This window comes from Oleispirillum naphthae (assembly GCA_027864655.1).
Classification (GTDB): Bacteria; Pseudomonadota; Alphaproteobacteria; order Rhodospirillales; family Rhodospirillaceae; genus Oleispirillum; species Oleispirillum naphthae.
The window spans coordinates 112044-167380 of sequence record JAQAZG010000008.1 but is presented as its reverse complement, the minus strand read 5'-3'; the positions used below and the strand labels follow the sequence as shown (position 1 = coordinate 167380).

Here is a 55337-nt window from a genome sequence, read left to right as displayed (position 1 = left end):
GCGCATCCGCAAGAAGTTCCGCGACGAGGACGACAGCTTCGCCAACATCGAGACCCTCTACGGCGTGGGCTACCGTTACCGCGAGAAGATCGAGTAGGCCGATGCGCCGGGAGCCCGCATCGTGGCGATGATGCCGCCCGGAGACGAAGCGCGCGCCGCCGAGGCGTCCGGGCGGACGCGCCGCCTCCGGCGCATCTCGCCGCTCACCCGCAAGATCCTGGCGGTCAACCTGCTGGCCCCGGTGCTGCTGGTGCTCGGCGCGCTCTACCTCGACACCTACGAGCAGGGGCTTCTGCGCTCCGAGCTCGAGTCGCTGCGCGAGCAGGGCGAGATGATCGCCTCCGCGGTGGCGGAAAGCTCGGTCTCCGGCGACCCGACGAGCGGCTCCTCCGCCGAAGACGGCGGATACGGCTACCGCCTGCTGCCGGAACAGGCGCGCCACATGGTGCGCCGCCTCTCCGCCCACAGCGGGCGGCGGGTGCGCCTGTTCGACGCCGCGGGCGCGCTTCTCGCCGACAGCCGCTATCTCTTCGTCTCCGGCGGCGTGGTCGAGGTCTCCGCGCTGCCGCCGCAATCGCCCTATCCCGCCGCCGACCGCGTGCTGCGCTGGTTCAACGACAAGGTGGTGAGCCTGCTCGGCCACCTCTCGTCCGAAGAAGGGCCGCCGGTCTACACCGCCGCCCCCGCCGACCCGGTGGCCACCTACGAGGAGCTCAACGCCGCGCTGCGTTACGGCGAAACCGCAGAGGCGCTGCGCCGCGGCCGCACCACCAAGGTGCTCTCCGTCGCGGTGCCGGTGCAGTACTACAAGCAGGTGGTGGGCGCGGTGCTGATCAGCGCCAGCACCCGCGCGGTGGATGCCGACGTGTTCCAGGTGCGCAAGGCGATCCTGCGGCTGTTCCTCATCACCCTCGGCGTCACCGTGCTGCTGTCGCTCTACCAGGCGGGCACCGTGGTGCACCCGCTGCGCCGTCTCTCCCGCGCCGCGGCCCAGGTTTCCAGCGGCGGGCGCGGCCGCATCCCCGACCTGTCGCGCCGCGACGACGAGATCGGCGACCTCTCCCTCGCGCTCGGCCAGATGACCGAGACGCTGTGGAACCGCATCGAATCCACCGAGCGCTTCGCCGCCGACATCGTCCACGAGGTGAAGAACCCGCTGTCCTCGATGCGCAGCGCGGTGGAAACCGCAAGCCGCATCGACGATCCCACGGCGCGGAAGCGCCTGCTCGCGATCATCGGCGAGGACGTGCAGCGCATCAACCGCCTGCTCAGCGACATCGCCGACCTCTCCCGCGTCGATGCGGAACTGATGAAGGCCCCCACCGAGCCGGTGGACATCTGCGCCATGCTCACCGCCATCGCCGAGGTGGAGAGCCTGCCCTCCGACGACGGCGCGCCCGCCATCGCGCTCGACCTGCCGCGCGGCGAGGATCTGTGGATTCCCGGCTCCGAGGGCCGCCTGGTGCAGGTGTTCCGCAACCTCATCCGCAACGCCGTGACCTTCAGCCCGCCGGGCGGGGTGATCACGCTGCGCGCCTATGCCGGGGCCGACGAGTTCGGCCCCACGGTATCGGTGGAGGTGGACGACGAGGGCCCCGGCATCCCCGACGGCAAGGAGGCGACGATCTTCGACCGCTTCTATTCCGAACGCCCGCCGGGGGAGAAGTTCGGCACCCATTCGGGCCTCGGGCTCGCCATCTCCAAACAGATCGTCGAGGCCCTGGGCGGCCGCATCTCCGCGGTCAACCGCCACGACGCCGAGGGGCCGCACGCCCCCGGGGCGCGCTTCACCCTGGTGTTCCCGCGGCTCGGCGCGGGTCACGGCCATTGACAGGCGGCGCGGGCCGCGCGACGGTGAGCGGATGAACGCAAGCGCCCCCGCCTCCACCGTCGTCCACGCCTCCACCGTCGCCATCGGCGGTCTCGCGGTGCTGATCTCCGGGCCGCCCGGCTGCGGCAAGTCGGACCTCGCCCTGCGCCTGATCGACCGCGGCGCACGGCTGGTCGCCGACGACCAGACCGAGGTGGACCTCTGCGCCGACGGCACCCTCGCCGCGCGGGCGCCCGCCACCATCGCCGGAAATATCGAGGTGCGCGGCCTCGGCCTGGTTTCGGTGCCGGGCGCGGCCGCGCCGGAGGAAACCTTCCCCGTCGCCCTGGCGGTCTCCGTGGAAACCTCGACCAGCGCCGTGGAGCGCCTGCCCGAACCCGAAACCGCCGAAATTCTCGGCGCCGCGGTGCCCGTGGTCGCGGTGTTCGGCTTCGCCGCCTCCGCCGCCGTGGTGGTGGAAACCGCACTCGCCGCGGTGCGGGGCGTTCGCACATGGGTGCACGGATGAGCACCGCCTCCGCCCCCGAAGTGGTGGTGGTCACCGGGCTTTCCGGCGCGGGCAAGTCCACCACGCTCAAGACCTTCGAGGACCTGGGCTACGAGGCGGTGGACAACGTGCCGCTGTTCCTGCTGCGCCGGATGATCGGCGGCGCCGCCGGCCCCGAGGGGGCACGGCGGCCGCTCGCCATCGGCGTGGACATCCGCACCCGCGACTTCGACGTCGCGGCGATCCGCCGCTTCGTCCGCGACGTGGAAAAGGCGGGCATGGCGCGGCCGCGCGTGGTCTTCCTCGACTGCGACGACGACGTGCTGCAACGCCGCTACACCGAGACGCGGCGCCGCCACCCGCTCGCCGCCGACCGCCCCCTCGCCGACGGCATCGCGCTCGAGCGCCAGTTGCTCGCGCCGCTCAAGGACGGCGCCGACGACGTCATCGACACCTCCGACCTGCCGCCCGGCGCGCTCAAGACGATGCTGCTCACCCGCTACGGCCTCGCCTCCACCGGGCTGCACGTGTTCGTCACCTCGTTCTCGTTCCGCCGCGGCCTGCCGCGCGAGGCCGACCTGGTGTTCGACGTGCGCTTCCTGCGCAATCCGCACTACGATACGGCGCTGCGCGACCTCACCGGACGCGACGCTGCGGTACAGGACTACGTGGCCGCCGACCCGGACTTTCCGGAGTTCCTCGGCCGCCTCACCGCCCTTCTGGACCCGCTGCTGCCGCGCTACGTGACCGAGGGCAAAAGCTATCTCACCATCGCGGTGGGCTGCACCGGCGGGCGGCACCGCTCGGTGTTCGTCGCCGAGCGCCTGGGCGCCTGGCTCGCCGAGGCGGGCTACGGCACCTCGGTGCGCCACCGCGAGTTGCAATCCCCGGGGTCCTGAGGCGTCTGCCCGAAAATCTTGAAAGCGGGCGCAAAAACCGGCTCAATAGGGACCCTTGCGGAGCGGAGAAGCGAAGGGCCGGATTCGGGAAGATCCGGACAGAGGGAAGGAACCAATCGCGCAATGATCGGCATGGTACTCGTCACCCACGGCCGTCTGGCCGAAGAATTGATCGCCGCCCTGGAACACGTGGTCGGCCGCCAGGAGCAGGTGAAGGCCGTGTGCATCGGACCCGACGACGACATGGAACGCCGCCGTCAGGACATCATGGACAGCGTCGCCGCGGTGGATAGCGGCGAAGGCGCGGTGGTGCTCACCGACATGTTCGGCGGCACGCCGTCGAACCTCGCCATCTCGATCATGGACAAGACCCGCATCGAGGTGATCGCCGGGGTCAACCTGCCGATGCTGATCAAGCTCGCATCGGTGCGCGACAGCGAGACCCTGAACGATGCGGTGATGAGCGCCCAGGAGGCCGGGCGCAAGTACATCAATGTCGCCTCCAAGCTGCTGGCGCAGCCCTGAGTCCCTATGGAGAGTACGCGTTGACGAAGACTGCCCTGACCGACCGCGAAGTGACGATCCGCAACATGCGCGGCCTGCACGCCCGCGCCGCCGCCAAGTTCGTGAAACTGGCGAGCGGCTTCGACGCGCGCGTCTCGGTGTCCAAGAACGGGCAGACCGTCTCGGGCGAATCGATCATGGGCCTGATGATGCTGGCGGCCGGTCTCGGCTGCGCCATCCGCCTCTCGGCGGAAGGCGCCGAGGCGGAGGCCGCGCTGAACGCTCTCTGCGACCTGGTGGAAGCCAAGTTCCATGAAGATTGACGATCAGCCGATTCCGGAATTGCCGACCCGGATAATGCACGGCCTGGGGGTCAGCCCCGGCATCGCGCTCGGCATCGCCTATGTGCACGAGACCGGCGGCCTCTCGGTGATCGAATACTGCATCCCCGAGGCCCGCATCGCGCAGGAGGTCGCGCGCTTCCGCGAGGCGGTGGCCCACGTCGCCGCGGACCTGCGCAAGATCCAGGAGGATGTCCGCCGCCTGCCCGGCCAGAGCGCCGAGGAAGTCGCGGTGATCCTCGAGGCGCACGTCCTGATGCTGAAGCGCTCGCGCCTGGTGCGCGGCGTCGAGACCCTGATCGCCGAGAAGAGCATCAACGCCGAAGCCGCGGTGAAGCACCAGATCGACGATCTGATGGAGACCTTCGCGGCGATGGAGGACGGCTACCTCGCCGGGCGCGCCGACGACGTGCGCGACCTCGGCCAGCGCCTGGTGCGCCGCCTCGGCCACGGCGAGGGCACGCCGTTCGCCGACCTGCCGCGCCAGTCCATCGTGCTCGCCGACGAGCTGACCCCGGCAGACACCGCGCAGATGGACCCGGCGCGCGTCGTCGCCTTCGCCACCGAACTCGGCGGCATCGCCAGCCACACCGCGATCATGGCGCGCTCGCTGGGCATTCCGGCGGTGGTCGGGGTTTCCGGGCTGACCCACAACCTCTGCGCCGGCTGCACGGTGATCGTCGATGGCACCGCCGGGCGGGTGATCCTCAATCCCACGTCGGAGCAGTTGGCCGACTACCGCAAGTGGCGCGCCGCGGCGCTGCGCCGCTTCCGCTCGCTCAACCGCCTGCGCGCACTCCCCGCGGTGACCAGGGACGGGCTGCGCGCCACCCTGCTCGCCAACATCGAACGGCCGGAGGAAACCAGCGCCGCGGTGCTCGCGGGGGCCGAGGGCATCGGCCTGTTCCGCTCCGAATTCCTCTACATGAACCGCGACGACGTGCCCACCGCCGACGAACAATACGGCATCCTGCGCAACGTCGTGGAGCGCATGGACGGCCTGCCGGTGACCTTCCGCACCCTCGACGTCGGCGGCGACAAGCTCTCCCGCCTGTTCGACCTCGCCGCCGGGCCGAACCCGGCGATGGGCCTGCGCGCGGTGCGCCTGTCGCTGGCGCGGCCGGAGTTGCTGCGCGCCCAGTTCGAGGCGGCGTTCCGCGCCGCCCGCCACGGGCCGGTGCGCGTGCTTCTGCCCATGGTCGCCTCGCCGGACGAACTGCGGCAGTGCCGCGTGCATTATGCCGAAACCTTCGCCGCGCTGAGCCGCGCCCGCGTGGCCCTGCCCGACGAACCGCCGCCCTTGGGCGTGATGATCGAGGTGCCGGGCGCGGCCCTGAACGCCGACGCCATCGCCAAGGAGGCGGATTTCCTCTCCATCGGCACCAACGACCTGACCCAGTATACGCTCGCCATCGACCGCTCCGACGAGCAGGTCTCCCACCTCTACGACAGCATGCACCCCGCGGTGCTGCGCCTCATCCACTTCACCACCGAGGCGGGCCGCCGCGCCCGCGTGCCGGTTTCGGTGTGCGGCGAGGTGGCGGGCGACCCGCACTACACCGGGCTTCTGCTCGGCATGGGCATCAAGGAGCTCTCCATGGCGCCGGGCAACCTCTTGTTCGTCAAGGCGCAGGTGCGCCAGATGGAGGCCGCAGCGGCGCACGCCCTGGTGCAGGCGGTGCTGCGCCAGTCCGAAGGCACGGAAATCCGCGCCCTGGTCGCCGCCTTCAACGGCGAAGACGCGTAAACGCCAAAACTTCGTGGGGGACCTTGGCCCCCCCACACCCCCCATAACTTTTGGTTTTTGCGCGCAGCGCCATAGGACCGTCACGCGGCTTGACGGTTGACAGCCGCTACACGGCGAAAAACTAAGGGGAGGTGCGGGGGGACCGCGTCCCCCTGCAACGTTTTGGTTTTACGGCCCCGGAGACGTCACGCCGCCGAAGGCGTAGAGGATGAGCGGCAGGGTGACGGCGGAGGTGAGCGTGGTGACGAACACCGTCACCGCGGCGCGGCGCACGTAGACGCCGTAGCGCTGCGCCAGGATGAAGGCGTTCTTCGGCGAGGGCAGCGCGGCGACGAACACCAGCGCGGCGAGCGACTCCCCGGAAAGCCCGAAGACGAAGCGCCCGAGAACGAAGGCGAGCAGCGGGATCAGCACCAGCTTGATGACGCTCGCCGCCGCGATTTCGCGCACGTCCACGCCGCCCGCGTCCACGTCCTTTTCCGCCAGGGTGAGGCCGAGGGCGAACACCGCCACCGGGATGGCGCCGCGGCCCAGCAGGTTGCAGGCACGCTCCACCCAGCCGGGCAGCACCAGCCCGGAGGCAACCGCCGCCACGCCGAGGAAGGTGGCCATCATCAGCGGGTTCTTCGCCACCACCAGGAACACCTGGCCGATCTTCGCGGCGCGCGAGGCCGCAGGCGCGCCCGCGGCGCGGGCGAGGTCGATCTCCGTCCAGGTGAGCAGCACCGGGTAGACGAAGATCATGTGGATCACCGTGGCGAGGATCGCGGGCAGCGGCGAGCCGAAGGCGTAGAGGCAGATCGGAATGCCGAGGTAGCCCGCGTTGCCGTTGACCACGGTGAAGATGCCGAGCGCGAGCTTCGCCCCGGTTTCGCGGAAGACGAAGCGCGCCAGAGCGAAGAACGCCACGCCGCCGATGACGATGGCGGCGAAATAGGCCGCGAGGTAGTCCCAGTGCGCCACCTCGGCGGGCTGGCGCTTCGCCAGGGTGATGAAGATCAGGGGCGGCATGGCGACGAAGAAGACGAAGCGCGACAGCACGGTGGGACCGGCGGGGCCGAGCAGGCGCAGCCGCCCGCAGCCGTAGCCGAGAAGCGCAATGACGAAAATCGGCGCGAAAACGCCAATGACCTGCCCCATGACCCGGTCCCTATTGTGTTGCGGAGCGCTTGGTATAGAGCAGATCGCGAGGCGATGGAACCCTGCTTGCCGCCGATTGTGCACAACCCTGCCCCTCGCAGCGCGCCGATGCCGGACCCATATCAACCGCTCGAGATTTGCGGTTGTGACCCGCGGCCCCCGCCGCTATCATCCCGCCGCCCCGGATGGGGACGAACCGGGTTTCAAGAACGAGGACAAGATGACGGAATTCACCGACTACAAGGTTGCCGATATCGGGCTGGCCGACTGGGGACGCAGGGAAATCGTCCTTGCCGAGGCGGAGATGCCCGGCCTCATGGCGATTCGCGCCGAATACGGGCCGAAGCAGCCCCTGAAGGGCGCGCGCGTCGCCGGCTGCCTGCACATGACCATCCAGACCGCCGTCCTCATCGAGACCCTGGTGGCGCTCGGCGCGACGGTGCGCTGGAGTTCGTGCAACATCTTCTCCACCCAGGACCACGCCGCGGCGGCGATCGCCAAGGCGGGCGTTCCGGTGTTCGCCTGGAAGGGCGAGACCGAGGAAGAGGCCTGGTGGTGCATCGAACAGACCATCTTCGGCCCCGACGGCTGGCGCCCCAACATGATCCTCGACGACGGCGGCGACCTCACCCTGGTGATGCACGAAAAGCATCCGGAGTTGATGGCCGCGGTGAAGGGCATCTCGGAAGAGACCACCACCGGCGTGCACCGCCTCTATGAGATGGCGAAGAAGGGCACCCTTCTCGCGCCCGCGATCAACGTCAACGACAGCGTCACCAAGTCGAAGTTCGACAACAAGTACGGCTGCCGCGAATCCCTGGTGGACGGCATCCGCCGCGGCACCGACGTGATGATGGCGGGCAAGGTCGGCGTGGTCGCGGGCTTCGGCGACGTCGGCAAGGGCTCGGCGGATTCCCTGCGCCGCGCCGGTTGCCGCGTGCTGGTCACCGAAGTGGACCCGATCTGCGCCCTGCAGGCGGCGATGGAGGGCTTCGAAGTCACCACCATGGAGGATGCGGCCACCCGCGGCGACATCTTCGTCACCGCCACCGGCAACATCGACGTCATCACCATCGACCACATGCGCAAGATGAAGGCCGGGGCCATCGTCTGCAACATCGGCCACTTCGACAGCGAGATCCAGATCGCCGCGCTGCGCAATCTCAAGTGGCACCCGGTGAAGCCGCAGGTGGACGAGGTGGAGTTCCCCGGCGGCAAGCGCATCATCGTTCTGGCGGAGGGCCGCCTGGTCAACCTCGGCTGCGCCACCGGCCACCCGAGCTTCGTGATGAGCGCCTCGTTCTCCAACCAGGTGCTGGCGCAGATCGAGCTGTGGAACAATGCCGCGGCCTACGAAAAGAAGGTCTACGTGCTGCCGAAGACCCTGGACGAGAAGGTCGCCGCCCTGCACCTCGCCAAGCTCGGGGTGAAGCTCGACCGGATGAGCGAAGAGCAGGCCGCCTATATCGGCGTGTCGGTTGACGGCCCCTTCAAGCCGGAGGAATATCGTTACTGACCGACCGGGCGGCTGAGCCGCCCGGCAAAAAGACACCGTGGGGGAGCGAAGGATGACGTTTCCGGCGTTGACCGAACGCCTTCCCGAACTCAGCGCGGCGGCGGCCGGTTTTCTGGCTGCCGCCGTTCTGTTTACCGCGGGCGGCATGCGCCGCGCCGCCGCCGTCCGCCGCCGCGCCAAGGCCCGCGCCGTGGAAGCGGCCCGCCTCTCCGGCATTCTGGCGCAGGCCAAGGACGGCGCACTGGTTCTGGTGCACGAGGCGGAGGTCGCCGACCCGGCGGAATGCACCGTGGCGTGCAGCCGCCGCCTCGCCGTGCTCTTGGCCCTGCCGCAGGGGGAACGCGCCGCCTTCTTCGACGTGATGTCCGCCCTCGCCCCGGCGGATGCCGAGGCGCTCGCCGCGCCGATCGCCGCGCTGTTGCAGACCGGCGACACCTTCGACCGCACCGTCGCCGCCCCCGGCAGCGGCCGCACGCTGCGCCTCACCGGCGTGCGCGCCGACGAAACCCCGGGCACGCGCATCACCTCGGTGATCTGGTTCTCCGACGTCACCCGCGAAACCGCGGCACAGGAGGAGGCGCAGCGCGACATCCACACCCTGCGCCGCGACCGCAGCCGCTACCGCGCCGCGCTGGACGCCCTGCCGCTGCCGATCTGGCTGCGCAACGAGGACCTCGACATCACCTTCTGCAACACCGCGTTCGCCCGCGCCGTCGGCGCGGCGGACCCGATCTCCGCCCGCCGCGAGGGCGCGGAACTGCTGCGCGGTGCGGCGGGGCGCGAGGGCCGCGACCTCGCCGCCCGCGCCCAGGCCGCGGGCGACAGCCGCCAGGAGCGCGAGGTGCTGGCCCTCGGCGGCACCCTGCGCCACCTCGACGTGCGCGAAACCCCCTTGATGCCCCACGGCGCAAGCGCCGTCACCGCGGCGGAGGCCAAGGTGCTGGGCGGCACCGTCGGCATCGCGCTCGATACCACCGAGCAGCAGGACAGCCGCGCCGAACTCGCCCGCCACGACGAGGCCCACGCCCTGGTGCTGGAGCGCCTGGGCACCGCCATCGCGGTGTTCGACGGCGGCCAGCGGCTGCGCTTCTACAACACCGCCTTCGTCCGCCTCTGGCAGCTCGACGACGCCTGGCTCGACAGCGAGCCGGACTACGGCACCGTGCTCGAAGTGCTGCGCGACCGCCGCCAGTTGCCCGAGGTCGCCGACTTCCCCGCCTACAAGGCCGCGGAGATCGCCGCCTTCACCGACCTGCTGGAGCCGGTGGAGGCGCTGATGCACCTGCCCGGCGGCACCACGCTGCGCCGCGTCGTCGCGCCGCACCCCCTCGGCGGCCTGCTGCTGACCTACGAGGACGTCACCGACACCCTGGCGCTGGAACGCTCCTACAACACCCTCATCGACGTGCAGGCGGAAACCTTGAACCACCTGCGCGAGGCGGTGGCGGTGTTCGACGCGGGCGGCACCCTGCGCCTCTCCAACGCCGCCTTCGCCGCGCTGTGGGAACTGCCGGAAATCCGCCCCCTGCCCGGCGGCGCGGAGGCATCCGACGCCGCGCTGCGCTTCACCGAGGTGGTGGACCTGCAGGCCCGCCTGATCGCCGAGGCCGCCGAACGCCGCGACTTCACCGCCCGCATGGCGCGCCTCTTCCACGACCGCGACGCCGCCGAGGGCGCGCTCTCCCACACCGGCCGCGGCGCCGTGCGCTGGCGCTCCGCGCCGCTCGCCGACGGCGGCGCGGTGCTCAGCTACGACGCCGCCGCCGATATCCCCGCCGACGGCTGCGGCAGCCTCGCCCCGGTGCTCGCGGGCGGCGTGCGCTCCATCGCCGGGTGGAGCGAGGTGCTCGCCTACGCCCATTACGGCGCGCTCAACCCGCGCCAGCAGGCCTACATCGATTCCATCCGCGACGCCGCGGCGGCGATGGAACGCCTCCTCGTCGCCACCGACGAACTCCGGGGCGGCGGCGACCCCGAACCGCCGGAAACCCTCGACGTCCACGCCGCGCTCTCGGATGTGCTCGCCGCCGCGCGCGAACGCGCGGGCCGCCGCGAGGTGGACCTCCACTTCGACTGCCAGCCCGCCATCGGCGCGGAACGCCTGTCGCTCGACGCCTTCGAACGCCTGCTCGGCATGGCGCTGGACATGGCGCTCACCGGATGCTCGCCGGGCGACGCCATCTCGCTCGCCGCACAGCGCGAACCCGGCGGCGGCCTCACCCTCACCATCGCCGATACCGGCACCGGATGGGACGTCTCCCCCGGCGGCGACCGCGCCGCCGAGGCCCGCTTCGCCGCCATCCGCAGCTACGCCGCGCTACAGGGCTGGCGCTTCTCCTTCGTCACCGTGCCGAACGAAGGCACCGCCGTGACCCTGCGCCGGGAGCGGGCGTAAAAACCAGGCCGGGCTGCAGTTCGGAAAATGCTTCAGGCATTTTCCTCATCCTCGGCTTCGCCTCGGACCGTTGCCTTCGGCAACGTCCCTACGAACGCCTTCGGCGTTCTCCGTGCCCGGACCCGCAAGGGGATCGTAGCCGTTCGCCGGAGGCGACAGAAACGCCCAGTGGGCGTTTCTGAGGCGGAGATGGTCCCTTGACCCCATAACCTAAGTTTTTTCGCCGCGGTGCGGCAGACACCCGTCACGTTGCGTGACGGTCTTATCGCGCTACGCGCAACAACAAAGAAATACCGATATTCGTTATCACTTCTCGACACATGATAACGAATATAGTAATATAGCCTCCTCATATCCAAGCGAGGAGGAAAATATGCATCTGTCCCGGCGGGTGGGCACCGATATCGCGGTTTCGGAGGCCGACACCACAGCCATCAAAACCGCGCTTCACCGCATGGGCCTCTACGAGGTGCCGCGCTACGGCATGACGCCGTATCCCGACGAGGCGATGTTCGACGGGGTGAAGAAACTCCAGAACAGCCTCGGGGTGGAGGCCTCCGGCAGCATCCGCCCCGGCGGAGCGGAGGAGCAGGCGCTCTCCGCCGCTCTCGACGGCACCGGCGGCGATACGGGAAACGGCGGCACGGTGCATGTGCGCGCCCACACCCGCGACGGAGACGTCCACGTCTCCGCCTACGACCGCTCCGCCCCCGGCGGCGGCGGACACAAGGCGCATGAGCCGGACCGGCCCAAAAGCCCGATTCCCAACCCGAAGTACCGGAATGACAAGAAAGGCAATCCTTTTTTTGGTGCCCATCGCAAGAATCCGGATGGCTCCATTCGCGAACACAAGGGCGTGGACATCGCGGCGGAGCCGGGCGCGCCGGTCACCAGTCCGAGCTGGGGAGATATCGAAGTCCGCCCTACCTACGGGCGGAACCATCCTCTGGCCGGGCAGTACACCAACATCTGGGTGCATGGCGACGATGGCCGCTCCTATGGCCTCTATTACGTCACGCCCAGGGATGCCGACGGCAATCCGCTGGTGGAGACCGGCGACCGGGTGGCGCCGGGAGATCCGATCGGCTCGGTGCAGGACCGCGCGACGAAAGACCCCGGCATGCAGAACCATATCCACTTCGAGATCGAGGAAAACGGCCGAAAGATCGACCCCAAGCCGACCATCGATGGATGGATGGGGCAGGACTGAAGTTAGTCGTCGAGCCCCCACATCGCCCAATCGACAATCCGCCATTCCCCGTTTACGGATCGGGCGATGTAATCGTATTTGCAACCATCCGGGCATGCATGCTGAGGGGGAGGAGGAAATTCGAGAAAGACCATTTCAGCGTCTCCCGGTTTCAGGAAAGGGCTGTCTCGGAAGTCCGGAGGAATATCTTCGGGCTTGAGGATGCGTACGGAGAGGATGCGATAGCGCAGATCGTAGGGAGGCAGTTGGAACTCGGTTCTCTCCACCCCGACACGTCGGCAGAGGCTTTTATCCTGGCGGGAGTCGCACGCGAGGAAGGTCTCCGCCGCGCAGAGCGGTGTCTTGGGGGCGCCGATGCAGGAGGAAGTGGCCCCGTCGGCGGTGATGGTGCGGATATCTGAGGGGAAAGTCTCCCCCGCCCGCGCGACGCTGCCGCACAGCGCGATCAGAACCGCCGCAACCGTTCCCCACATCCGCATCGCGTCTCTCCCTTCCTCCGGGCAGCATAGGCGATTCCACAAAAGGGAACAAGACGGGAACATATGGGGGATGGAAAAGACGCCCGGCGGGCGCCTTTTCGCCGCGCGGCTCAGTTCACGCGGAAGATGTCGTAGATGATCGCCTTGTCGTCGCCGAAGTCCGGATGGTCGGGAATGTAGGGTTGCGGCTTGGAGTGGTAGACCGCGCTCCACAGGCCGTCGTCGGCGATCGCCTTCAAGGCGTTTTCGAAGGCGTCGTCGTAGAGATCGACGCGATGGGTGAACGAGACCACCCCGCCGGGGCGCACCACGCGCTGGAATTCGCGCATCAGGCCGGGCACGTTCTTCACGTAGGTCAGGGTGCCGATGCACTGCGCCGCCGCGAAGTGGTCGTCGGGAAAGTCCAACCGCTCGTTCAGGTTCAGGCGCTTCAAGTCGCTGTAGCACCCTTTCTCCCGCGCCTTCTCCAGAGAGACCGTCGAATAATCGACGCCGGTCACCGTGGTGAAGCCGCGTTCCTTGAGGTGCAGGCCGGTCAGGCCGGTGCCGCAGCCCGCGTCGAGCACCGGCTGCGCGCCGTCGATTCCCAGCTTGTGCAGGGCCTCGGCCGCCAGTTGCGGCGCGTCGTAGCCCATGCCCAGAAGCTCTTCTTCGTAGGTTGCGGACCAACGGTCGTAATACGCCTCCAATTGATCCAGACTCGCATGCGTCATATCGCTAAGATCGGACGAGCCTGCCGGAGGGGACATACCTGTATTTCTGGCAGATTGAACGTCTGTCATGGTTGCCTCTCTAGGGTTGTCATCGAATTTTGCGCTCTCACGCGAAGCGATTATTAACACGTATTGACGATATATTCAAATCGACCCCCGGATTTCCCCGGAAATCTCGCGATTGTATTTACGAAAATTAAACGAAAACAGCCGCCTCTGCGGCAATCGTACGGCCTTCCCGGCGCGCCGCGCGGCCCGGCGGAAAAAAGAAAACCTTGCGGAGGGTCTTGGCCCCTCCGCGCCTCCCATAACTTCTTGTTTTTGCGCGCAGCGCCATAAGCCCGCAGGGGGTGATGGCCGCTTTGCGGCGAAAAGGCATGGGGGGCGCGGGGGGACCGAGTCCCCCCGCAAGGTTTTCGCCTTCCCGCCTCAGGCGATCGGCACGCCCTGGGTGGTGGAGTAGGCGAAGTGGACCACCTCGTCGGGGCGGATGACGGCGCGGGCGGAGTTGGCCGCGGCGGCGGCCTCGGCGAAGCCGATGAGGATGAGCTTGAGCTTGCCGGGGTAGGCGGCGATGTCGCCCGCGGCGAAGATGCCGGGCACCGAGGTGGCGGCGGTGGCGGGGTCGATGGCGATGGCCGCGCCGTCCATGTCCAGGCCCCATGCGGCGATCGGGCCGAGGTTGGCGGCGAGGCCGAAGAACGGCAGCAGCACGTCGGCGGCGATGTCGCGGGTGTTGCCCTCGAGGTCGGCGACGGTGACGGTTTCGAGCTGGCCGTCCGCGCCGCCGATGGATTTGAGCTGGTAGGGCACCACCAGGTCGATCACGCCGTCCTCGGCGAGGCGGGCGAGTTTCGCCTCGCTGTCCGGCGCGGCGCGGAACTTCGGGCGGCGGTGGATGACCGAGACCTTGGCCGCGATGTCGGCCAGCGACAGCGCCCAGTCCACCGCCGAATCGCCGCCGCCCGCGATCACCACGCGCTTGCCGCGCAGGTCCTCGCGGCGGCGCACCATGTAGAACACGCTGACCCCCTCGAACGCGGCGAGGCCCTTCAGAGGCGGGCGGTTGGGGCCGAAGGCCCCGGCTCCGGCGGCGACGATCACCGCGCCCGCGTCGATCTCCACCCCGGCGGAGGTGGTGACGCGCCAGCGCCCGGTGGCCGCGTCGCGGACCAGGCCCTCGACCTTCTGGTTGAGGTGGTAGGCGGGCTTGAACGGCGCGGCCTGCTGCGCCAGGCGGTCCACCAGTTCCTGCCCGCTGATCGCCGGGTGGGCCGGGATGTCGTAGATGGGTTTTTCCGGGTAGAGCGCGGCGCACTGGCCGCCGACGGCTTCCAGCGCATCGACGACGTGGCAGGCGAGTTTCGCCATGCCGCATTCGAACACGGCGAACAGGCCGACCGGCCCGGCGCCGATCACCACCACATCGGTGACATGCTGAGGCATCCGCTTCCTCCCAGATAGGTTCCGGCGCGCACTGTGCGACGAATGCGGCGCGTTGGCAACCCGTTCGGGCCGCGATTGCTCTCCTCGGTGCGGACGGGTAAAAAGGAGGGCATGACCACGGAACATGCCGCATCCCCGCCCTGCCCGCACGCCCCCGGCCCCGACGACCGGGAGTGGGGCCTCGCCGTATCCACGGCGGAGGAGACGGCATCGCTGGCCGCGCGCGTCGGCGCGGTTTCCGATGCGGGAGACGTGATCGCCCTGTGGGGCGACCTCGGCGCGGGCAAGACCACCTTCTGCCGCGCCCTGGTGCACGACCGGGCGGGAGACGGCGAGGAGGTTCCCAGCCCCACCTTCACCCTGGTGCAGATCTACGAACCGCCGGAGAGCGCGCCGGTGTGGCACTTCGACCTCTACCGCCTGAACGGGCCGGAGGACATCTGGGAGCTTGGGTTCGACGACGCGCTGGAGGATGCGGTCTCGCTGATCGAGTGGCCGGAGCGCCTGGGGCGGCAGTTGCCGCTCAGGCGTCTCGACGTGGAGCTCTGTTTCGCCCCCGACCTCGGGCCGACGGCGCGGCGGCTGCGGCTGATCGGCCGCGGGCCGGACTGGGCGCGCCGCGTCGATCGCCTGGAAACCGAGCACGGAGCCGCCGACGGTGACTGACGCGCGGGCGAGTGCACGGGCGGAATTTCTGGCGCGCTGCGGCTGGGGCGGCGCCGCGGTGGCGCCCTTGGCCGCCGACGCCTCGTTCCGCAGCTACCACCGGGTGCGGCATGAGAACCGCCGGTCGGTGCTGATGGACGCGCCGCCGCCGCTGGAGGACGTGCGCCCCTTCCGCGCCATCGACCGGCGGCTGATCGCGCTCGGCCTTTCCGCGCCCGCCATCCTCGCCGAGGACGCGGGGGAGGGTTTCCTGCTGCTCGAGGACTTCGGCGACGGCACCTTCACCCGCCTGCTGCGCGAGGGCGCGGACGAGACCGCGCTCTACGACCTCGCCGTGGACACGCTGATCGCGCTGCACCGCGCGCCGGGGGCGGCGGACGATCCGCCGGAGATGCCGCTGCCGGTCTACGACGCGACGCGCTATCTGGCGGAGGCGGCGCTGTTGCCCGAGTGGTTCCTCCCCGCCGCCGGGGTGGCGCTGCCCGCGGGCGGGCGCGCGGCCTGGGATGCGGCGTGGCGGGAGGCCCTGGCGGCATTGGAAGGCCAGCCGCAGACCCTGGTGCTGCGCGACTTCCACGTGGACAACCTGATGCGCCTGGCGGGGCGGCGGGGCGTCGCCGCGTGCGGCCTCCTGGACTTCCAGGATGCGGTGCGCGGCCCCGCGCTCTACGACCTGATGTCGCTGCTGGAAGACGCGCGGCGCGACATGCCGCCCGCCCTGGCGGCGCGCGGCAAGGTGCGCTACCGCGCCGCCTTTCCGCAGCTTGCGGGGTTCGACGCCGCCTGGGCGGTGCTCGCGGCGCAGCGCCACGCCAAGGTGATCGGCATCTTCGCGCGGCTGGCCGTGCGCGACGGCAAGCCGGGCTACCTGCCGCACATTCCGCGCGTCTGGCGCCTGTTCGAGGCGGCGCTGGCGCACCCCGCCCTCGCCGCGGTGGCGGCGTGGACCGCCGATTTCGTCCCCGAGGCTCCCCGCAGGAGGCCGCCGTGCCCAGCCCGAACTTGCGCCTGACCGACCCGCCGGAGACCGCCTGCCCGCGGCCGCGCTGCGCCATGGTGCTGACCGCCGGGCTCGGCACCCGCATGCGGCCGCTCACCCGCCACACGCCGAAGCCGCTGATCCCGGTGCTCGGGCTGCCGCTGCTCGACCGCCTGCTCGACCGCCTGGCCGAATGGGGCGTCGCCGAGGCGGTGCTCAACCTCCACCACCTCGCCCCGGTGCTGCGCGACCACGTACACGGCCGCACCCGGCCGCACATTGTGTTTTCCGACGAGAGCGACGCGCTGCTGGAGACCGGCGGCGGAGTGCGGCGCGCGCTGCCCTTCCTCGGCGGCGGCCCGTTCTTCGTGCTCAACGGCGACGTGCTGTGGGGCGACGGGCCGCAGTCCGCGCTCACCCGCCTGTGGGCGGCATTCGACCCGGCGAAGTTCGACTTCGTGCTGCTGCTGCAACCCTCGGCCAAGGCCACCGGCTACGAAGGGGCCGGGGACTTCTCGATCGATGCCGCCGGGCTGCCGGTGCGGCGCGACGCGGCGCACGTCGCGCCCTACGTCTACGCCGGGGTGCTGATCGCCCATCCCGCCGCCTTCGCCGGTTCGCCTGCCGGGCGGTTCTCCCTCAACCTGCTGTTCGACCGTGCGCTCGAACGCGGCCGCCTCGGCGCGGTGGTGCACGACGGTTCGTGGTATCATCTCGGCACGCCGCAGGCGGTGCTGGACACCGAGCGCCTGCTGACGCGGGGCAACGACTACATCTGAGGCTTCCCGCCATGCCCGGGGTCTACACCATTGCGCCGCAACAGCCCTTCGCCGAGGTTCTGGCGGCGGGAATCCTCGCGCGCCACGGCGGCAGCCCGCTGGAGCTCGCCCGCGTCACCGTGCTGCTGCCGACGCGGCGCGCCTGCCGCGCCCTGCGCGAGGCGTTCCTCCGCATCGGCGGCGGGCGGCCCACCCTGCTGCCCGCGATGCGCCCCCTCGGCGAGGTGGAGGAGGACGCGCTCGCCTTCGTCGAGGAGGACGCGGCGGCGCTCGGACTGCCGCCCGCGATCTCGCCCTTGGCGCGGCGCTGCATGCTGGCGCGCATCCTTTCCGCCGCGGCGGACCCGGCCACCGGCGAGCCGCCCGCCGCCGAGCAGGCGCTCGACCTCGCCGAGGCGCTGGCCGCGCTCCTCGACCAGGTGCAGGCGGAGGAGCTTTGCTTCGACCGGCTGGAACGGCTGGGGCTCGACCTGCCCGCCCACTGGCAACATGTCGCCGCGGTGCTGCGCACCGTCACCCATCTCTGGCCGCCGGTCCTCGCCGAAGCGGGGCGGCTCGACCCGATGGCGCGCCGCGTCGCCCTGATGCACCGCCAGGCGGAGGCATGGGCGGCGTGCCCGCCCGCCGACCCGGTGATCGCGGCGGGCTCCACCGGCAGCTTCCCCGCCACGGCGCGGCTGATGCGGGTGGTCGCCGCGCTGCCGCAGGGGGCGGTGGTGCTGCCCGGGCTGGACCGGGAGATGGACGAGACCTCGTGGAGGGCGATGGAAGAGTCCCACCCGCAGGCGGGACTGCGCCACCTGCTGACGGTGCTGGAAACGCCGCGCGATGCGGTGGCCGACTGGCGGCCCGCGCCGCCGGCCACGCCGCGCGCCGCGCTGATCCGCGAGATGTTCCGTCCCGCCGCCACCGCCGAGGCGTGGACCGCGCTTTCCCTGCCGCCCGAGGCCACGGCGGGCATCCACCGCATCGACGCGGCGGGCCCGCGCGAGGAGGCCGCGGCGATCGCGCTGATCCTGCGCGAGGCGCTGGAAACCCCGGCCCGCACCGCCGCCCTGGTGACGCCGGACCGCGCGCTCGCCCAGCGGGTCGCGGCGCAGATGCGGCGCTGGGGGGTGGAGATCGACGATTCCGCGGGCGTGCCGCTGGGGCAGAGCCGCGCCGGGCGCTTCCTCCGCCTCGTCGCGCGGGCGGCGCGGGAGGGGTTCTCGCCGATCGCGCTGCTGGCGCTGCTGCGCCACCCGCTGTGCGCGCTCGCCCGCGGCGTCAACGCGGGGGCGGTGGCGGATTTCGACCGCTTCCTCGCGCGCGGGGCGAGGCCCGCCCCCGGCTGGGCCGACTACCGCCGCCGCATCGACGCGCTGGAAACCGACCCTCACCTTTCCGGCCCGCGCCTCCTCGGCCTCAACTGGCTGGTCGAGACCCTGGCCGCGGCGACGCGGGACTTCGCCGCCGCGCTGGCGGCGGAGACGGCGGACCTGCCCGCCCTGCTGCGCGCCCACGTGGCCTGCGCCGAGGCGCTGGCCGGAGACGTGGAGACCGAGGGTTGGGAGGCTCTGTGGCGCGGCGACGACGGCGAGGCGGCGCAGGCGGCGCTGGCCGAGGCGATCGCCGAGACCGGCAGCCTCGGGCCGGTGGACCCGGCGGACTACGCCGTGCTGTTCGACGCGCTGATCGCGGCCATCGCGGTGCGGCCGCGCCATGGCGAGGCGCGGCGGGTCGCCATTCTCGGCCCGATGGAAGCGCGCATGCAGCCCGCCGACGTGATGGTCCTCGGCGGCATGAACGAGGGCGCCTGGCCGCGCGGCCCCGCCCCCGACCCGTGGATGAGCCGGGGGATGCGCGCCGCCTTCGGCCTGCCGCCGCCGGAGCGGCGCATCGGGCTTTCCGCCCACGACGTGATGATGGCCGCGGGCGCGCCCACCATCGTCTTCACCCGCGCCGCGAAGCAGGACGGCGCGCCCGCCGAACCCTCGCGCTGGCTGCGCCGCCTCGATGCGGTGCTCGCCGCCGCCGGGACGGCGCTGCCGCAGGGGCCGTGGCTCGCCTGGGCGCGCGCGCTGGAGGCCGCGCCCGCGGTGGTGCAGCCGCCCGCGCCGCCCGCGCCGAAGCCGCCGGTGGAAGCGCGTCCGCGCAGGCTCTCCGCCACCAACGTGGAAATGCTGATGCGCGACGCCTACGGCGTCTACGCGAAATACGTGCTCGGCCTGCGGGCGCTGGACGACCGCGAGCAGGAGGTCTCCCCCGCCGACCTCGGCAACCTGATGCACGGCATCCTGGAAAACTTCACCGCCGCGGGCGGCGACACCACGCAGCCGGACGCCAGGGCGCAGTTGCAGGCGCTGGCCGATGCCGCGCTCGCCATGCGCGACGTCCCGGCGGAGCTTGCGCCGTTCTGGCGGGCGCGCATCGGCCGGGCGCTCGACTGGTTCGTTTCCACCGATGCGGCGCGGCGGCCCGGCCTCGACGTCACCCTGGCGGAGCGCTGGGGGGAGTGGACCTTCCCTGCCAAGTCCGGCCTGCCGTTCACCCTGTTCGCCAAGGCCGACCGGCTGGACGTGGGGCGCGACGGCGGCGTCACGGTGATCGACTACAAGACCGGCACGCCGCCCACCGCCCGCGCGGTGGCCGCGGGCTATGCGCCGCAGCTGCCGCTGGAGGGCGCGATCGTGCGCCACCGGGGGGTCGGGGGGCTTTCCGCCGACCGCGTATCCGGGCTCGAATACTGGCGGGTCAACGGCGCGGGCGCGGGCGGCACCCTCACCCCGCTCAAGGACGCGGACAGTCTGATCGACGCGGCGGAGGAAGGCCTGCGCGCCCTGATCGACCGCTACGACCGCCCGGAGACCCCCTACGTGCCGCGCGCGGCGGAGGGTTTCGCCCCCGGCTATTCCGACTATCTGGTGCTGGAGCGCCTGGCCGAGTGGGCCGCCTCCGGCAGCGACGGGGGGGATGCGCCATGACCGTAACCTCCGCCCTCGCCCAGGCCGCGGAACGCACCCAGCGCCGCGCCGCCGACCCCGCCGCCTCGGTCTGGGTGGGGGCGAGCGCGGGCACCGGCAAGACCAAGGTGCTCACCGACCGGGTGCTGCGCCTGCTGCTCTCCGGCACGCCGCCGGGGCGCATTCTCTGCCTCACCTTCACCAAGGCGGCGGCGGCGGAAATGGCCGACCGCCTGGCCGCCAACCTGGCCGCCTGGGCGGCGATGCCGGAAGAACGGCTCGCCGGGAAGCTTTCCGCCCTGCTCGGCCGCGCGCCGGAGGCGGCGGAACGCACCGCGGCGCGGCGGCTGTTCGCCGCGGTTCTGGACGCGCCCGAGGCGCTGCGCATCGAAACCCTGCACGGCTTCGCCCAGGGGCTGTTGCGCCGCTTCCCGGTGGAGGCCGGGGTCTCCCCCACCTTCGAGGTGATGGACGAGCGCACCTCGCTGGAAATGCTGCGGCGCGCCCGCGAACGGGTGTTCCGCGAGGCCGCGCCGGGCACCCCCCTCGCCGAAGCCGTGGCCGCGATCACCTCCACGGTGTCCGATTCCGAGTTCCCCAAGCTGATCGCCGCGATCACCGGCGCGCGGGTGCGCATCGGCCGCGCGCTCGCCGCCTGGGGCGGCGCGGCGGCGATGGCCGCGGGACTGATGCGGCACTACGGCCTCGCCCCCGGCGACACTGCGGAAAGCCTGCGCGCCGCCGCCTGCCGCGACGCGGCCTGCGACCTCGCCGGGCTGCGCCGCCTTTGCGCCGCGCTGGAAACCCGGGGCACCGCCACCGACAAGAGGCAGGCGGCGAAAATGGCCCCCTGGCTCGCCGCGGGCGCGGCGGAGCGCCCGGCGCTGTGGACGGACTATGTGGAGGCCTTCCTCACCCAGGCGGGCGAACCGCGCAGCACCAAAACCTTTCCCGGCAAGGCGGTGCGGGAGTCCGACCCCGCCCTGGCGGAGGTCGTGGCGGCGGAGCAGGACCGCCTGCTCGCGGCGGAGGATTCCCTCCGCGCCGCGCACGCCGCGGCGATGACCGCGCACCTCGTCGCCCTCGCCGATGCCGCGTTTTCCGCCTATGCGCGGGAGAAGCGCCGCGGCGGCATGCTCGACTACGACGACCTGATCGAGAAGGCGCGCGCCCTCCTCGCCTCGGAAGAGGCGCGGCCCTGGGTGCTCTACAAGCTCGACGGCGGCCTCGACCACGTGCTGGTGGACGAGGCGCAGGACACCTCGCCCGACCAGTGGGCGGTGGTCGGCGCGCTCACCGCCGAGTTCTTCGCGGGGGAAGGCGCGCGCTTTGATACCCGGCGCACCCTCTTCGCCGTCGGCGACATCAAGCAGTCGATCTACCGCTTCCAGGGGGCGGAGCCGCGGATGTTCGCCGCGGAGCGCGCCCGCGTTTCCGCCGCGGCGGCGGAGGCGGGGCTGCGCTTCGACGCGGTGCCGCTCGACATCTCCTTCCGCTCCGTGCCCGCGGTGCTGGATGCGGTGGACGCCGTCTTCGCCACGCCCGAGGCGGCGGCGGGGGTGCTGGACCCCGACCGCGCCATCGCCGAACAGCGCCACGTCGCGGCGCGCGAGGCCGAACCCGGCCTGGTGGAACTGTGGCCGCGCCTGCCGGTTCCCGAAACGCCGCAGGAGACGCCGTGGAGCCCGCCGGTGGAACGCCTCTCCGTGCCCTCGGCGGCGGCGCGCTGCGCCGCCCTGGTGGCGCAGCGCATCGCCCGCATGGTCGGCGCGGACGGCGCGGAGCCGGAGGTTCTGGCGGCGAAGGGCCGCGCCATCCGCCCCGGCGACATCATGGTGCTGGTGCGCAAGCGCGACGCCTTCCAGACCGACCTCATCCGTGCCTTGAAACAGCGGGGCGTGGCGGTGGCGGGCGCCGACCGCCTCGACCTCGCCGACCACATGGCGGTGCAGGACTGCCTGGCGCTCGCCGAGGCGGCGCTCTTCCCCGGCGACGACCTCACCCTGGCCTGCGCGCTCAAGGGGCCGTTCCTCGGCTGGAGCGAGGAGGACCTGTTCGCCGCCGCGCACGGGCGGCCGCCGGGGCTCGCCCTGTGGACGGCGCTGCGCGCCCTGCCGCAGGCGCGGCAGGCGGTGGAAAAGATCGAAGCCTGGGGCGCGGCGGCGCGGTCGCTCCGCCCGTTCGCCTTCTTCGCCCGCCTGCTGGAGGCCGAGGGCGGGCGCGCCGCGCTGCGCCGCCGCCTGGGGGCGGAGGTGGACGACCCGCTGGACGAGATTCTCGACCTCGCCCAGGGTTACGAACGCGGCCATGCGGGCACGGTGCAGGGCTTCCTCGCCTGGTTCGCCGCGGGCTCGGTGGAAATCAAGCGCGACATGGACCAGGGCGGCGGCGGCGCGGTGCGCATCCTCACCGTGCATGGGGCCAAGGGCCTGCAGGCTCCCGTGGTCTTCCTGCCGCAGACCGGCGGCGGCAGGCCCACTGCGCCCGCCTTCGAATGGGCGAAGAACCAGGCCGGGCGGCCCCTGCTGCTGTGGAAGCCGCCCTACGCCAAGGCCCCGGAGGCGCTGGCCGACGCGCGCGCGGCGCGCGAGGCGGAGGACGAACGCGAGTCCCGCCGCCTGCTCTACGTGGCGATGACCCGCGCCGAGGACCGGCTCTATGTGTGCGGCTGGGAGATGCGCTCCGCCCCCGCCGCGCCCTCCTGGCACGACCTGGCGCGCGCCGGGATGCAGCGCCTCGGCGCGGCGGAGGAGGAAGACCCCGCGCTTGCCGCCGCCTTCGGCGGCCCCGCCGCGGTGCTGCGCTGGCGCGGCCTCGCCCCCGCCGCCGCCCTGCCCCGCGCCGCGGAGACCGCCGCCCCCGCCGCCGCCGCCGCGCTGCCCGCGTGGATCGACGCCGCGCCGCCGCCGGAACCGCACCCCGGCCGGCCGCTGATGCCGTCGCGCCCCGATGCGGAGGATCCGCCCGCCGCCTCGCCGCTCGCCGCAGCGGAGGGCGGCCGCTTCCGCCGCGGCACCCTGATGCACCGGCTGCTGCAATGCCTGCCCGACCTGCCGGGGACGGAGCGCGCGGAAGCGGCGCGGCGCTTCCTCGCCGCCGCCGCCGCCGGCTGGCCGGAAGAGGCACGCGAGACCTGCGCCGCCGAGGTGCTGGCGGTGCTCGCCCTGCCGCAGGCGCAGGCGCTGTTCGGACCGGACTCGCGCGCCGAAGCGCCGGTCTGCGGACGCATCGAAACCCCCGCAGGACCGCGCCTGATCTCCGGCCAGATCGACCGCCTGGCGGTCACCGCGACCGAGGTGCTGATCGCCGACTACAAGACCAACCGCAACCCGCCCGCAACCCCGGAAGACGTGCCGGAAGCCTACCGCCGCCAACTCGCCGCCTATGCCGCGGCGCTCGCCGCGATGTTCCCCACGCACCGGGTGCGCACCTTCCTGCTGTGGACCGACGGCCCGGCGCTGATGGAAGTGCCGGTCGATGGCGGCGCGTAAAACCAAACCGTTGCGAGGGGACTCGGTCCCCTCGCGCACCCCCTGACTTTTTTCGCCGCGTAGCGGCAGGCGACACCTCCCATTGCCGCCGCACGGTCTTATGGCGTTACGCGCAAAAACCAAAAGTTATGGGAGGCGCGGAGGGTCTGGACCCTCCGCAAAGTTTTTGTTTTCCGATCCTCACGATCCGGCGTTTCCAGGCAGGGGGTGGTAATCACCGGCGGGAACCCCTATAGATTAATCGAGGCGGTCCGGTGGGTCCGCCGTCCCCGCAAGCCGGGTTTGCCCGGCGCATGAAAGAGGTTTTTTAGATGCGGCAAGTCACGGACGCGACTTTCGAGACCGATGTGGAGAAGGGCTCGGGCTTCATTCTGGTGGATTTCTGGGCGGAGTGGTGCGGCCCCTGCCGCCAGATCGGCCCGGTTCTGGAAGAGCTGGACGCCGAGCTCGGCGACAAGATCACCATCACCAAGATCAACATCGACGAGAACCCCACCACCCCGACCCGCCTGGGGGTGCGCGGCATTCCCACCCTGATGCTGTTCAAGGACGGCCAGGTGGTCTCCACCAAGATCGGCGCGCTGCCGAAGTCCCAGCTCCAGAAATGGCTGGAATCCAACATCTGATTGCCTGATTGCGCGCGCGCCTCCGGCACTGCCGGGCGCGCCGCGCCCGGCGGGGGCCGGACGATGGGGAACATGCCGCCGATGCGGGAACCGGACAGCGACGACTTTCCACCCGCGGGGGCCTGCGCCGCGCACGCGCCGGTGCGCCTCAACGCGGTGGCGGTGACCAACGGCTTCCTGCCGCGCCCGCTGGGCGCCGATTTCGCCTGGGCGGATTTCTCCTGCGGCAACGGCGAGAATGCGGCGGTGATCGCCGCGGCCTATCCGCAGGCACGCTGCTTCGCCGCGGGCGGCCCCGGCAGCCGCGGCAGGGCGCTCGCCGAGGCGGCGGGGCTCGCCAACCTCGAATGGCTGTCCGGCGCGGTGGCGGAGATCGCCGAGGCGGCGCTGCTTCCCCTCGATTTCGCGGTGTTCGACGGCGGCCTCGCCGGGCTCGCCACGGCGGAGCGGGAGAGCACGCTCGCCCGCATCGCCCGCGCGGTCAAGCCGGGCGGCATTCTGCTGCTCGGCTATCACGCGCTGCCCGGCTTCGCCGCGATGATGCCGTTGCGCGACGTGCTCAACTCCGTCACCGCGCGGCGCAGCGGGTCGCCCACGGCACGCCTGCGCGCCGCGCTCGACTGGCTGGCGCAGGCGGACCGCGCGGAGGAGGGTTTCTTCGCCGACCACGCGGCGCTGCGGCGGCGCGTCCGCGCCTATGCGGAGATCGCCGAGGAGACTGCCGCGGCGGAACTCTTCTCCCCCACCCTCACCCCCTTTCACTTCGCCCAGGTCAACGCCTCGATGGCGGCGGAGGGCTTCACCTTCGCGGGCAACGCGGCGATGCGCCTCAACATGCTCGACCTCGCGCTGCCTGCCGCGGTGCGCCCTCTGGTGAAGCGCGCGCGCTCGCGCATCGAGTTCGAAACCCTGCGCGATGCGCTTTCCGGCCCCGCCTACCGCCGCGACGTTTATGTGCGCGGCGCGCCGGTGGACGGCGAGGCGGCCTTCTGGGCGCAGCACGACGCCCTTCTCGTCGGACTTGCCGTCGGCGACGGTGACGGCGGCGACGGGTGCGGCGTCGATGCCGAAGCCTTCCCCTTCCCGCTGTTGCGCGAGGCTCTGGCCGCCGGGCCGTGCCGGGTGGGCGGCATTCCCGGCCTCATCCCCGAGATCGCGCGCGACGCCGTGCGCGTCGGCCTGGCCGCCGGGATGCTCATCCCCTTCGCCCGCGCCGAGGCGGAACCCGCCGCGCCGCAGGGCGACGCGTTGCGCGTGCCGCTTGCGCTCAACCGCGCGTTGCTCTCCGATGCGTTCGCCCATCCCGCCCCGACGCCCCTGGTTTCGCCGGTGGCCGGGTGCGCGCTGCCGGTGACGGCGGAGACCGCGCTGGCGCTCGCCGCCATCGCCGAAACCGGCTGCGGCTTCGCCGAAGCCGAGGCGGCGGTCATCGCCCGCCTGCTCGCCGCCGCCAACGGCCGCGGCGGCAGCGCCGCGGGGCGCGCCGCCATCGCCGCCCTGGCGCGGAAGGGGCTTTCCGGACTCACGCCGCAGCGCCTCGCCGCGTGGGCGCGGCTCGGCATCGTTTCCGGCTGAGAAAACCGCGGGTTATTCGCGCTCGGGCGCAATGGTGGAGATCGGCACCCCCGGCTCCTGCTTCGCCGAGCGGATGGCGAGCGCCGTGGTGACGTGCCCGACGTTGGGCGCGGCGGTGAGCCGGGTGGTGAGGAACTTCTGGTAGTCCTCCCAGTCGCGGGCGACCACCTTCAGCAGAAAGTCGGTCTCGCCCGCCAGCATGTAGCACTCCCGCACCTCCGGCCAGGCCGCGGCGCGGTCCTCGAAGGCCTTGAGGTCGCCCTCCGCATGGGAGTTGAGCGCCACCTGCGCGAACACCGTGACGTTGTAGCCGAGAGCCCCCGGGTCGATCGCCGCATGGTAGCCGCGGATGATGCCCGCGTCTTCCAATGCGCGCACCCGGCGCAGGCACGGCGGCGCAGAAATCCCGGCGCGGCGCGCCAGATCGACGTTGGTGATGCGGCCGTCGGCCTGCAAATCCGCCAGAATCTGGCGATCCACCCGATCGAGTTTGACCCGTTGCATGGACGATGCATCCCCCTCGTGCGCCCGGACCGGCGGCCGGGCTGGAATTTGAAATTTTATTACTCTCAATCTGTATCCGGCACAACGGAAATGCAATGCCGGGCCTGAACCGCCCCGATCTATCCGGTTTTTTTCCATCGGACAATCGGCCATCCTGGGCCTTTCCGCGGCGGTGCGGCGCGGCGGTTCGCGTTGCGCCAACCTTGAATGTTTCCTATTTTCTATAGCGAATCCTCATAGACCCGAAACGCCCCCTCCCACCCCTGAGAGACATCATGACCACGTATTCCACCAAGGTTCTGATCATCGGCTCCGGCGCCGCCGGGCTGACTGCGGCGATCTACGCCGCGCGCGCCAACCTGAAGCCCCTTCTGGTCGCCGGGTTGCAGCCGGGCGGGCAGCTCACCCTGACCACCGACGTCGATAACTTCCCCGGCTTCCCCGAAGGCGTGCAGGGGCCGGAGCTGATGGAGCAGATGCAGGCGCAGGCCGAGCGCGTCGGCGCCGAGGTGATCTACGACATCATCACCGAGGCCGACCTCGGCAAGCGGCCGTTCCGCTGCGTCGGGGACTCGGGCGACGTCTACGAAGGCGAAACCCTGATCGTCGCCACCGGCGCCACGGCGCGCTGGCTCGGCATTCCGAGCGAGACCGAATACCGCGGTTTCGGCGTGTCCGCCTGCGCCACCTGCGACGCCTTCTTCTTCCGCGGCAAGGACGTGGCGATCATCGGCGGCGGCAACACCGCGGTGGAGGAGGCGATCTTCCTCACCAACCACGCCAAGTCGGTGACCCTGGTGCACCGCCGCGACGCCCTGCGCGCCGAGCGGGTGATGCAGGAGCACCTGTTCGCCAACCCGAAGATCAAAGTGGTGTGGGATTCGGTGCCGGAGGAGATTCTCGGCGACGGCGAGCCCAAGGCGGTGAACGGCCTGCGCGTCAAGAACGTCAAGACCGGCGCGCTCACCGACATTCCGGCCGAAGGCGTGTTCGTCGCCATCGGCCACACCCCGAACACCCAGCTGTTCAAGGGCGTGCTCGACACCGACGCGGAGGGCTATCTGGTCACCAAGCCGGACTCCACGGCGACCAACGTGCCCGGCGTCTTCGCCGCGGGCGACGTGCAGGACCGCATCTTCCGCCAGGCGGTCACCGCCGCGGGCACCGGCTGCATGGCGGCGATCGAGGCCGACCACTTCCTGGTCGCGCACGGCGCCGAAATCTGAGCGGAAAAATCATCCACAAGCCCGCCACGGCAGGGGGAAACCCTTGCCGTGGCTTGGTTTTTCGGCTTAAGGTTGGCTCGGGGACGGATCTCTTCGCTCAGCGACGGGGGATTGCATGATTTCGCGCCAGGGCACCACCATGGACTGGGACAAGCTGCGCATCTTCCATGCGGTGGCGGAGGCCGGCAGCTTCACCCGCGCCGGGGAGATCCTCAACCTCAGCCAGTCGGCGGTGAGCCGCCAGGTCGGCGCGCTGGAAGAAAGCCTGCGCATTCCGCTGTTCCACCGCCATGCCCGCGGCCTCCTGCTCACCGAGCAGGGCGAGGACCTCTACCGCACCGTCCACGACGTGTTCGCCAAGCTCGCCATGGCCGAGGCCCGCCTCACCGAAAGCAAGCTGCGCCCCGAGGGCCCCTTCAAGATCACCACCACGGTCGCCTTCGGCGCGATGTGGCTGGCCCCGCGCATCGGCGAGTTCATCGAAACCTATCCGGAAATCCAGGTCTCGCTGGTCCTCGACGACGCGGAGCTCGACCTTGCGATGCGCGCCGCCGATGTCGGCATCCGCTTCAAGGCGCCGCACCAGCCGGACCTCATCCAGCGCAACCTCTTCACCATGCACTACCACCTCTACGCCGCGCCCGCCTACCTCGAGGCGCACGGCACGCCCAAGGCGGCGAGCAGCCTCGACGAGCACCGCGTCATCGTCTACGGCGAGGACACCCGCCCGCCGGTGGACAACATGAACTGGCTGCTCACCTACCAGACCGGGCGCAGCGGCGGCCGCCGCCCCGTCCTCAAGGTCAACAACGTCCACGGCATCCTCCAGGCGGTGCGCAGCGGCCTGGGCATCGGCGCGCTGCCGGACTACCTCTCCCCCGAGCTTGCGGGCCTGGTGCGGGTGCTGCCGGAGATGGACGGCCCGTCCTTCGACGCCTGGTTCGTCTATCCGCAGGAGATGCGCCACTCCAAGCGCGTCGCGGTGTTCCGCGACTTCCTGCTGAAGAAGATCGCCACGGACTATGCCCCGCCTGTCACAAAGCCATAACCTGAGCGGGTGACAGCCGTCACACCCATGCGATCGGCGCATACCTCGATTTCGAAAATCAAGATGGTTAGGGCAGTGGCTTTGACCTAAAACATGCCCCGCAAGGCCGGGACCCCCTCGGCCTTCCGCGTTCGGGTCCGGCGGCAACCCGATACCCCAATGCCGCCCGGGCCGTTTTTTGACGGTCCGACGTCTCCTTGACGTGAAGCCTCCCTGTTCAAACTTTTGCCCCCTGGCTCGCCAGGGGGCTTTTTCTTTCTTTGGCCGCTCAGCGCCCGGTGAACGCGGGCTTGCGCTTCGCCGCGAAGGCGGCCACGCCCTCCAACCCGTCGGCGGCGCGCGAAAGCTCGGCGATCTGCCGCGCCTCCGCTCCACACCCTCGGCAAGGCCGGAGCATGACGGCGATGGCGGGGCATCATTCCTCGTTATGCAGCAGCAGGGCCGTGCCGAGGGCGGCGAAGATCGCCGGAGCGGCCCACACCGCGATGATCGCCGGCAGCGCACCGGTCTCGCTCATCGAAAGCAGGACACCGTTGAGGACCAGGAACAGAAGTCCCATCGTCAGCCCGACGGTCATGCCGCGCGCCATGCCCCCGGTGCGCCGCCCGCCCGTCGCCGCGGGCATCGCCAGCAGCAGCATCAGGAGCGGCAGGACGGGCGAGCACAGGCTTTTCTGCACCAGGGTCCGGTAATGGGCGCTCCCGGCGACGCCTGCCCACTCGCCGGCCAGCACCTCGCGGCTCCTGCCGCTCGTCAGGCGCTCGGTGGGCAGGGCGATCTCCCGGAAGTTGCGGGTCGGCGGAGCGCCCTCCCAGGGCATCGCATCGCGGCGTTCACCGGCCGCGCCGTCGGCGGTGACGTGCAGAATCCCGACGTCGCGCAAATGCCAGGACACGCCGTCGAACTCGGCCTCCCCGGCCCGGATTCGCAGGGTCAACAGGCCGTCGGCGTCGCGCCGGTAACGGGTGACGTCCACGAGCCGCCGTCCTTCGTCCTCGACCGCGGCGATGGAAACGATCTCCCGTCCCGCGCGCAGCCACAGCAGCCGAGGGGCCGACTCGTCGGCATCCTCGGAATCCGGGGAAACCGTACTCCACCACTCCGCGAAGGCACGCTCCGCCGCCGGAGCGACGCGATCGACGATGAGGAAATACGACACCGCGAGTCCTCCCGCCAGCGGCAGCAGGCACGCCAATAGACGGTACGGCGACACCCCGGCGGCGCGCAGCATGTCGATCTCGTTGTTCTGCACCAGGGAACGAAAGGCCAGAACCGCGCCGATCAGAACGGCAAGCAGGAACAACTGCTCCATGGCGAGCGGCAGCCGCAACAGGCTGAAGGTCACCACGTTCGACGGGTCGGAACGGGGGCCGAGCAGGCGGCGGATCGCGTCCAGCAGGTCCAGCAGTTCGACCAGTGCGCTCAGCGCCAGAAGAACCGCCAGAAACCGCGTCAGGAACAGCCGCGACAGATAGCGCACCAGGGTCATCGCCACCCCCGCCGCAAATGCCGGAACAGCGGGCCGACCCGGCCCAGGGCATCGTCCAGGACGGCAAGCGGCACGTCCAGGGGGTTCTGCCCCGGATTGCTCTGAACGCGCCGGAACAACAGGGCCGAAAGACCGGCGAACACCGCCAGACTCAGCCACATCCACCCCACCGGCAGGCGTCCGGAGGCGGCAAGCCCCTGCAGGGTCTGCAACACGTAATGGTACAGCACCAGCAGGACCGCGCCGACGGCGATGCCGACGCTCTTGCGGCTGCGCTTCGCCGTCAGGGCCAGGGGAATCGCCAGAAACGGCAAAAACGGCAGGGCCAGCGCGCGGATCAGGCGGGCATGCAGTTCGGCCCGCACCCCGGCCTTCGTCCACGCGCCGCGCACCGCGCCGCCCCCGCGCGCCAGTTCGCCAAGGCTGAGTTCGCGCACGTCGTTGCCGCGCGCGCGAAACGGCGCCACCGTGGTGGCGAAGTCCCTCTGTAGCGTCACCTCGTCGAAGCGGGTGACGGTAGGGCTCCCCGCCTCCCGCATCTCCAGCCGCACGCCGTCGAACAGCCGCAACCGGTAATAGGCGTTGCCCGGCCCGAACAGCAGTTTCCCCGTCCGCGCGGTGACGGTAACGTCCCGGCCGTCCTGCGCCATGTGGATGAACACGCCGGACAGCTCGCGGCCCGTCTCGTCCACGCGGTCGGCGGACACCGTGGCGTCCTTATCGACGCGGGAGAAGGAAAGCTCCGGAATGCGCGCAACCCAGGGGATATTCATCACCAGATAATGAATCGCCCGGTAGTCGTAGCGGGTGTAGGGCTGGACATAGCCGTAGATTCCGATGCTCATCCCCGTCAGGACCAGGGCGGCGCCGAAGAAGGGCGCAGAAAAGCGGCCGGGAGAAACGCCGCCGGCCAGCAGCGCGTCGAATTCGCTGTCCCGGCTGAACCGCGCCACCACCAGAAAGATGCTGACGAAGAAGCCCGCAGGCAGGGCCAAGCCCAGGTAGTGCGGCACCAGCATCAGCACCATGCGCCAGACCAGATCGAGGGGACCGCCCTTCATGCTGACCAGATCGAACAGGCGCAGCAACCGCTCGATCACCAGGGAGATCAGGACCACCGCCAGGGCGACCGCCAGCCTCTTCGACAGTTCCGTCAGCAGATAGCGGTCGATCCGCTTCATGGCGGCGCCCGCCCCAGAATCTCCTCGGCCAGGCGCAGGTCGGCGGGGCGATCGACGTCGATCGCCGCTTCGGCGAACGGCATATCGACGGCGATCACCCGCGCCCCGACCTTGTCCTCCAGGAGGCGCAACGCCTGCGCCAGGGACAGGCGGCCGCAGCCGAATCGCAGCAGCGGCCCCAGGCCGAGGCGGCGGACCACCGCCCAGGGGCGCTTGCGGTCGCGCTCCAGCCGCCGCCAGAACGCGACGACATGCGCGCCGCCGCCCGGCCCCAGATAGAACAGGTTGCAGCCGCTGAACTGCCTGTCCCCAAATCGCCAATAGGTCCGCCGCGCCGCGGGATAGCGGGCGGTGATCGTCTCGCGGGCGGCGACGCCCGCCGCGGCGCCGGCTCCCGCCGGCAGATGGTCGAGGAAGTGGCGCACCATGGCCGGGGTGAGCAGCGGATGATCGGCGGTGGTGACGAGAAGCGGCGGCGCCGTACCCGCCCGATCCAGTGCGGCGGCAACGGTGGCGCACGGCGACGCACCGGCCGGGACCACCTCGATACGGACCTTGTCCGCCAGCGCGTCGAGAACCGAAGCCACCTCCGGCGTGGCGTCGATGGCAATGTGGGGAATGCAGAACGGCAAGGCCTCGCGCAGGGTCATCACCACCCGTTCGATCATCGGCACGCCGCCGACCGCCGCCAGGGCCTTGTGGGAGACCCCGGCGGCGCGTGCGACCGGATCGTCGCCGCCACGCCGCCCCGCCAGAATCAGCACGTGCAAGGGCTGTTCGATCATCGCAACGCCCTCTCGTAGAGGCGACAGGTCTTATAGGCCGGGCCGCACAGGGCCTCCGCGACGGCGCGCATCGGGCGATTGTCCTCCAGCACCCAGGAGATTTCCACGGCCCGTACCCGCCGTTTCAGGACCTCGCGCCGCAGCGCCCCGATCAACAGGAACGGCAACGCGCTGCCGAGCAGGGTCTGCGACATCCGCTTGCGCACCCCCATCAGCGGCACCCGCGCGGTCGTCAGCCGGCGCATCCGGATGCGCCAGAGGAGCCGCGCCCACCCCAGCGGCCACAGACGCCCGTTCAGGTCGGCGATCGCCTCGTTGAGGTTGGGCAGGCAGACGATGAAGGCCACCGCCTCTCCATCGGCCTCGGCGAACCAGACCAGGCGTTCGTCGATCAGCGGCCGCAATTCGCGCGCCATCACTTCGATCTCCTCGCCGGTGATCGGCACGAACCCCCAGTTGCCGCACCAGGCGTCGTTGAAAATCTCCACCAGGCGGCGCACCTCCTCCCGGTAGTCGGCCCAGCGCAGCGGCCGGATCGCGACGCCGGACGGCGGCTGCCTGTCGAGCACCGCGAGCAGCGCCTCCGGCACGTCGTGCGGGTCCAGGCGGTAGGCGAGGATGTCCTTGACCGGGTCGTACCCGGCTGCCGCGAGGCGCCCCCCGAGATAGGGCGGATCGTGCGGCATCATCAGCATCGGCGGCGTCGAAAAGCCGTCCACCAGGACCCCGCTCTCCTCGTTGATCGACAGGTTGAACGGGCCGCGCACGCGCTCCATGCCCCGCGCCCGCAACCACTCCTCGGCCGCGCCCAGCAAGGCGGCGAAAACCTCGGGGTCGTCCTCGGCGGCGATCAGGCCGAAGTGCCCGGTGCCCGGATCGCGCTCCAGCGCGAGCGGATCGATCTGGGCGCTGATCCGCCCGACCGCACGGCCGCCGCGCCGGGCGATCCACAGGGCGACGTCGGCGCGCCGCAGATATGGCGTGCCTCCCGGGGCAAGCGCCCGGCGCCGTTCCAGCAGCAGCGGCGGCACCCAGTTGGGATCGTCGCGGTACAGCCCGAACGGCACCCGGATGAAGGCGTCGAGGCCGCTCCCTCCATCCACGCGTTCGATGCGGAGGGGAGCGCTCATCGGATGATCCCCCGCCGGAGCAGATCGGCGATCACCCCCGGCGCCGCCAGCAGCGGATGGCGGCGCTGCCAGGGCGTCAGCGCGATGCGCCGTCCGGAATGACGTTCGAGCTTGTCCACGATGTAGCCGATGCCTCCCCCGAAGGTGAACAGCGCCTTCGCCAGCCGCGCCAGGTTGAGCGCCTTGCCCAGGCCCCGCCTGCGCCGCCACGCCGCGCGCGCCGCAGCGACGGCGGGAGCGGGCAGGACACGCCGGAATGTGCCGTCGGCGCTACGGACCAACTCGTCTCCGGTCAGGACAGCAGGCAGCAGGGCGTCGTAGCGGGCGGCGGCGGCGGCGTACAGGGCGTCGGCGCGGGCCGCATCTTCGACGCGCAGTTCGGCGCCGTAGGTCCGCCGGAACAGGGTGCGCCACAGTTCCTCGGCGGTGGTGGTCTCCGGGCAGAGGCGCGCCGCCCAGTGGACCGCCGCGGCCGCCGCCGCGGCCAGGGCATCGACGACCTGGCGGCGGGCCTCGGCATCGCGGCAATAGGCGAGAGCGGCGGGCTGGCAGAACCGCGCCCACAGGGTGGTGTCGATGGCGTCGGGCCGCATCCGGCGGCGAAACTGCCGCAGCGAGATCACCGCCGCCTTGAACCCGGCGCCGCCGTCCGCGGCAGGCAGAAACCGCACCGTCGGCGGCAACACCCGGTTGGCCAGCGCCGCCGCGCGTCCGCCGTGGAAGGCGCGGTAGCCGTCAACCAGGACGTAGAGGTCGGCCATCGCCGCGGTCTCGGGGGCACGCAGACGCGAGCCGTAGAACAGCACGGCGGCCACGCCGCCGCCGTGGCGGCGGGCGATCGTTGCGGCCATGGCGCGGACGTCGTCCGGAACCGGACGCGCCAGTTCCTCCCACAGGAGAGAACGAAGATGCGCGCGATCGGGCATGCCTCCCCCTCCGGCCTAGCCGTGGACGAACCGCACGACGGGACCGGCACGCAGGAGAACGCCGTGTTCTCCCGGTGTGAAGATCTCACCATCGACGACGAAACGGTCATTCAGGCGCAGGCTCAAGCCTCGGCAACGCCCGCCCTCGCGGCCTCGTCCGGAATCGGCCCCCAGGCGGCCGCGCCGGGCCGCCCACAGGGCACCGAGCAGCCGGCGCGGCGGCGCCCGGAGCGCGAGCCAATGCAGGGGGCCCTCGCCCTCCGGCGGGAACGGCCAGAACCCCAACATCAGCCGCTCCAGGGTCGTCGCCAGAAACAGGAAACAGGGCTGCGCCGCGGCCTCGTCGGACAGGCTCAGCGCGACTGCGGCATGGTGTCTCCCCCAAAGGCTCTGCCAGAGGACCCGCGCCATGCCCAGGGCGACCGCCCGGCCCTGCTTGATGCCGCGGGAACGCGCCCAGGCCCCGGCGGTGCGCGTCGCGCCGACGAAGACCCCCGCCCCCAGGAAGAACCCCCGCACGATCCGGTGCGGATCGTCGCGCCAGACGACCTCCAGACTGGAGCGCCGCGTCCACCGGAGTTCGTCCGGATCGCCGCGCAGGCGCTCGAGCAGACGGCGCAACCCCGCCACGCCGCCACCGCACGACCCGACGTCGCGGGCGACCAGATTGGTCTTGCCCGACGGCAGCAGGGCGATGGCGGGCCATGTCCCGCCGGGCGGCAGTGCCGAAAGCACCTCGCGCAGGGTGCCGTCGCCGCCGTCCACCGCGAGCAGGGCGACGCCACGGCGGGAAAATTCCGCCAGCACCCCGGGCAGATCCGCGATGCCCCCGGGCGCGGCGAAGGCCACGTCGGGCTGCGCCGCGGCGAACCCGGCCAGCGCCGAGGTTCCGGCGTTGCCGTCGCTGTAACGGTTGCTGATGACGCCGAGGCGGATCATTCGGCCATCCACGAGACGATCGGCCGCACCCGCCGCGCGATCAGGGCCTGGGACATCTGGGTCGCGTGCACGGCCACCGAGATCACGGTCCAGGCCGCCGTCGCCGCCATCCCCCAGCCGGGCGCGCCGAGGATCGCCGAGACGCTGAGGATGAGAAGGATCGGATTGCGCCGCGCCACCACCAGGCGGAACAGACTGTCGAAACGGCGCCAGACGTGGATATGCATGCCGAAGAGACGCTTGAACGCCCCCTCCTGCAGCCGCAGAACCACATAGCCGCCGACCACCGCCGCGAGCGCGGCCTCGGGCAGCGGATAGGCGATGCCCGCGGCACGGCAGCCGACATGCCACGCCCACCACCAGAAAGGCGGCGAGATCAGGTCGATGGCATGGTCGAAAACGTTCCCGAACGGCGTGTAGGTGAGGGTGCAGCGGGCGAGTTTGCCATCCACGGTATCCAGAAAAGTCATCAGCCAGGCCGCGGCCAGCCCGGCCGCGAACCAGCCGTGCGCGAACAGGAACGGCACGCATACGGTCAACAGCAGACCGGCCAGCGTCACCGCATTGGGCGTGATCCCCCGTTCCGCGCACCAGCGCGTCGCCTGCCGCGCCGGCCACGGCCAGAGATACTTCGTCACGATGTCGGTGACGCCCTTGTAGGCCCCGCCGAAAGTCACCTTTTCGGCGGCGCTGACGGTCTCGGCGGTCAACGGCATCACCACCGGAACCAGACGCTTGCGCAACGCAGGCAGATAGATCGGCGCGGCGGCGGCGCAGGTGATCGCCCGTACGCCGGGCGGCAGCGTGGAAACATCCGCACACACCGCCGCCGCGTCGGCGGCGGAGAGATGGGCGGCGAGCACGGTTTCGCACCCGTCCGCACGGCGCACCGTCAGCGCGACGCCCGGCGGCTCCGCCCGCAGCAGGCCGAGCAGTGCGGGATCGACCACCCAGTCGGCACGCAGCAGCAGGCAGGGCGCATCGCCACGGACCGCGTCGGCCACTTCGGAAACCCCGGTTTTCAGCAGGATGCGGCGGGCCCGCTCCGTGCCGCTCATGCCCCACAGGCGAACCGGGCATGCGCCCATGACGATGCCGAGCGGGGCGGCCGGGGACGATGCGTGCAGGTTCATCCGTCGATACTCCTGCGTTCGCCGATCGCCCCCAGATGGCTGCCGACGGCGACGGCGGTCTCCACCGCATAGTCGATCTGAGCCGTCGTGTGGGCGGCGGTGACGCTGCACCGCAGCAACGGTTCCAGTGTCGGCGTGGCCGGCGGCAGGGCGAGATTGACGTAGACTCCGGCCTCCAGCAGCGCCGCCCAGAAGCGGGCGGCGGTCGGCGTATCGGACAAACGGATCGACACGATCGGACCGGCCTCGCCGCCGAGCGCGAACCCGGCGGCGGCAAGGCCGTCGTAAAAGCGCCGGGCGTTGGCGTGCAGGGTTCGGCGCAGGGAGGGCGTCCGCTCGATCCGCTCCAGCGCCGCGAGTGCGGCGGCGGCGACCGACGGCGGCAGGGAGGCGGTGAACATGTAGGGGCGGCAGGCCAGCCGCAGTACGTCGAACCCCGGCAGGTCCGAAAGAGCGAACCCGCCGATGCCGCCGAGACTCTTCGAAAAAGTGCCGACGATCACGTCCACGTCCGCTTCGACGCAGGCCTCCTCCGCCGCGCCGCGCCCGTTTTCCCCCAGAACGCCGAAGGCGTGCGCCTCGTCAACGAGCAGACAGGCCCCGGCGGCGCGCTTGATCTCGACGATCTCGGCGAGGCGGGCGCGGTCGCCCAGCATGCTGTAGATTCCTTCGACGACGATCAGCCGGTCGCCCGCTTCACCCTCCAGGCGGCGCAGACGGCGGGCGAGATCGGTGGGATCGTTATGGCGGAAACGGATCACCTCCGCGGCGCCGAGGCGGCAACCGTCGTAGATGCTGGCGTGGCTGTCGGCATCGACCAGCAGATGATCGCCGCGCCCGGCCAGGGTAGACATCATCGCCAGGTTGGCCTGATAGCCGGTGGTGAACACCATCGCGTTGCGGCGCCCGAAGAAGGCGGCCAGGCGCGTTTCCAGCGTCCGGTGGCCCAGATAGGTGCCGTTGGCGATGCGCGAGCCGGTGGTGCCGCTGCCGAAGGCGCGCAGAGCCGAAACACCGCGCGCAACCACCTCGGGGTCGCAGGTCAGTCCGAGATAGTTGTTGCTGCCGAAGATCAGGACCGGACGGCCGGCGACCGTCCCCTCCGTCGCCGAGGCGACGGAATCGAAGCACACCGCGAAGGGATCGGCCCCCAGCTCCTGCAACGCCTCATGGGCGTGCCGAAGCGCCTCGAACTTGTCGAGAATGCTCATGACGCCTCTTTCGCTCCCAGGGACTGCAGCGCGCGGGCCAGGTCGGCGACGGTTTCCATCTCGACGATGCGGTCCATCGGCAGGGAGACGTCGAAGACGTCCTCCAGCCACATCACGAAGTTCATCACGGTCAGGGAATCCAGGCCCAGATCGCCCATGATCGAGGTCTGCGGGCCGATCTCGACGCCGGGCGGCACGAGGGCCCGCAGCCGGATGACGATGGTCTCGGTGATTTCCGCTTCAGTCGGCATATCGTGCATCCTTTGTCTCGGCAGGTGCCGCCGCGTTCAGCCAACGCAGGGTCTGCCGCAATCCGTCCCGCAGATCGACCCGCGGGCTCCATATCTCGGGCGGCGGCTGGCGGTCGCGGGCACTCGACCAGTCGGGGTGGAACAGCTCGCGGACCTTGCCCGGCGCCAGCATCACGGCCCGTCCGGTGGCATGCCCCGCCGCCGCGTTGAGACCGGCGACGGCCCGGAAGACCGCCCGCGGCACCTCCACGATGCGGGCCCGGCCGCCGGAAGCGGCGAGGATTTCCTCCGCCAGTTCGCGCCAGCCGTAGCCGTCGATGCGGCGATCGGAGATCTCGAACACCCCGCCCGGCATGCCGGGGGGGGCGAGCGCGGCGACCGCCGCCGCCGCGTCGGCGGCGTGGATCAGCGCGACGCGTCCGCCGGGCACCCGGGGAACCGGCAGCACGGGGCCATCGGCGGCGCGGAGAAACACGGCGGTCTCCCGGTCGCCGGGTCCGTAGACCGCGGCGGAGCGGACCACCGCAAGGTCCGCGATGCCCGCCTCCCGCAAGGCCTCCTCCCCGGCGCGCTTGCTCTCCGCATAGGCGGAAAGCCGGGGTTCGCGCGCCGCGAGGGAGGATACCGCGACGACCCGCGGCGGACGGGGCTGCCGCATCACCGCCGCCGCCAGACGATGGCTGCCGTCCCGGTTCACGCGGAGGAACTCGGCCCGCGACACCGCCTTGATCCGGCCCGCCGCATGCACCACCGCATCGGCCCCCTGCAGCAGGCGGTCCAGGGCCGCGTCGTCGAACAGGGAGCCGGGCACGATGTCGCTTCCGGCCGCCGCCGGGCGCCGACGCACCAGCAGGCGGACGCTCCAGCCCGCGGCGCGCAGGGCGTCCGCGATGTGCGGACCGAGAAAGCCGGTCCCGCCGGTCACGGCGACGAGGCGTCCCCGTTTGTCCGTCATCGCGGCGCCTCCGGCGTGAATTCCCCGGCCAGAAAGGCCTTGCGCGCATTGCTGCGCCGCAGCTTGCCCGACGTGGTCATCGGCAGGGCGTTGTTGGGAACCGGAACCACCAGCGCGCCGATGCCGTGGGTCTTGCCGAGGGCGGCGGCCACCGCCTGCGCCAGATCCTGCCGCACCGACGGATCGGAAGCGCGGCACTGCACCAGGACGACGACCTGTTCCTCGTGGGTTTCCCGGTTTTCGATGCTGAAGGCGGCGATATCGCCGGGACGCAGGCCATCGACCTGTTCGGCCGTGTATTCCAGATCCTGCGGCCACAGATTGCGGCCGTTGATGATGATCAGCTCCTTGGCGCGGCCGGTGATCACCAGTTCGTCCCCGATCATGTACCCGAGGTCGCCGGTATCGAGCCAGCCCTCGGCGTCGAGACTCGCCGCGGTCTCCTCGGGGCGGCGATCGTAGCCGGACATCAGGCTCGGCCCGCGCACGAAGACCCGTCCGACCCGGCGCTCCTCCAGGAGGGCGCCGGTCTCGCCGCGCACCTCCACCGCATGGCCGGGGAGGACGCGGCCGCACACCACGAATTCGCGGACCCGCACCCCGCCGTTGACGGCGGGCACGGCGCACTGCCGAAACTCCAGTTGCATGGAGTCGACGCGATCGACGCGGGTTCCCCCCTGCGGCATGCCGAAACTGACCGCCAGGGTGGATTCGGCAAGGCCGTAGCTCGGCACGAACGCGGAGGCCGAAAAACCCAGGGGTGCGAACGCGTGGTGGAACTGTTCCAGGACATGCGGCCGGATCATGTCGCCGCCGATCCCCGCCACCCGCCAGGAATGCAGATCCGCCTGCAGCAGGCGCCCCCCCGCCACCCGCTTGGCGCAGAGGTCGTAACCGAAGCTCGGGCTGTAACTGATGGTCCCGTGGTTGCGGTCGATCAGCCGCAGCCAATTCAGCGGCCGACGGGCGAAGTCCCGCGTCGCCATGTAGTCAACGGAAATCTGCGCGATGATCGGCGTCAGCAGGAAGCCGACCAGCCCCATGTCATGATAGAACGGCAGCCAGGAAACGCAGCGGTCCCCGGGCCGCAGCGCGAGGCCGTGTTCGATGATGGCGCGGGCATTGCTCATCAGCGCCCGGTGGGCGATCGCAATCCCGGCGGGCGTCCGAGTGCTGCCGGAGGAAAACTGCAGGTAACTGAGATCTCCGGGTTCGGCGACGGGCAGCGGCCCCGGCGCCTCCGCCTCTTCCGAAAGCCCGCCGACGGTGCCGTGGAACGCAAGGTCGAGTCCGGCCATCGCCTCTTCCGACCAGGGAGCCACCCACTCCGGCGCGATCATCGCCGAAATCCCGGCGCCCTCCGCCATCTGGCGGATCTGCGCGATGTAGCCGTCGCGCCCGCCGAACGCCAACGGCAGCGGCAGGGGAACCGCGATCAGGCCGCCGTACTGGCAGGCGGCGAAAGCGGTGACGAAATCGGACGAAGTATCGGCGACCAGGGCGACGCGGTCGCCCCGGTGCAGGCCGCGGGTCCGCAGCTTCCGCGCCAGGGAAATCGCCGCACGCCGCAGGTCGCGGTAGGGCAGGGTTTCCACCAGGTCCAGATGGCCGGAATAGAAATTCAGGCCGGTGCACCCGGTCGCCGCATAGTCGAGGGCCTCGGGCAAGGACCGGAACACGGTCTCGCGTGGGAGTCCCGGCAGGGTCGGCGTCCCCATCGGGAAGGTCGGCATCTCTTCGGCGAGATCCGCCTCGGTGCATTTGCTAACCAACGTCACGTCTCTACTCCCTGTCCGTAATTCTCCGCCGCGATCCGTGACCGGACCCGCCGGGAAACCGCCAGATGTTGCAACACCGCCACGACCAGGGACGCCAGGACGGCGGCTCCTCCCGCCCCTTCGATCCCGAAGACGCGCACGGAAACGATCAGAAGAGGGACATAGACCGCCGCCGCCACTCCCTGAACGCCCAGCGCCAGGGCCGGATGGCCGAGAGAGATCAGGGTGGGTTCGAGGACGAAAACGGCGATCCGGATCAGTGCGGCGGCACTCAGCAGCAGCATCGCGGTATAGGCGACGGCGGTCTCGCCCCCCCCCACCACGCCGAGCAGTCCGCGCCCGGCGACGGCCAGCAGCAGAAAGCTCGCCCCCGCTCCGATGCAGGATACCTGCAACGTCCGGCGGTTGAGCGCCTGCAGCGCGCCGAAACGGCGGTCCGCGACGAAGCGCGCCAGTTCGGGATAGACGACCGGCGTCAGCAGCTTGACCGGTTTCGCCAGGGCCTCGGCGATCTGTCTGGCGACGCGGAACAATCCGGCTTCGGCGGTGCCCAGCAGGGCTCCGACGATCAGGGTGGCGAAGTGGCCTCTCAACAGCTTCAGCGAGGAGTTGATGTTGGTGGACCAGACGAAACCCCACATGCCCGGAAAGCCCATGGTGAGAGACGAGGCCTTGAGATCCGCCGCCGGAACCCGGGCGACGCGGCGGCGCAGCTCCCGCCACGCGAGGGCGGCGCACACCGTGCCGCTGCCGACCACCGACAACGCCCAAACCGCCAGAAACCCCGTCAGGCCGCCGCCGATCAGGAAAAGCAGCAGACTTCCGGCCAGACGGATCACCGCCTCGACGTTGTCTTCCACCAGCAGCAGGTCGAAGCGGTCGAACAGGCGCAGCAGGCCGTTGGGGGTCGCCGTGACCATGAACAGCAGGGACGCTCCGAAGGCGCTGGCCTGCGGCAGAATCGCCTCCGGCAGGCCGATTCGGGGACCGACCAGCCAGATGCCGCCCACCGCCAGGGCGGCGCCGGCCACGGAACTCGCCACGTCCAGCCCCACCGTGAAGCGCACCAGGCGATGGAAGTCCGCCACCCGCCCTTCCTGCAAAGCGGGAGTGCCGTAATGCAGGATCGGCTGCCAGGTCTGGAACTTGACGACCGTCGAGACGGTCAGCGCGAAGGCATAGATCAGGGCGAGCTGTCCGTAGGCCTCGACGCCCAGGGCCCGCACCGCCAGTGTCAGGTAGACCAGCCCGAGAACGCCGCTGACCGATTTGCCCCCCACGAGGAAGGCAAGATTCCGCATCGTCCGCCGAAAAACGCCGCCGGGACGGTCTGGGCTGTCCGCCGATTTCTCCCCCGCCACCACCGCGATACCCACACTCACATCGCCCTGCCGGTCTGCTCCAAAGGAATCGCCCCATCTTGCCGGGGCGTCCGTTCGTGCCAAAGCCGTGCGGTCAGGGCGCCCGCCGCGGCCAGATCCTTGGGGTAATCCACCTCGCACCACTCCAGTCCCCGGATCGAGGCGATGCGCACCTCGTGCTCTCTCGCGAGGCGGTCGATGACGCTGAGATACCAGAGCTTCAGTCCTTCGGGGTCGTGCAGGGCCGCCTCGACGGCCGCCGCGAACATCGCGCCCCCTTCGGCGGAAAAGAACGTCATGCCGATCGATTCGCCGTTGGTGGCGGTCTCGGACAGATGCTTGCCGACGGCGCGCAGGCGACCGCCGTCGCACTGCACCTTCATATCGTCGTCGTCATAGCGGTCCTTGCGATCGACGGTGAGGGTGATCGGGCCTCGCGCCTGCGCCCGCGCGCGGGCGAACACCTGCGGATGGAACAAGGTGTCGCCGTTCAGCAGCACGAACCCACCCGACCGCATCATCTCCCGGGCGATGAAACAGCTGCCCAGATTGTCCGCGACCTGGAAGAACGGGTTGAACAGCGTATCGACCCGCACGCCGTCAACGGTCCGCGCATGAAGCATGGCGTCGATGGCTTCCGCACGAAAACCGGTCACCACCGTGATCTCGCGGATGCCCTGCTCAGCCAGGCACGCGATCTGCCATTCGAGAAGCGTGCGCCCGTTGAACGCCAACAAACACTTCGCCTTGCGTTCTGTCAGAGGAAGCAGCCGTTTTCCTTGCCCGGCACTGAGAATCAACGCTTTTTCGATCACGGTGAACCCATTCCAATGTAACAGCCAACAGGTTGCCCGGTATGGGCGCCCCCCAAGCATTTGTGAAGATATAGTGCATACATCCTCGTATGTATATTATTATCGGCCGTTGTGGAAGACCCGCAATCGCGCTGGAAAGAGCATCATGGACCGCATCGATCCCCGGCTCCGGCAGGCCGAGCGGCAGCCTCCCGCCCCGGGAGTCGCCGTATTCGATTTCGACAGGACTCTGATCCGGCAGGGCAGCCTCGGAATGCTGCTCCGTGCCCTGTTGGGGACGCGGCGGTACGTCTCCGCCTGCGGCGCGGCGGCGGCGGCGGCGCTTTTCGCTCCAGCCCGGCAGCGGCGCGAGATCTACCGGAACACCCTCCTGCGCCGGACGCTTTCCGGCAGGAGGATCGCCGAGGTCCATGCGGCGGCGGCGCGCATCTTCCCCCGCCTCGAATGGAGGCCCGACTCCATGGACGCATATGCCCGGCATCGCGCCGCCGGACGGCGCATCCTCGTCGCCTCGGGGGGGCTCTCCTGCTATATGCCGATCCTGTTGCGGCTGAAGGGCCTCCGGATAGACGGCCTCCTCGCGACCGAAATGGTCGTGGAAGACGGGGTATTGACCGGCGAACTGGCGGCTCCGGCATGCACCGGGGAGGAAAAGGCCCGACGCGTCGAACAATGGCTCGCCGGAACCGCAGGGGAAATCTGGTGCTACGGCAACTGGCCTCATGACGCGGAAATGCTCGCCTTGAGCCACCACCCCACCGTCATCCCGGCCCGGCGTCATCAACCTTGAAGCCGCACCGGACACGAGAGGAAAAGCGATGAGTCACCATTCGACTGCTCGCGAACGATTTTCCCGGATCGCTTGGTGCATGGCGGTCGCCCTCATCGTTTCGGTCCCCTCCGGCCGTAGCGCCGGAGCCGCAGAAACGGCATCGCCGGAGGGCGATTGCCTCGCTGGAGGAGAACACCCCCATCTCCAGGTGACGGTCGAGGACATCCGCTCGACGAAAGGGAACGTGAAGATCTCGGTCTACGGCGGCCGGCCCGAGGACTTCCTCGCCAAGGGGCGCAAGGTGGCGAAGCTCCGCATTCCGGCACGGCCGGGAACCGTCAAGGGCTGCATAGACCTCCCCGGGCCGGGGGTGTATGCGCTGGCCGCCTATCATGACGAAGACGGTGACCGCCACCTGACGCGGGGGCTGTTCGGATTGCCGAGCGAGGGCTACGCCTTTTCCAACGACCCGCCCGTCCTCTTGGGAGTCCCCTCCTTCGATGCCGTCGCCTTCCGGGCATCCCAGACGGTCACCCCGGTATTCCTGCGGATGCATTACCCTTGAAGTCCAGCCTTTTATCCGGACGACGGGAAGGGTAAAAAAGATACATGCGGAGTCGTGGGGATATCCGCATAAGTACATCTTCGTACTCGACAGAGGGGAACCATGGCCCGCAAGACGAAAACGGATGCGGAATCCACCAGGCAAAACCTGCTTGATGCGGCGGAAATCCTGTTTTTCGAAAAAGGCGTCTCCGGAACGACTCTTGAGGAAATCGCAACGGCCGCCGGCGTCACGCGCGGCGCCCTCTATTGGCATTTCGCCAACAAGGGGGACTTGTTCGTCGCCATGCACGCCAGGGTGGCCCTTCCGCTCGACGAAATGGCCGACGCCATCCTGGAGCAGGACAACCCGCTGATCGCATTACGGGATTACTGGGCGCGCGCGATAGAGTACCTCTGCGAATGCGAGCATACGCGCCGCGTGGTCGATATCCTGCTCCGCAAATGCGAGTACATCCAGGAGATCGACCAAATCGCCACCTGCACCAATGCGTGGGTCACCCAGTCCGTGGCATTGATGGAACAGGCGTTCGACAAGGCCAAACGGCAGGGCCTGATCCCGGAGGAGGTCGATCCGCATTGCGCGGCCCTGAGCCTGTGCAGCATGGTCACCGGACTGACGTATCTTTGGCTGAGTATGCCGACGTTCATCGACATGAAAAAGCAGTCGCCGCAGATGCTGAACCAGTTTTTCGGCGCACTGTGCCTGCGGCAGGACACGGCCGCCTGAGACGCCGGAAATCCCCGGCTCGCCGTTTCCTGGCCGTTCAAACGGTCGCCCCCCAGGGGGGGTCAGCGCCCGGTGAACGCGGGCTTGCGCTTCGCCGCGAAGGCGGCCACGCCCTCCAACCCGTCGGCGGTGCGCGAAAGCTCGGCGATCTGCCGCGCCTCGCGCGCCATCTGGCTCTCCAGGGTGTCGTTGGTCGCCATCGCCAGCAGCCGCTTCACCCCGCCGTGGGCTTTGGTCGGCCCGGAGGCCAGCCGCGCCGCCAAAAGCCCCGCCTCCGAGACCAGATCCTCGGCGGGCACCACGCGGTTGACGATGCCCCAGGCCAGCGCCTGCGAGGCGGAGAGCACCGGGTTCTCCAGGTACAGCTCCATCGCCCGGCGCGGACCGATCAGCCGGGAGAGGAAATAGGTGGAGCCGCCGTCCGGCGACAGGCCGATCTGGGTGTAGGCGCTGGTGAAGCGCGCCGTCTCCGCCGCGATCGCCAGGTCGCACCCGGCGGCGAGGCTCAGCCCCGCACCCGCCGCAATGCCGTTCACCGCCGCGATCACCGGCGCATCCATCGCCGCGAAGCGGGAAACCGCGAGGTTGAGATAGCCGGTGATCTCCTTGAGGAAAAGGTCCACCGTCTCCGGCTCGGAGGCGAACGCCGCCACGTCGCCGCCCGCGCAGAACGCCTTCTCCCCCGCGCCGGTCAGCACCACCGCACGCACCGCCGGGTCCGAGCCGCAGCGGTTGGCCGCCTCCGCCAGCTGCCGCGCGCAGGCCATGTCCAGCGCGTTGAACGCCTGCGGACGGTTGATCGTGACCCACGCCACGCCGTCCCGCACTTCCACCAGAACCGCCGCCTCGCTCATTGCGTTGCCTCCCCTTTGCTTTTTTACGCCTCTCCCCTGATACGCCCCACACCCCGCGAGAACAAGCCCGCCTTGCGGCAAATGCCGCCTCCCCCGTATCCTCGGCGGCATGACACCCACGAGCAAACCCTTCCCCTGGCGCGCCGCACTGCGCACCGCCGCCCTGGTGGTCCTCCTCGGGCCGCCGGTGGCGCTTGCCCTGTTCCGCGTGCTGCCGGTGCCCGCCACGCCGCTGATGCTCATCCGCCTCGCCCAGGGCGAAGGGCTCGACCGCACCTGGGTGCCGCTCTCCGCCGTCTCTCCCCACCTGCGCGCCGCGGTGATCGCCGCGGAGGACAACCGGTTCTGCACCCACTGGGGCTTCGACCTCGGCTCGCTGCAGGACGCGGTGGAAGACTGGGACTCCGGCAAACGCCTGCGCGGCGCTTCCACCATCTCGATGCAGACCGCGAAGAACTTCCTCCTCTGGCCGGGGCGCGACTTCCTGCGCAAGGGGCTGGAAGCCTACGCCACCCTGTGGATGGAACTCCTCTGGCCGAAAACCCGCATCGCCGAGGTCTACCTCAACATCGCCGAATGGGGCCCCGGAACCTACGGCGCGGAAGCCGCCGCCAGGCGCTACTTCAAAACCTCCGCCGCCCGCCTCTCCCGCCGCCAGGCCGCCCTCCTCGCCGCAACGCTGCCCAGCCCGCGCAACTGGTCCCCCGCCGCGCCCTCCGCCTACGTCGCCGGCCGCGCCGCCATCCTGCACCGCCGCATGGCGCAACTCGGCCCCGATTTCCTCGGCTGCATCGGCGGGAAGCCGTAAAAACCAAACCTTCCCGGAGGGACTCGGTCCCTCCGGACCTCCCATAACCTTTGGTTTTTGCCGCGAAGCGGCGATCGATACCTGTTGCATCGAGAACAGGCCGATAGCGCTACGCGCATAAAAAAGAAGGGGGGCTGGGGCATCGCCCCAGGCGGGGCGCGGGGCGGCAGCCCCGCTTATCCCGGCTACGCCGCGACGACGACCGGGCGGTTCATCAGGAGGCGCAGCCACTCCACCTGGGCGGCGCGGCGCGCCTGTTTGGTCAGGTGGGCGCGGATATCCGCTTCCGCGGTTGCAAAGCCGACGGTTTCCGGCGGCAGGATGGCGTCGCAGGCGACGAGGTGCCAGCCGAGTTCGGTGCGCGCCGGGCCGCCCCACGCTCCGGCGGGGAGGGAGAAGGCGATCTTCTCGACGGCGGGGTAGAGCGCGCCCGCGGCGACGGTGCCGACGAGGCCGCCCTGCATCGCGGTGGGGCATTCGGAGTGGCGCGCTGCGAGGTCGGCGAAGGCGGCCCCGCCCTTGAGCGCGGCGGCGAGGGAATCGATGCGGGCGTGCGCCGCGTCCTCGGTGTTGTCCGGGTACTCCGGATTGACGGTAATCAGGATATGGCGCACCGCGCGGCGTTCCGGCTTCTGGAAGCGGGCGGGATTGGCGGCATAGAAGGCGCGGGCCTGCGATTCGTCCGCCTCCGGCGCGCGGGCGGCGACGGAATCGAGCGCCGCCTGCACCCGCAGTTCGCGGTGCAGCGCCTCGAACAGTTCGGCTTCGGCGAGCGGGCAGTCCGGGTTTTCCCGCCGCCAGCCGGCCGCCGCGGCGGCGATACGGTCGTAGGGCAGGGAGATGGCCGCCGCCTCGCGGGTTTCGAGAATGCGCGATTCGAGGATCTGCGCGCGCTCCACCTCGTCGGCGAGGCGGACCGCCTGCTCCGGCGAGAGCGCGCCCGGCGCGGCGGAAAAGCGCAGCGCGGCGATGTTCCAGGCGTGATAGGCCGCAAGATCGCTCATCAGCCCCCATCCTCCTTCAGCGCGTGCGGCGCCAGCGCGCTTTCCGGCACCGCGTAGACGTGCTCCCCGAAGGCGACGTGATACGCCACTTCGCCCGGCGCGTCGCGCAAAACCTGCATCACCTCGCCGATTTCCCCCGTCTCGACCACCGTCTCGCCGCCCAGGGCGAGGGCCTTCTTCGCCGCCACCTTGTCGCGGGAGTCGAAGGCGCTGTCCACCCAGGGGGCATCGGCGGGGATGAGTTCCTGCTCGCGGCAGCCGACCACGCGGTTGACGTCGAGGAAGTGCACGGAATAGATCACCTCGTCCTGCAAAAAGGTGCCGACGTCGCGCACGTAGCCGATGCGCCCGCGCCGCACCAGCAGTTCTCCGGTGGCGTGGCCGGGGAAGGTGCCGTCGTTGCGCAGGTTGCGCACCACGCGCACCGCCGCGCCATAGCCGTAGCGCGCCGCGATCATGGTTCGTGCCTCGGCGCGAGCGCGGCGAGCGGCACGAAGGCGGGCTCGTCGGGCAGGGACTGGAAGACGCGGAAGATTTTCTCCTTCTTCGGCGTGGAGACGACGAAGTCGTGGTATGCGGCGGCGAGCAGCTCCGCATGCAGGGCGAAGCCTGCCGCCGCATCCGCGGGCATGGCCGCCGTCGCCAGGCGGTCGTGGAAGCGTTGCAGGATGTGCAGCCGGTTGACCCGCACCACCGCCGGGTCGAAGTCCACGCCGAACAGGGCGAAGAAGTCCTCGGCGGCCTCCAGGTCGTGCATCGCGTCTTCCCAGTCCGGGGTCATCGCCGCGTCCTCCTATTCCGCCGCCTGCGGGGCCGGAACCGTGACCGCCGCGTAGAAGCGCAGCAGGTCGGCCTCCGCCGGGATGGTCTTGGTGCGGGTGGCGAAGCTGCGCACCTGCGCCAGGATCGCCTGTTCCTGCAAGGGGCTGAGGCCGATGCCCAGGCGCTCGTAGGCCTGGCGCACCGCATGCGCGCCGGAGTGCTTGCCGAGCACGAAGCGATGGGCGCGGCCGATTTCCGCCGGGTCCACCGCCTGATAGTTGAGCGGGTCCTTGAGCAGGCCATCGACGTGAATGCCCGCCTCGTGGGCGAAGGCGCCCTCGCCGACCAGGCTCTTGTTCCACGGCACCGGGCGGCCCGAGGCGGCGGCCACCAGCTTGGAGACCTCCATGTAGCGGGAGAGATCGACGCCGGTGTCGATGCCGTGCAGGCGCGAAAGGCCCATCGCCACCTCTTCCAGCGGCGCGTTGCCGGCGCGCTCGCCGAGGCCGTGCACCGTGGTGTTGGCGTGGGTCGCGCCGCCCAACGCCGCGGCGATGGTGTTGGCGGTGGCGAGCCCGAGGTCGTCGTGGGCGTGCATCTCCAGTTCCAGGCCGGAAGCGGCGCGCAGGGTTTCGAAGATCCGCCGCGTGCCGAAGGGTTCGAGAATGCCCAGCGTATCGGCGAAGCGGAAGCGCCGCGCGCCCGCCTTCTCCGCGGTTTCCAGCACCCGGCAGAGAAAGTCCGGGTCGGCGCGGGAGGAATCCTCGCCGCCGACGCACACCGAGAAGCCGCGGTCCAGCGCCTTCGGCACCATGTTGGCGATGGTTTCGAGCACCCAGGCGCGGCTGCGCTTCAGCTTCCTCTCGATGTGCTGGTCGGACATCGAGAGCGAAAGGTCGAGGAAGGTGAGGTTCAAGGCCGAGGCGGCGCGCAGGTCGGCGTCGCACATCCGGCACCACGCCATCAGCTCCGCCTTCAGGCCGAGGGAGGCGATGGTGCGGATCGCGTCGCGCTCCTCCGGCCCCATCACCGGAATGCCGATCTCCAGCCCGGGCACGCCGATGCTGTCGAGCATCTGGGCGATCAGCACCTTCTCCTCGAAGGAGAAGGCGACGCCCGCCGATTGCTCGCCGTCGCGCAGGGTCGTGTCGTTGATGCCGAACCAGCCTCGCTTCATGCGGACCATCCTCCATGAACCCGTCCGGTGATGCGGTCGCAACCGCCATGCCACCTGGAGAAACGACTCTTTTCAAAGCGAATCAAGGCGTTGAGGCGGACATCCGTTTGTCGCATTTACGACAATGACCCGCCGCGTGCGGCGCGGGCGGCGCTTGCCTCAAACGTAGGCAGCCGCCGCGCGCGCGGGCGCCGCGCCGCCGCGCGAAATCCGCGCCGCGGCCTCGCCCACCGCCGCGACGGTGAAGGCGATCTCCGCCGCCGTGGTCTCCCGCGACAGGGAAAAACGGATCATCCCCCGCGCCAGGGTGGGGGAAAGCCCCATCGCCAACGGCACGTGCGAAGCGGTCATCGACCCGGCGCTGCACGCCGAGCCGCCGGAGGCGGCAATGCCCTTGCGGTCGAGATGCGCCAGCATCGCCTCGCCCTCGATCTCGGGGAACACCACGGCCAACGTATTGGGCAGGCGCTCCGCCGCCGCGGCCAGCGCCCACGCGCCCGGCGCCGCGGCGCACACCCCCGCCTGCAACGCATCGCGCAAGGCGGCGATGCTCGAAGCCTCCGCCGCGAGGCCGCGCCGCGCCAAATCCGCCGCCGCACCGAGGGCGACGATGGCAGGCACGTTCTCGGTGCCCGCGCGGCGGCCCTTCTCCTGATGTCCGCCGCGCAAGAGCGGGCGGAACCGCGTGCCGCGGCGCAGGTACAGAACGCCGATGCCCTTGGGGGCATGCAGCTTGTGGCCGGAGAGCGACAGCATGTCCACCCCCGCCGCCGCCACGTCGATCGCCGCCTTGCCGCCCGCCTGCACCGCATCGGTGTGGAACACAACCCCCGCCGCATGCGCCATCGCCGCCAACTCGGCAATCGGGAACACCGCGCCGGTCTCGTTGTTCGCCCACATCAGCGTGGCCAAGGCCACGTCCGGCCCCAGCGCCGCGGCATAGGCCGCCACATCCAGCCGCCCCTCGCCGTCCACGCCGATCTCGCGGATCTCGTAGCCTTCCTTCTCCAGGTCGCGGCAGGCGGCCTGCACCGCCGCATGCTCCACCGCCGAGGTGACGATCGCCCGGCGGCCCGGATGCGCGCGCACCGCCGACAGAATCGCCGTGGCGTCGGACTCGCTGCCGCCGGAGGTGAAGATCACCTCACTCTCATGCGACGCGCCGATCAAACCCTGAACCTGCCGCCGCGCCGCGCGCACAGCCGCCGCCGCCACCGCGCCGAAACCATGCCGCGACGAGGCGTTGCCGTAATGCTCGGTCAAAAACGGCAGCATCGCCTCCACCACCCGCGGGTCCACCCGCGTCGTCGCGTTGTTGTCCAGATAGATCGCCGCCATCGCCGCCTCCTCCGTAAAAACCAGGCCAGGGCTCCGCCCTGGACCCGCCGGGGACTCGGTCCCCGGACCCCCTGACTTGTTTTCGCCGCGCAGCGGCTATCGACCGTCACACCGCGCCACGGCTCTATCGCGCTCCGCGCAAAAACCGAAAGTCATGGGGTGCGCGAGGGGACCGAGTCCCCTCGCAAAGTTTTGGTTTTTTGCCCTGGCCTCATGCGTCCGGCTTCAGCAGTTCGGCGGGGAGCACTCGGACGATCTGCTTGAGTGCGGCCATCAGGCGTTGCTGCACGCCGCCGAGGGTGAGGGAGGCGAGTTGGCAGCCGACGCAGGCGCCGCTCATCTTCACGTAGACGTCGCGGCCGCGCACCGCGACGAGTTCGATGCCGCCGCCGTCGCGGGCGACGCGCGGGCGGATCTCCGCGATGGTGCGTTCGATCAGCTCCAGGCGTTCCGCTTCGGTCATGGCGTGTGTCCCGCTGTCCGCGATGCCGGGCAGCGCCGCCGCGAGCACCGTCATGATGCCGCCCTCGCGCACGGGGCGTCGGGGTCGCTGCAACTGCAACGGCCGACGGCGTTGGGATTGTCGAAGGTGAAGCCGCCGCCGCCCACATCGGCGACGAAGTCCACCACCGTGCCCGTTAGGCTCGGCGCGCTCGCCGCATCGACGAAGAGCGCCGCGCCGCCGTCGCGCACCACGATGTCGCCCGGCGCGGGCGCGGCGGCGAAGCCGAGCACGTAGCGGATGCCCGCGCAGCCGCCGAGGATCGCCTCCACCCGCACGCCGCCCTGCGGCATCGGGGAAAGAAGCTCCGCGATCTTGTCGCGGGCGATTTCGGTCATGATCATCATCCTGCGCCTCCCTCGGCTCGAAGAGCGTTTCGGGGAGGTGCTGCGCAAGCGGCGTGCCAGAGCCGGGGCTGCCGCCCCGGACCCCGCCCGGGAAGGAATTCCCGGACCCTTCTTTATTTTTCGCGCGAAGCGCAATCCCTTATGGAATCATCCCAAATTTCCGCCGCTTCGCGGCAAAACAAGGGGGGATCGAAGGGCCTCCCGGCCCTTCGTGGGGTGCAGGGGCATAGCCCCTGCTTTGTGTCGCAAACCCGACAGGATCACTCGATGGGGCGGATCACCAGATTGGGTTTCTGTCCCTCGGGGAAGATCAGGCGTTTCGCCATGTCCGGGCTGGCGGCGATGGTTCCGCTATCGTCCACCATGAGGACGCGGGTGATGCCCATGCGTTTGGCGATGCGCGGCCAGTCCCGCATTCCGGCGACGGTGAGTGCGGTGGAGGCGGCATCGGCGAGCGAGCCGTTTTCCGCGATCACCGTGGTGGAGAGGATATGGTCCACCGGCATGCCGGTGCGCGGGTCGATGATGTGGGAGTAGCGCACCCCCTCCCACTCGCGGAAGCGTTCGTAGTTGCCGGAGGTATAGACGCTCTCGTCCGGTTCGAGATCGACCGAGGCGATGACGCCCCATTTCTTCGGGTCGCGGATGCCGATGCGCCACGGGCGGTCGCCGTGGCTGCCCATCGCGCCGACGTTGCCGCCCGCGCTGATCACCGCGTTGGCGATGCCGCGTTTCTTCATCTCCGCCAGCGCCCAGTCCACCGCCGCGCCCTTGGCGAAGCCGCCGAAGTCCAGCCCCGCCGCAGGGTTGGCGCAGGTGACGGTGTGGCCGTCGATATGAATGTCGTCCATGCCGGGGTGCGCCGCGGCGAGCGCGCGGATGGTTGCGAGCGGCGGGATGCGGCCCTTCGGCGGCTCGTCGGCATGGAAGCCCCACGCGCCGACGATCTCGCCCACCGCGGCGTCGAACAGGCCGTCGCTCTGCGCGTAATAGGTTTTCGCCGCCTTGATCTGGTCGAGGGTGAAGTCGGAGAGCGTCACCGCCGCGCCGGTCTTGCACGCGGCGTTGAGGGTCATCAGTTCGCCGCCCGGCTTCCAGGCGTGCCAGTCCTTGTGCATGCGGCGGAAGCCCTCGCTCACCGCGGCCACGGCGGCGCGGGCCTTTTCCTCCGCGACGCCGCGCACGGTGACCTCGACGAGGGTGCCGAAGACGTATTCCGAGGTCTTGTACTCGGTGGTCGCATCGCCGCATCCGGCAAGCAGCAGAAGCACCGCCGCCAGGCCCGCAGGTTTCATCGCCCGTCGCTCCGTTTTCGTGGAAAGGGCGAACAGTCTATCCCCCGGCGGTCCGGGCGGGCAAGGCGCAGCCCTTACAGCGCGGCGGGGGCGTGGGCGATCGCCTTCTTGGAGCAGACCTTGCCGCACGCCTCGCAGCCGATGCAGTCCATGGCGTTCTTGACGCTCATCACCATCGCCTGATCGTCGTCCAGGTCGTCGTCGTCGCCTTCGCGCTCGATCAGCTCCAGCACGTCGCGCGCGCAGGTCTTGTAGCAGCGGCCGCAGCCGATGCAGAGGGTCTGGTCGATCGCGACGATGAATTGCGGTTCCCACGGCGTGCCGCCGCGCGTCGTTCCCATGATGTTGGCCATGAGATGGTCCTTCCTGCTTGGGTGGGTGCGGTTACAGCCCCGCGACGGCGGGGAACCGGCCGACCAGGGCCAGCGCGACGGAGAGGTGCTTGTCCGCCTCGTCCTTCATCTTGGAGAGGCTGAGGAAGCCGAAGCGGTGGACGTCGCGCAGCGTCTTGTCCGTCACCACCAGCTTGCCCACGGTGATCAGCGCGCGGCCGAAGCCCTCGTGCGTCAGCGAGACCAGCGGCACCGCGATGAGGCCGCACTCCTGCTCGATCATCGCGGCGATGCCGTTGTAGAAGGCGCGCACGCGGGCCACCACGTCCTCGTCCGGGTCGCCGATCACCGGCATCTCGCGGCGGCGCTCGATGGTGAGCACGAACGGGTCCAGAACCTTGTGCAGCGGCCAGCCGTCCTGCACGCCGTAGCGGTCGATCGCCCGCATCTGGCGCAGCATCTCCGCCGCAAAGGCGGTCTTGAGCACCGGGTCGTCCGCGGCGATCACGCAATCGTCCTTCACAACCATTCCCGTCCCCTTCTCCTGGTTCTCCGGTTACGTGCCGCAGGGCCCGGCGGGCGGCGGCACCTTACGCAACATCTCCGGCGCCGTCCGGCCGCGTCCCGCCGCACACAGGCGGCGTCCGGCGAGAAACGCCAATCCCAGTCCGCACGCCCCGCCCAGCATCGCCGCCGCGGTGCCGCCGAAGGCGGAGCCCGCCAGCGTTCCCGCCAGGAAGCCCAGCACCGGCAGCCCGTAGGCCACGCCGAAAGAGGCGATCAACCCGGACGACGGCAGGCCGATGGCCACCCACTCGCCGGGCTTCGCGTTCAGCCGGTTGTCCACCTTGAGGCGGATCGGCGGAGCCTCCCCCAGCAGCGCGGCATGCCCGCAGCCGCCCTTCTCCGGACAGCCGGAACAGCCGCCCGCGCGGTCGGCGACCACCCAGGCGAAGCCCCCCTCCAGGGACTCCACCCGAACCGGGCGTTCCGCCACCGGGGCGTCCTGTCGCCCCGGTGGCGGCACCCTCCCATCACTCATCCCACTCCTCCGCAGTCATGGCTTCGAAACGGGAGGGATCCTTGCGCACCTTGAGCGCGCGCACAATCCATGGCGCGCTCATCGCGGCGATTTCCTTGCGCAGACCGGCGATCGCATCGGCGATCGGCAGCCCCGGCATCACTTTCAGCGGCTGCACCCCCGCGGCGAGGAGGCGCTGAATCGCCGAGCTGCCCACCGCCTGCACGTAGACCGCGGCGCAGCCTTCCAGCGCCGCGATGCGCTCGGCGAGCTTGTCCTCGTTGCCGTCCTCTTCCGCGGCGGAAAACCGCACCGCCTCGGCGAAGGCGTGGCCCGACGCGGTGACGAGGTAGACCGAAAACCCTTCCGCCGAGCCGAAGTGCTGGTCCACGTGGCGGCGGTCGCCGGTGGCGAAGGCGACGCGCAGCGCGGTGCCGGCGGACTCCGGAACCTCGGGCGGCGGCACGACGGCCAGGTGGGTGGCGGCGGGCGGGCTCATGCGGTCCTGGCCTCCGCCCGATATTCCGGTTTCTGCCCGTAGATCGAGCGGTAGGGGTGGAGGTCGCCGCGTTCCAGCGCGGTGAGAATATTGGCGAGGTCGAACAGCGCCTGCCGCCCGCCGCGATAGCCGATCCACGCCTTGGCGAAGCCGCCGAACCAGTGGAACTGCGGAAAGCCCGCGCGGAACAGCGGAATGCCCAGACGCTCCGCCACCGCGACGCCGTGGGAATTGGTGATCAGCACCTCGGCGGCGGTTTCCCGCGCTGCGGTCTCCAGGTCCTCCAGGTCGCCGATCCGCACCGCCGCGAGGCCGGAGCGGGTGAGCACCGGCGCATAGGCCGGGGCCACCGCAGCGGAAACCTCCGCCCCGGTGCCGTGCAGCAGCGCCGCCAACCCCACCAGCAGGTCGGCCTCGGCGGCCACCGCAACGCGGGAAAAACCCATCATGAAGTGGGTGTCGAGCATCGCGTCGAGGAACTGCGCGCGCTGGCGGTCCAGGCGCTCCGGCACTTCGGCGCCGGAGATGTCGCGCAGGGTCATCACCAGGGCGTCGGCGGCATCGAGGCCGCAGAGGTGGTCGAAGCGGATGTCCGGCACCCCGGTGCGGCGGCGCAGTTCGTCCGCCGGTTCCGCCATCGACGCGCCGACGACGACGGTGGCCACCGCAAGCCCCAAAGTGGCGAGTTCGGAAACCGGCGTGCCGCCGGTGGTCTGCGGCGCATAGCGCTCCGGCGCGAGGTGGCCGTCGAGCGAATCGGAAATATCCGGCACCACCACCGGGCGCAGGCCGAACGCCTCCACCGTCTCCTTGAGGTATTCGATGTCGCCGGGG

Annotated in this window: 56 protein-coding genes (2 of these 56 cut by a window edge); 23 read left to right on the top strand and 33 right to left on the bottom strand. The window is 70.5% G+C overall.

What is annotated here, in order from left to right; translation table 11 throughout:
- The 7 genes from O7R11_RS10575 to ptsP form a co-directional block, all read left to right on the top strand.
- Positions 1–97, top strand: the 3' end of a protein-coding gene (locus O7R11_RS10575; protein WP_337997483.1) for a response regulator transcription factor. 626 nt of this gene lie to the left of the window's left edge; only the last 97 of its 723 coding nucleotides appear in the window; the start codon falls outside the window, past its left edge; its stop codon occupies positions 95–97.
- A gap of 30 nt (positions 98–127) precedes the next feature.
- Positions 128–1831, top strand: a complete 1704-nt coding sequence (locus tag O7R11_RS10570; RefSeq protein ID WP_337997489.1) for a stimulus-sensing domain-containing protein — start codon at positions 128–130, stop codon at positions 1829–1831.
- Between the two features lie 31 nt (positions 1832–1862).
- A complete protein-coding gene (locus O7R11_RS10565; protein WP_337997482.1) occupies positions 1863–2339 on the top strand; it encodes an HPr kinase/phosphorylase in 477 nt (158 codons plus the stop codon).
- Positions 2336–3217 carry an RNase adapter RapZ gene (gene rapZ / locus O7R11_RS10560; protein WP_337997481.1) on the top strand — a complete coding sequence of 294 codons (882 nt, stop codon included), beginning with the start codon at positions 2336–2338 and terminating at the stop codon, positions 3215–3217. Before O7R11_RS10565 ends, rapZ begins: the two co-directional genes overlap by 4 nt.
- Positions 3218–3340: 123 nt before the next feature.
- The gene (locus tag O7R11_RS10555; RefSeq protein WP_337997480.1) at positions 3341–3742 is read left to right on the top strand and encodes a PTS sugar transporter subunit IIA; all 402 of its coding nucleotides are present in this window, start codon (positions 3341–3343) and stop codon (positions 3740–3742) included.
- 65 nt (positions 3743–3807) lie between these two features.
- Entirely contained in the window at positions 3808–4044 is a 237-nt protein-coding gene (locus O7R11_RS10550; RefSeq protein WP_337997488.1) for an HPr family phosphocarrier protein, read from the top strand.
- Positions 4034–5809, top strand: a complete 1776-nt coding sequence (gene ptsP / locus O7R11_RS10545; protein ID WP_337997479.1) for a phosphoenolpyruvate--protein phosphotransferase — start codon at positions 4034–4036, stop codon at positions 5807–5809. Before O7R11_RS10550 ends, ptsP begins: the two co-directional genes overlap by 11 nt.
- A 168-nt stretch (positions 5810–5977) precedes the next feature.
- Here the strand turns inward: ptsP and O7R11_RS10540 are convergent, their stop codons facing one another.
- Positions 5978–6949 carry an AEC family transporter gene (locus tag O7R11_RS10540; RefSeq protein WP_337997478.1) on the bottom strand — a complete coding sequence of 324 codons (972 nt, stop codon included), beginning with the start codon at positions 6947–6949 and terminating at the stop codon, positions 5978–5980.
- 220 nt (positions 6950–7169) lie between these two features.
- Here O7R11_RS10540 and ahcY point away from each other — a divergent pair, with 220 nt between their 5' ends.
- From ahcY to O7R11_RS10525, 3 genes are all read left to right on the top strand, one after another.
- Complete coding sequence (gene ahcY / locus O7R11_RS10535; protein WP_337997477.1) at positions 7170–8465, top strand: adenosylhomocysteinase; 1296 nt, start codon at positions 7170–7172, stop codon at positions 8463–8465.
- 52 nt (positions 8466–8517) lie between these two features.
- A complete protein-coding gene (locus O7R11_RS10530; protein WP_337997476.1) occupies positions 8518–10860 on the top strand; it encodes a PAS-domain containing protein in 2343 nt (780 codons plus the stop codon).
- 373 nt (positions 10861–11233) lie between these two features.
- Positions 11234–12070, top strand: a complete 837-nt coding sequence (locus O7R11_RS10525; protein ID WP_337997475.1) for a M23 family metallopeptidase — start codon at positions 11234–11236, stop codon at positions 12068–12070.
- Between the two features lie 2 nt (positions 12071–12072).
- Here the strand turns inward: O7R11_RS10525 and O7R11_RS10520 are convergent, their stop codons facing one another.
- From O7R11_RS10520 to O7R11_RS10510, 3 genes are all read right to left on the bottom strand, one after another.
- Positions 12073–12549 carry a hypothetical protein gene (locus tag O7R11_RS10520; protein ID WP_337997474.1) on the bottom strand — a complete coding sequence of 159 codons (477 nt, stop codon included), beginning with the start codon at positions 12547–12549 and terminating at the stop codon, positions 12073–12075.
- A 110-nt stretch (positions 12550–12659) separates the two neighbouring features.
- Complete coding sequence (locus tag O7R11_RS10515; protein WP_337997473.1) at positions 12660–13262, bottom strand: class I SAM-dependent DNA methyltransferase; 603 nt, start codon at positions 13260–13262, stop codon at positions 12660–12662.
- A 429-nt stretch (positions 13263–13691) separates the two neighbouring features.
- Positions 13692–14708, bottom strand: coding sequence for an NAD(P)/FAD-dependent oxidoreductase (locus O7R11_RS10510; protein ID WP_337997472.1), 1017 nt, complete (start codon positions 14706–14708; stop codon positions 13692–13694).
- Between the two features lie 111 nt (positions 14709–14819).
- Here O7R11_RS10510 and tsaE point away from each other — a divergent pair, with 111 nt between their 5' ends.
- From tsaE to O7R11_RS10475, 7 genes are all read left to right on the top strand, one after another.
- Positions 14820–15374, top strand: coding sequence for a tRNA (adenosine(37)-N6)-threonylcarbamoyltransferase complex ATPase subunit type 1 TsaE (tsaE, locus tag O7R11_RS10505; RefSeq protein WP_337997471.1), 555 nt, complete (start codon positions 14820–14822; stop codon positions 15372–15374).
- Entirely contained in the window at positions 15367–16386 is a 1020-nt protein-coding gene (locus tag O7R11_RS10500; protein ID WP_337997470.1) for an aminoglycoside phosphotransferase family protein, read from the top strand. Before tsaE ends, O7R11_RS10500 begins: the two co-directional genes overlap by 8 nt.
- Entirely contained in the window at positions 16362–17132 is a 771-nt protein-coding gene (locus O7R11_RS10495) for a nucleotidyltransferase family protein (RefSeq protein WP_337997469.1), read from the top strand. The genes O7R11_RS10500 and O7R11_RS10495 overlap by 25 nt, the downstream gene beginning before the upstream one ends.
- An 11-nt stretch (positions 17133–17143) precedes the next feature.
- On the top strand, positions 17144–20095 hold the full coding sequence (addB, locus tag O7R11_RS10490; RefSeq protein ID WP_337997468.1) for a double-strand break repair protein AddB: 2952 nt from the start codon (positions 17144–17146) through the stop codon (positions 20093–20095).
- Complete coding sequence (gene addA, locus O7R11_RS10485) at positions 20092–23565, top strand: double-strand break repair helicase AddA (protein WP_337997467.1); 3474 nt, start codon at positions 20092–20094, stop codon at positions 23563–23565. The genes addB and addA overlap by 4 nt, the downstream gene beginning before the upstream one ends.
- Before the next feature lie 311 nt (positions 23566–23876).
- Entirely contained in the window at positions 23877–24191 is a 315-nt protein-coding gene (gene trxA, locus O7R11_RS10480) for a thioredoxin (RefSeq protein ID WP_337997466.1), read from the top strand.
- Positions 24192–24272: 81 nt separating this feature from the next.
- Positions 24273–25766 carry a class I SAM-dependent methyltransferase gene (locus O7R11_RS10475; protein WP_337997465.1) on the top strand — a complete coding sequence of 498 codons (1494 nt, stop codon included), beginning with the start codon at positions 24273–24275 and terminating at the stop codon, positions 25764–25766.
- A gap of 12 nt (positions 25767–25778) precedes the next feature.
- Here O7R11_RS10475 and O7R11_RS10470 read toward each other — a convergent pair whose 3' ends face one another.
- Positions 25779–26270, bottom strand: a complete 492-nt coding sequence (locus O7R11_RS10470) for an Lrp/AsnC family transcriptional regulator (RefSeq protein ID WP_337997464.1) — start codon at positions 26268–26270, stop codon at positions 25779–25781.
- A 275-nt stretch (positions 26271–26545) separates the two neighbouring features.
- On the opposite strand from O7R11_RS10470, the gene trxB reads away from it, so the two are divergent.
- Both trxB and O7R11_RS10460 read left to right on the top strand, forming a co-directional pair.
- Positions 26546–27496 (top strand): thioredoxin-disulfide reductase, encoded by a 951-nt coding sequence (trxB, locus tag O7R11_RS10465; protein ID WP_337997463.1) that lies wholly within the window; start codon positions 26546–26548, stop codon positions 27494–27496.
- Positions 27497–27611: 115 nt separating this feature from the next.
- Complete coding sequence (locus O7R11_RS10460; RefSeq protein ID WP_337997462.1) at positions 27612–28544, top strand: LysR family transcriptional regulator; 933 nt, start codon at positions 27612–27614, stop codon at positions 28542–28544.
- Between the two features lie 268 nt (positions 28545–28812).
- Here O7R11_RS10460 and O7R11_RS10455 read toward each other — a convergent pair whose 3' ends face one another.
- The 14 genes from O7R11_RS10455 to O7R11_RS10390 form a co-directional block, all read right to left on the bottom strand.
- A complete protein-coding gene (locus tag O7R11_RS10455) occupies positions 28813–28941 on the bottom strand; it encodes a hypothetical protein (protein ID WP_337997461.1) in 129 nt (42 codons plus the stop codon).
- 18 nt (positions 28942–28959) lie between these two features.
- Positions 28960–30033, bottom strand: coding sequence for an LptF/LptG family permease (locus O7R11_RS10450; protein WP_337997460.1), 1074 nt, complete (start codon positions 30031–30033; stop codon positions 28960–28962).
- Positions 30030–31214: an LptF/LptG family permease gene (locus O7R11_RS10445; protein ID WP_337997459.1), complete on the bottom strand. Its 1185-nt coding sequence runs from the start codon at positions 31212–31214 to the stop codon at positions 30030–30032. The genes O7R11_RS10450 and O7R11_RS10445 overlap by 4 nt, the downstream gene beginning before the upstream one ends.
- Complete coding sequence (locus tag O7R11_RS10440) at positions 31211–31999, bottom strand: nucleotidyltransferase family protein (RefSeq protein ID WP_337997458.1); 789 nt, start codon at positions 31997–31999, stop codon at positions 31211–31213. Before O7R11_RS10440 ends, O7R11_RS10445 begins: the two co-directional genes overlap by 4 nt.
- On the bottom strand, positions 31996–33129 hold the full coding sequence (locus tag O7R11_RS10435) for a dATP pyrophosphohydrolase (RefSeq protein WP_337997457.1): 1134 nt from the start codon (positions 33127–33129) through the stop codon (positions 31996–31998). Before O7R11_RS10435 ends, O7R11_RS10440 begins: the two co-directional genes overlap by 4 nt.
- On the bottom strand, positions 33126–34055 hold the full coding sequence (locus O7R11_RS10430; RefSeq protein WP_337997456.1) for a hypothetical protein: 930 nt from the start codon (positions 34053–34055) through the stop codon (positions 33126–33128). Before O7R11_RS10430 ends, O7R11_RS10435 begins: the two co-directional genes overlap by 4 nt.
- 15 nt (positions 34056–34070) lie before the next feature.
- On the bottom strand, positions 34071–35006 hold the full coding sequence (locus O7R11_RS10425; RefSeq protein ID WP_337997455.1) for a diacylglycerol kinase family protein: 936 nt from the start codon (positions 35004–35006) through the stop codon (positions 34071–34073).
- Positions 34991–36127 carry a CDP-alcohol phosphatidyltransferase family protein gene (locus O7R11_RS10420; protein WP_337997454.1) on the bottom strand — a complete coding sequence of 379 codons (1137 nt, stop codon included), beginning with the start codon at positions 36125–36127 and terminating at the stop codon, positions 34991–34993. The genes O7R11_RS10425 and O7R11_RS10420 overlap by 16 nt, the downstream gene beginning before the upstream one ends.
- Positions 36124–37338: a serine palmitoyltransferase gene (gene spt / locus O7R11_RS10415; RefSeq protein ID WP_337997453.1), complete on the bottom strand. Its 1215-nt coding sequence runs from the start codon at positions 37336–37338 to the stop codon at positions 36124–36126. The genes O7R11_RS10420 and spt overlap by 4 nt, the downstream gene beginning before the upstream one ends.
- Complete coding sequence (locus O7R11_RS10410) at positions 37335–37589, bottom strand: acyl carrier protein (RefSeq protein WP_337997452.1); 255 nt, start codon at positions 37587–37589, stop codon at positions 37335–37337. Before O7R11_RS10410 ends, spt begins: the two co-directional genes overlap by 4 nt.
- Positions 37579–38544 carry an NAD-dependent epimerase/dehydratase family protein gene (locus O7R11_RS10405; protein ID WP_337997451.1) on the bottom strand — a complete coding sequence of 322 codons (966 nt, stop codon included), beginning with the start codon at positions 38542–38544 and terminating at the stop codon, positions 37579–37581. The genes O7R11_RS10410 and O7R11_RS10405 overlap by 11 nt, the downstream gene beginning before the upstream one ends.
- On the bottom strand, positions 38541–40322 hold the full coding sequence (locus tag O7R11_RS10400) for a fatty acyl-AMP ligase (RefSeq protein ID WP_337997450.1): 1782 nt from the start codon (positions 40320–40322) through the stop codon (positions 38541–38543). Before O7R11_RS10400 ends, O7R11_RS10405 begins: the two co-directional genes overlap by 4 nt.
- Complete coding sequence (locus tag O7R11_RS10395) at positions 40319–41623, bottom strand: lipopolysaccharide biosynthesis protein (RefSeq protein WP_337997449.1); 1305 nt, start codon at positions 41621–41623, stop codon at positions 40319–40321. The genes O7R11_RS10400 and O7R11_RS10395 overlap by 4 nt, the downstream gene beginning before the upstream one ends.
- A 77-nt stretch (positions 41624–41700) precedes the next feature.
- Entirely contained in the window at positions 41701–42498 is a 798-nt protein-coding gene (locus tag O7R11_RS10390) for a phosphocholine cytidylyltransferase family protein (protein WP_337997448.1), read from the bottom strand.
- 145 nt (positions 42499–42643) lie between these two features.
- Between O7R11_RS10390 and O7R11_RS10385 the strand changes: the two genes are divergently transcribed.
- The 3 genes from O7R11_RS10385 (at position 42644) to O7R11_RS10375 (ending at position 44564) form a co-directional block, all read left to right on the top strand.
- Positions 42644–43288, top strand: a complete 645-nt coding sequence (locus O7R11_RS10385) for an HAD family hydrolase (RefSeq protein ID WP_337997447.1) — start codon at positions 42644–42646, stop codon at positions 43286–43288.
- A gap of 79 nt (positions 43289–43367) precedes the next feature.
- A complete protein-coding gene (locus tag O7R11_RS10380; RefSeq protein ID WP_337997446.1) occupies positions 43368–43835 on the top strand; it encodes a DUF2141 domain-containing protein in 468 nt (155 codons plus the stop codon).
- Between the two features lie 102 nt (positions 43836–43937).
- Entirely contained in the window at positions 43938–44564 is a 627-nt protein-coding gene (locus tag O7R11_RS10375) for a TetR family transcriptional regulator (protein WP_337997445.1), read from the top strand.
- A gap of 62 nt (positions 44565–44626) precedes the next feature.
- Here O7R11_RS10375 and O7R11_RS10370 read toward each other — a convergent pair whose 3' ends face one another.
- Entirely contained in the window at positions 44627–45418 is a 792-nt protein-coding gene (locus O7R11_RS10370) for an enoyl-CoA hydratase-related protein (RefSeq protein WP_337997444.1), read from the bottom strand.
- 109 nt (positions 45419–45527) lie between these two features.
- Here O7R11_RS10370 and mtgA point away from each other — a divergent pair, with 109 nt between their 5' ends.
- Positions 45528–46226: a monofunctional biosynthetic peptidoglycan transglycosylase gene (gene mtgA / locus O7R11_RS10365; protein ID WP_337997443.1), complete on the top strand. Its 699-nt coding sequence runs from the start codon at positions 45528–45530 to the stop codon at positions 46224–46226.
- A gap of 185 nt (positions 46227–46411) precedes the next feature.
- Here the strand turns inward: mtgA and nifM are convergent, their stop codons facing one another.
- The 13 genes from nifM to nifN all read right to left on the bottom strand — a co-directional run.
- Positions 46412–47230, bottom strand: coding sequence for a nitrogen fixation protein NifM (gene nifM, locus O7R11_RS10360; protein ID WP_337997442.1), 819 nt, complete (start codon positions 47228–47230; stop codon positions 46412–46414).
- The gene (locus O7R11_RS10355; RefSeq protein ID WP_337997441.1) at positions 47230–47688 is read right to left on the bottom strand and encodes a nitrogen fixation protein NifZ; all 459 of its coding nucleotides are present in this window, start codon (positions 47686–47688) and stop codon (positions 47230–47232) included. Before O7R11_RS10355 ends, nifM begins: the two co-directional genes overlap by 1 nt.
- On the bottom strand, positions 47685–48011 hold the full coding sequence (locus tag O7R11_RS10350) for a nitrogenase-stabilizing/protective protein NifW (protein ID WP_337997440.1): 327 nt from the start codon (positions 48009–48011) through the stop codon (positions 47685–47687). The genes O7R11_RS10355 and O7R11_RS10350 overlap by 4 nt, the downstream gene beginning before the upstream one ends.
- Before the next feature lie 12 nt (positions 48012–48023).
- On the bottom strand, positions 48024–49169 hold the full coding sequence (gene nifV / locus O7R11_RS10345) for a homocitrate synthase (RefSeq protein WP_337997439.1): 1146 nt from the start codon (positions 49167–49169) through the stop codon (positions 48024–48026).
- A gap of 159 nt (positions 49170–49328) precedes the next feature.
- Positions 49329–50507, bottom strand: a complete 1179-nt coding sequence (locus tag O7R11_RS10340; RefSeq protein WP_337997438.1) for an aminotransferase class V-fold PLP-dependent enzyme — start codon at positions 50505–50507, stop codon at positions 49329–49331.
- Positions 50508–50718: 211 nt separating this feature from the next.
- Positions 50719–51024: a NifU family protein gene (locus O7R11_RS10335; RefSeq protein ID WP_337997437.1), complete on the bottom strand. Its 306-nt coding sequence runs from the start codon at positions 51022–51024 to the stop codon at positions 50719–50721.
- A complete protein-coding gene (locus O7R11_RS10330) occupies positions 51021–51356 on the bottom strand; it encodes a HesB/IscA family protein (RefSeq protein ID WP_337997436.1) in 336 nt (111 codons plus the stop codon). The genes O7R11_RS10335 and O7R11_RS10330 overlap by 4 nt, the downstream gene beginning before the upstream one ends.
- 260 nt (positions 51357–51616) lie before the next feature.
- A complete protein-coding gene (locus tag O7R11_RS10325) occupies positions 51617–52651 on the bottom strand; it encodes an FAD:protein FMN transferase (protein ID WP_337997435.1) in 1035 nt (344 codons plus the stop codon).
- Positions 52652–52725: 74 nt separating this feature from the next.
- Positions 52726–53004, bottom strand: a complete 279-nt coding sequence (gene fdxB / locus O7R11_RS10320) for a ferredoxin III, nif-specific (RefSeq protein WP_337997434.1) — start codon at positions 53002–53004, stop codon at positions 52726–52728.
- Positions 53005–53035: 31 nt separating this feature from the next.
- Positions 53036–53512 (bottom strand): NifX-associated nitrogen fixation protein, encoded by a 477-nt coding sequence (locus O7R11_RS10315; RefSeq protein ID WP_337997433.1) that lies wholly within the window; start codon positions 53510–53512, stop codon positions 53036–53038.
- Positions 53513–53539: 27 nt separating this feature from the next.
- Positions 53540–54025, bottom strand: coding sequence for a SoxR reducing system RseC family protein (locus O7R11_RS10310; RefSeq protein ID WP_337997432.1), 486 nt, complete (start codon positions 54023–54025; stop codon positions 53540–53542).
- Positions 54018–54503 carry a NifB/NifX family molybdenum-iron cluster-binding protein gene (locus tag O7R11_RS10305; protein ID WP_337997431.1) on the bottom strand — a complete coding sequence of 162 codons (486 nt, stop codon included), beginning with the start codon at positions 54501–54503 and terminating at the stop codon, positions 54018–54020. The genes O7R11_RS10310 and O7R11_RS10305 overlap by 8 nt, the downstream gene beginning before the upstream one ends.
- Positions 54500–55337 carry the 3' portion of a nitrogenase iron-molybdenum cofactor biosynthesis protein NifN gene (gene nifN, locus O7R11_RS10300; RefSeq protein WP_337997430.1) on the bottom strand. Its footprint extends 539 nt past the window's final position, so only the last 838 of its 1377 coding nucleotides appear in the window; the start codon falls outside the window, past its right edge — the gene reads right to left on this strand; its stop codon occupies positions 54500–54502. Before nifN ends, O7R11_RS10305 begins: the two co-directional genes overlap by 4 nt.

Excerpts from the sequence above, each read along its gene's own strand:
- O7R11_RS10460 (WP_337997462.1), top strand. The coding sequence starts at position 27,612 with ATGATTTCGCGCCAGGGCACCACCATGGACTGGGACAAGCTGCGCATC.
- O7R11_RS10325 (WP_337997435.1), bottom strand. The coding sequence starts at position 52,651 with ATGAAACCTGCGGGCCTGGCGGCGGTGCTTCTGCTGCTTGCCGGATGC.
- nifM (WP_337997442.1), bottom strand. The coding sequence starts at position 47,230 with ATGAGCGATCTTGCGGCCTATCACGCCTGGAACATCGCCGCGCTGCGC.
- O7R11_RS10370 (WP_337997444.1), bottom strand. The coding sequence starts at position 45,418 with ATGAGCGAGGCGGCGGTTCTGGTGGAAGTGCGGGACGGCGTGGCGTGG.
- addB (WP_337997468.1), top strand. The coding sequence starts at position 17,144 with ATGCCCGGGGTCTACACCATTGCGCCGCAACAGCCCTTCGCCGAGGTT.
- O7R11_RS10450 (WP_337997460.1), bottom strand. The coding sequence starts at position 30,033 with ATGACCCTGGTGCGCTATCTGTCGCGGCTGTTCCTGACGCGGTTTCTG.
- rapZ (WP_337997481.1), top strand. The coding sequence starts at position 2,336 with ATGAGCACCGCCTCCGCCCCCGAAGTGGTGGTGGTCACCGGGCTTTCC.
- O7R11_RS10470 (WP_337997464.1), bottom strand. The coding sequence starts at position 26,270 with ATGCAACGGGTCAAACTCGATCGGGTGGATCGCCAGATTCTGGCGGAT.
- tsaE (WP_337997471.1), top strand. The coding sequence starts at position 14,820 with ATGACCACGGAACATGCCGCATCCCCGCCCTGCCCGCACGCCCCCGGC.
- O7R11_RS10445 (WP_337997459.1), bottom strand. The coding sequence starts at position 31,214 with ATGAAGCGGATCGACCGCTATCTGCTGACGGAACTGTCGAAGAGGCTG.
- O7R11_RS10310 (WP_337997432.1), bottom strand. The coding sequence starts at position 54,025 with ATGAGTGATGGGAGGGTGCCGCCACCGGGGCGACAGGACGCCCCGGTG.
- ahcY (WP_337997477.1), top strand. The coding sequence starts at position 7,170 with ATGACGGAATTCACCGACTACAAGGTTGCCGATATCGGGCTGGCCGAC.
- O7R11_RS10375 (WP_337997445.1), top strand. The coding sequence starts at position 43,938 with ATGGCCCGCAAGACGAAAACGGATGCGGAATCCACCAGGCAAAACCTG.
- O7R11_RS10385 (WP_337997447.1), top strand. The coding sequence starts at position 42,644 with ATGGACCGCATCGATCCCCGGCTCCGGCAGGCCGAGCGGCAGCCTCCC.
- O7R11_RS10565 (WP_337997482.1), top strand. The coding sequence starts at position 1,863 with ATGAACGCAAGCGCCCCCGCCTCCACCGTCGTCCACGCCTCCACCGTC.
- spt (WP_337997453.1), bottom strand. The coding sequence starts at position 37,338 with ATGAGCATTCTCGACAAGTTCGAGGCGCTTCGGCACGCCCATGAGGCG.
- O7R11_RS10570 (WP_337997489.1), top strand. The coding sequence starts at position 128 with ATGATGCCGCCCGGAGACGAAGCGCGCGCCGCCGAGGCGTCCGGGCGG.
- O7R11_RS10525 (WP_337997475.1), top strand. The coding sequence starts at position 11,234 with ATGCATCTGTCCCGGCGGGTGGGCACCGATATCGCGGTTTCGGAGGCC.
- O7R11_RS10530 (WP_337997476.1), top strand. The coding sequence starts at position 8,518 with ATGACGTTTCCGGCGTTGACCGAACGCCTTCCCGAACTCAGCGCGGCG.
- O7R11_RS10555 (WP_337997480.1), top strand. The coding sequence starts at position 3,341 with ATGATCGGCATGGTACTCGTCACCCACGGCCGTCTGGCCGAAGAATTG.
- O7R11_RS10435 (WP_337997457.1), bottom strand. The coding sequence starts at position 33,129 with ATGAGCGCTCCCCTCCGCATCGAACGCGTGGATGGAGGGAGCGGCCTC.
- O7R11_RS10355 (WP_337997441.1), bottom strand. The coding sequence starts at position 47,688 with ATGATCGCGGCGCGCTACGGCTATGGCGCGGCGGTGCGCGTGGTGCGC.
- O7R11_RS10430 (WP_337997456.1), bottom strand. The coding sequence starts at position 34,055 with ATGCCCGATCGCGCGCATCTTCGTTCTCTCCTGTGGGAGGAACTGGCG.
- O7R11_RS10340 (WP_337997438.1), bottom strand. The coding sequence starts at position 50,507 with ATGGCGGCGATCTATCTGGACAACAACGCGACGACGCGGGTGGACCCG.
- O7R11_RS10335 (WP_337997437.1), bottom strand. The coding sequence starts at position 51,024 with ATGACGGTGCTCGCGGCGGCGCTGCCCGGCATCGCGGACAGCGGGACA.
- mtgA (WP_337997443.1), top strand. The coding sequence starts at position 45,528 with ATGACACCCACGAGCAAACCCTTCCCCTGGCGCGCCGCACTGCGCACC.
- nifV (WP_337997439.1), bottom strand. The coding sequence starts at position 49,169 with ATGAAGCGAGGCTGGTTCGGCATCAACGACACGACCCTGCGCGACGGC.
- O7R11_RS10395 (WP_337997449.1), bottom strand. The coding sequence starts at position 41,623 with ATGCGGAATCTTGCCTTCCTCGTGGGGGGCAAATCGGTCAGCGGCGTT.
- O7R11_RS10405 (WP_337997451.1), bottom strand. The coding sequence starts at position 38,544 with ATGACGGACAAACGGGGACGCCTCGTCGCCGTGACCGGCGGGACCGGC.
- fdxB (WP_337997434.1), bottom strand. The coding sequence starts at position 53,004 with ATGGCCAACATCATGGGAACGACGCGCGGCGGCACGCCGTGGGAACCG.
- O7R11_RS10305 (WP_337997431.1), bottom strand. The coding sequence starts at position 54,503 with ATGAGCCCGCCCGCCGCCACCCACCTGGCCGTCGTGCCGCCGCCCGAG.
- O7R11_RS10550 (WP_337997488.1), top strand. The coding sequence starts at position 3,808 with ATGCGCGGCCTGCACGCCCGCGCCGCCGCCAAGTTCGTGAAACTGGCG.
- O7R11_RS10315 (WP_337997433.1), bottom strand. The coding sequence starts at position 53,512 with ATGGTTGTGAAGGACGATTGCGTGATCGCCGCGGACGACCCGGTGCTC.
- O7R11_RS10515 (WP_337997473.1), bottom strand. The coding sequence starts at position 13,262 with ATGACGCATGCGAGTCTGGATCAATTGGAGGCGTATTACGACCGTTGG.
- O7R11_RS10380 (WP_337997446.1), top strand. The coding sequence starts at position 43,368 with ATGGCGGTCGCCCTCATCGTTTCGGTCCCCTCCGGCCGTAGCGCCGGA.
- O7R11_RS10440 (WP_337997458.1), bottom strand. The coding sequence starts at position 31,999 with ATGATCGAACAGCCCTTGCACGTGCTGATTCTGGCGGGGCGGCGTGGC.
- O7R11_RS10510 (WP_337997472.1), bottom strand. The coding sequence starts at position 14,708 with ATGCCTCAGCATGTCACCGATGTGGTGGTGATCGGCGCCGGGCCGGTC.
- trxA (WP_337997466.1), top strand. The coding sequence starts at position 23,877 with ATGCGGCAAGTCACGGACGCGACTTTCGAGACCGATGTGGAGAAGGGC.
- addA (WP_337997467.1), top strand. The coding sequence starts at position 20,092 with ATGACCGTAACCTCCGCCCTCGCCCAGGCCGCGGAACGCACCCAGCGC.
- O7R11_RS10540 (WP_337997478.1), bottom strand. The coding sequence starts at position 6,949 with ATGGGGCAGGTCATTGGCGTTTTCGCGCCGATTTTCGTCATTGCGCTT.
- O7R11_RS10420 (WP_337997454.1), bottom strand. The coding sequence starts at position 36,127 with ATGAACCTGCACGCATCGTCCCCGGCCGCCCCGCTCGGCATCGTCATG.
- O7R11_RS10455 (WP_337997461.1), bottom strand. The coding sequence starts at position 28,941 with ATGCTCCGGCCTTGCCGAGGGTGTGGAGCGGAGGCGCGGCAGATCGCC.
- O7R11_RS10350 (WP_337997440.1), bottom strand. The coding sequence starts at position 48,011 with ATGACCCCGGACTGGGAAGACGCGATGCACGACCTGGAGGCCGCCGAG.
- O7R11_RS10330 (WP_337997436.1), bottom strand. The coding sequence starts at position 51,356 with ATGATGATCATGACCGAAATCGCCCGCGACAAGATCGCGGAGCTTCTT.
- O7R11_RS10475 (WP_337997465.1), top strand. The coding sequence starts at position 24,273 with ATGCGGGAACCGGACAGCGACGACTTTCCACCCGCGGGGGCCTGCGCC.
- O7R11_RS10520 (WP_337997474.1), bottom strand. The coding sequence starts at position 12,549 with ATGCGGATGTGGGGAACGGTTGCGGCGGTTCTGATCGCGCTGTGCGGC.
- O7R11_RS10410 (WP_337997452.1), bottom strand. The coding sequence starts at position 37,589 with ATGCCGACTGAAGCGGAAATCACCGAGACCATCGTCATCCGGCTGCGG.
- trxB (WP_337997463.1), top strand. The coding sequence starts at position 26,546 with ATGACCACGTATTCCACCAAGGTTCTGATCATCGGCTCCGGCGCCGCC.
- ptsP (WP_337997479.1), top strand. The coding sequence starts at position 4,034 with ATGAAGATTGACGATCAGCCGATTCCGGAATTGCCGACCCGGATAATG.